Annotated in this window: 54 protein-coding genes, 1 tRNA gene and 2 pseudogenes (1 of these 57 only partly in view); 24 read left to right on the forward strand and 33 right to left on the reverse strand. The window is 44.8% G+C overall.

The window, feature by feature from the left end; translation table 11 throughout:
- Positions 1-53, reverse strand: partial view of a LysR family transcriptional regulator gene (locus DSM107010_RS07750; RefSeq protein ID WP_015157340.1) — the start only. Its footprint begins 955 nt before the window's first position; 53 of the gene's 1,008 nt are visible here — the first part of the coding sequence; its start codon is at positions 51-53; its stop codon lies beyond the left edge, outside the window.
- 186 nt (positions 54-239) lie between these two features.
- On the reverse strand, positions 240-440 hold the full coding sequence (locus tag DSM107010_RS07755) for a hypothetical protein (protein WP_106170500.1): 201 nt from the start codon (positions 438-440) through the stop codon (positions 240-242).
- Between DSM107010_RS07755 and DSM107010_RS07760 the strand changes: the two genes are divergently transcribed.
- From DSM107010_RS07760 to DSM107010_RS07785, 6 genes are all read left to right on the forward strand, one after another.
- The gene (locus tag DSM107010_RS07760; protein ID WP_015157342.1) at positions 432-1,145 is read left to right on the forward strand and encodes an NnrU family protein; all 714 of its coding nucleotides are present in this window, start codon (positions 432-434) and stop codon (positions 1,143-1,145) included. The two genes, DSM107010_RS07755 and DSM107010_RS07760, sit on opposite strands and share 9 nt — an antisense overlap.
- A gap of 153 nt (positions 1,146-1,298) precedes the next feature.
- A complete protein-coding gene (locus tag DSM107010_RS07765) occupies positions 1,299-1,661 on the forward strand; it encodes a thioredoxin family protein (RefSeq protein ID WP_015157343.1) in 363 nt (120 codons plus the stop codon).
- 323 nt (positions 1,662-1,984) lie between these two features.
- The gene (locus DSM107010_RS07770) at positions 1,985-4,051 is read left to right on the forward strand and encodes an NAD(P)H-quinone oxidoreductase subunit 5 (RefSeq protein ID WP_106218935.1); all 2,067 of its coding nucleotides are present in this window, start codon (positions 1,985-1,987) and stop codon (positions 4,049-4,051) included.
- 169 nt (positions 4,052-4,220) lie between these two features.
- Positions 4,221-5,801 carry an NAD(P)H-quinone oxidoreductase subunit 4 gene (locus tag DSM107010_RS07775; protein WP_015157345.1) on the forward strand — a complete coding sequence of 527 codons (1,581 nt, stop codon included), beginning with the start codon at positions 4,221-4,223 and terminating at the stop codon, positions 5,799-5,801.
- A gap of 390 nt (positions 5,802-6,191) precedes the next feature.
- Positions 6,192-6,407: a hypothetical protein gene (locus DSM107010_RS07780; protein ID WP_041462654.1), complete on the forward strand. Its 216-nt coding sequence runs from the start codon at positions 6,192-6,194 to the stop codon at positions 6,405-6,407.
- Between the two features lie 169 nt (positions 6,408-6,576).
- Positions 6,577-6,849, forward strand: a complete 273-nt coding sequence (locus tag DSM107010_RS07785) for a hypothetical protein (RefSeq protein WP_015157346.1) — start codon at positions 6,577-6,579, stop codon at positions 6,847-6,849.
- 9 nt (positions 6,850-6,858) lie between these two features.
- On the opposite strand, the gene DSM107010_RS07790 is transcribed toward DSM107010_RS07785, so the two are convergent.
- Complete coding sequence (locus DSM107010_RS07790; protein ID WP_015157347.1) at positions 6,859-7,761, reverse strand: class II fructose-bisphosphate aldolase; 903 nt, start codon at positions 7,759-7,761, stop codon at positions 6,859-6,861.
- 158 nt (positions 7,762-7,919) lie between these two features.
- Positions 7,920-8,657, reverse strand: a complete 738-nt coding sequence (locus tag DSM107010_RS07795; RefSeq protein ID WP_015157348.1) for an HAD family hydrolase — start codon at positions 8,655-8,657, stop codon at positions 7,920-7,922.
- Between the two features lie 130 nt (positions 8,658-8,787).
- On the opposite strand from DSM107010_RS07795, the gene DSM107010_RS07800 reads away from it, so the two are divergent.
- Positions 8,788-9,330: a GNAT family N-acetyltransferase gene (locus DSM107010_RS07800; protein WP_015157349.1), complete on the forward strand. Its 543-nt coding sequence runs from the start codon at positions 8,788-8,790 to the stop codon at positions 9,328-9,330.
- Positions 9,331-9,539: 209 nt separating this feature from the next.
- Here DSM107010_RS07800 and DSM107010_RS07805 read toward each other — a convergent pair whose 3' ends face one another.
- From DSM107010_RS07805 to DSM107010_RS07840, 9 genes are all read right to left on the reverse strand, one after another.
- The gene (locus tag DSM107010_RS07805) at positions 9,540-10,610 is read right to left on the reverse strand and encodes a 30S ribosomal protein S1 (RefSeq protein WP_106168251.1); all 1,071 of its coding nucleotides are present in this window, start codon (positions 10,608-10,610) and stop codon (positions 9,540-9,542) included.
- A gap of 246 nt (positions 10,611-10,856) precedes the next feature.
- The gene (gene nrdR, locus DSM107010_RS07810; RefSeq protein ID WP_106168250.1) at positions 10,857-11,390 is read right to left on the reverse strand and encodes a transcriptional regulator NrdR; all 534 of its coding nucleotides are present in this window, start codon (positions 11,388-11,390) and stop codon (positions 10,857-10,859) included.
- Positions 11,391-11,585: 195 nt separating this feature from the next.
- The gene (locus DSM107010_RS07815; RefSeq protein ID WP_009632497.1) at positions 11,586-11,684 is read right to left on the reverse strand and encodes a photosystem II reaction center protein T; all 99 of its coding nucleotides are present in this window, start codon (positions 11,682-11,684) and stop codon (positions 11,586-11,588) included.
- Between the two features lie 129 nt (positions 11,685-11,813).
- Positions 11,814-13,367 (reverse strand): photosystem II chlorophyll-binding protein CP47, encoded by a 1,554-nt coding sequence (psbB, locus tag DSM107010_RS07820; RefSeq protein ID WP_015157352.1) that lies wholly within the window; start codon positions 13,365-13,367, stop codon positions 11,814-11,816.
- Between the two features lie 260 nt (positions 13,368-13,627).
- Positions 13,628-13,753, reverse strand: a complete 126-nt coding sequence (locus DSM107010_RS42110; RefSeq protein WP_255410090.1) for a hypothetical protein — start codon at positions 13,751-13,753, stop codon at positions 13,628-13,630.
- Positions 13,750-14,082 (reverse strand): hypothetical protein, encoded by a 333-nt coding sequence (locus tag DSM107010_RS07825; RefSeq protein WP_015157353.1) that lies wholly within the window; start codon positions 14,080-14,082, stop codon positions 13,750-13,752. Before DSM107010_RS07825 ends, DSM107010_RS42110 begins: the two co-directional genes overlap by 4 nt.
- Positions 14,083-14,213: 131 nt before the next feature.
- Positions 14,214-14,771, reverse strand: a complete 558-nt coding sequence (locus DSM107010_RS07830; RefSeq protein WP_015157354.1) for a Uma2 family endonuclease — start codon at positions 14,769-14,771, stop codon at positions 14,214-14,216.
- A gap of 66 nt (positions 14,772-14,837) precedes the next feature.
- Entirely contained in the window at positions 14,838-17,222 is a 2,385-nt protein-coding gene (gene pcrA, locus DSM107010_RS07835) for a DNA helicase PcrA (protein ID WP_106168181.1), read from the reverse strand.
- A 58-nt stretch (positions 17,223-17,280) separates the two neighbouring features.
- Positions 17,281-17,748 carry a GNAT family N-acetyltransferase gene (locus DSM107010_RS07840; RefSeq protein WP_106168182.1) on the reverse strand — a complete coding sequence of 156 codons (468 nt, stop codon included), beginning with the start codon at positions 17,746-17,748 and terminating at the stop codon, positions 17,281-17,283.
- A 163-nt stretch (positions 17,749-17,911) separates the two neighbouring features.
- On the opposite strand from DSM107010_RS07840, the gene DSM107010_RS07845 reads away from it, so the two are divergent.
- Positions 17,912-18,439 (forward strand): GrpB family protein, encoded by a 528-nt coding sequence (locus DSM107010_RS07845; RefSeq protein WP_106168183.1) that lies wholly within the window; start codon positions 17,912-17,914, stop codon positions 18,437-18,439.
- Positions 18,440-18,532: 93 nt separating this feature from the next.
- Here the strand turns inward: DSM107010_RS07845 and DSM107010_RS07850 are convergent, their stop codons facing one another.
- Entirely contained in the window at positions 18,533-19,315 is a 783-nt protein-coding gene (locus DSM107010_RS07850) for an MOSC domain-containing protein (RefSeq protein ID WP_015157357.1), read from the reverse strand.
- A gap of 73 nt (positions 19,316-19,388) precedes the next feature.
- A complete protein-coding gene (locus DSM107010_RS07855) occupies positions 19,389-19,580 on the reverse strand; it encodes a DUF2949 domain-containing protein (protein ID WP_015157358.1) in 192 nt (63 codons plus the stop codon).
- Positions 19,581-19,935: 355 nt separating this feature from the next.
- Between DSM107010_RS07855 and DSM107010_RS07860 the strand changes: the two genes are divergently transcribed.
- The 3 genes from DSM107010_RS07860 to DSM107010_RS07870 all read left to right on the forward strand — a co-directional run bounded on the left by DSM107010_RS07860 (position 19,936) and on the right by DSM107010_RS07870 (position 21,884).
- Complete coding sequence (locus tag DSM107010_RS07860) at positions 19,936-20,901, forward strand: orange carotenoid protein N-terminal domain-containing protein (RefSeq protein ID WP_106168189.1); 966 nt, start codon at positions 19,936-19,938, stop codon at positions 20,899-20,901.
- 241 nt (positions 20,902-21,142) lie between these two features.
- Positions 21,143-21,637, forward strand: coding sequence for a pentapeptide repeat-containing protein (locus tag DSM107010_RS07865; RefSeq protein WP_106168184.1), 495 nt, complete (start codon positions 21,143-21,145; stop codon positions 21,635-21,637).
- The gene (locus DSM107010_RS07870; protein ID WP_106168185.1) at positions 21,621-21,884 is read left to right on the forward strand and encodes a DUF1830 domain-containing protein; all 264 of its coding nucleotides are present in this window, start codon (positions 21,621-21,623) and stop codon (positions 21,882-21,884) included. Before DSM107010_RS07865 ends, DSM107010_RS07870 begins: the two co-directional genes overlap by 17 nt.
- Positions 21,885-21,896: 12 nt before the next feature.
- Here the strand turns inward: DSM107010_RS07870 and DSM107010_RS07875 are convergent, their stop codons facing one another.
- Entirely contained in the window at positions 21,897-23,822 is a 1,926-nt protein-coding gene (locus tag DSM107010_RS07875) for an iron uptake porin (RefSeq protein ID WP_106168186.1), read from the reverse strand.
- Positions 23,823-24,422: 600 nt separating this feature from the next.
- Here DSM107010_RS07875 and DSM107010_RS07880 point away from each other — a divergent pair.
- Entirely contained in the window at positions 24,423-24,953 is a 531-nt protein-coding gene (locus DSM107010_RS07880) for a J domain-containing protein (protein WP_373425480.1), read from the forward strand.
- A gap of 81 nt (positions 24,954-25,034) precedes the next feature.
- Positions 25,035-25,307 (forward strand): DUF3143 domain-containing protein, encoded by a 273-nt coding sequence (locus tag DSM107010_RS07885; RefSeq protein WP_015157364.1) that lies wholly within the window; start codon positions 25,035-25,037, stop codon positions 25,305-25,307.
- A 95-nt stretch (positions 25,308-25,402) separates the two neighbouring features.
- Here DSM107010_RS07885 and uppS read toward each other — a convergent pair whose 3' ends face one another.
- The 3 genes from uppS to lysA form a co-directional block, all read right to left on the reverse strand.
- Complete coding sequence (gene uppS, locus DSM107010_RS07890; protein WP_015157365.1) at positions 25,403-26,149, reverse strand: polyprenyl diphosphate synthase; 747 nt, start codon at positions 26,147-26,149, stop codon at positions 25,403-25,405.
- Entirely contained in the window at positions 26,146-27,084 is a 939-nt protein-coding gene (cdaA, locus tag DSM107010_RS07895; protein WP_015157366.1) for a diadenylate cyclase CdaA, read from the reverse strand. The genes uppS and cdaA overlap by 4 nt, the downstream gene beginning before the upstream one ends.
- Positions 27,085-27,188: 104 nt before the next feature.
- Complete coding sequence (gene lysA / locus DSM107010_RS07900; protein WP_127022721.1) at positions 27,189-28,700, reverse strand: diaminopimelate decarboxylase; 1,512 nt, start codon at positions 28,698-28,700, stop codon at positions 27,189-27,191.
- Between the two features lie 135 nt (positions 28,701-28,835).
- Here lysA and rimI point away from each other — a divergent pair, with 135 nt between their 5' ends.
- A complete protein-coding gene (rimI, locus tag DSM107010_RS07905; RefSeq protein ID WP_106169016.1) occupies positions 28,836-29,504 on the forward strand; it encodes a ribosomal protein S18-alanine N-acetyltransferase in 669 nt (222 codons plus the stop codon).
- Between the two features lie 397 nt (positions 29,505-29,901).
- Entirely contained in the window at positions 29,902-32,376 is a 2,475-nt protein-coding gene (locus DSM107010_RS07910) for an ATP-dependent Clp protease ATP-binding subunit (RefSeq protein ID WP_015157369.1), read from the forward strand.
- A gap of 81 nt (positions 32,377-32,457) precedes the next feature.
- Here DSM107010_RS07910 and DSM107010_RS07915 read toward each other — a convergent pair whose 3' ends face one another.
- Positions 32,458-33,174, reverse strand: coding sequence for an SGNH/GDSL hydrolase family protein (locus tag DSM107010_RS07915; protein ID WP_158631749.1), 717 nt, complete (start codon positions 33,172-33,174; stop codon positions 32,458-32,460).
- Between the two features lie 89 nt (positions 33,175-33,263).
- Positions 33,264-36,077 carry a hybrid sensor histidine kinase/response regulator gene (locus DSM107010_RS07920; protein ID WP_127022724.1) on the reverse strand — a complete coding sequence of 938 codons (2,814 nt, stop codon included), beginning with the start codon at positions 36,075-36,077 and terminating at the stop codon, positions 33,264-33,266.
- Between the two features lie 734 nt (positions 36,078-36,811).
- Between DSM107010_RS07920 and DSM107010_RS07925 the strand changes: the two genes are divergently transcribed.
- Together DSM107010_RS07925 and crtO are read left to right on the forward strand one after the other, a co-directional pair.
- On the forward strand, positions 36,812-37,309 hold the full coding sequence (locus DSM107010_RS07925) for a molybdenum cofactor biosynthesis protein MoaE (protein WP_015157372.1): 498 nt from the start codon (positions 36,812-36,814) through the stop codon (positions 37,307-37,309).
- Between the two features lie 357 nt (positions 37,310-37,666).
- Positions 37,667-39,367, forward strand: a complete 1,701-nt coding sequence (crtO, locus tag DSM107010_RS07930; protein WP_015157374.1) for a beta-carotene ketolase CrtO — start codon at positions 37,667-37,669, stop codon at positions 39,365-39,367.
- A 24-nt stretch (positions 39,368-39,391) separates the two neighbouring features.
- Here the strand turns inward: crtO and DSM107010_RS07935 are convergent, their stop codons facing one another.
- On the reverse strand, positions 39,392-40,159 hold the full coding sequence (locus DSM107010_RS07935; RefSeq protein WP_015157375.1) for an amino acid ABC transporter ATP-binding protein: 768 nt from the start codon (positions 40,157-40,159) through the stop codon (positions 39,392-39,394).
- A gap of 168 nt (positions 40,160-40,327) precedes the next feature.
- On the opposite strand from DSM107010_RS07935, the pseudogene DSM107010_RS42860 reads away from it, so the two are divergent.
- Positions 40,328-41,880: pseudogene (locus DSM107010_RS42860) on the forward strand (ABC transporter permease subunit).
- A 176-nt stretch (positions 41,881-42,056) separates the two neighbouring features.
- Here DSM107010_RS42860 and DSM107010_RS07945 read toward each other — a convergent pair.
- Complete coding sequence (locus tag DSM107010_RS07945) at positions 42,057-42,617, reverse strand: thermonuclease family protein (RefSeq protein WP_106166602.1); 561 nt, start codon at positions 42,615-42,617, stop codon at positions 42,057-42,059.
- An 89-nt stretch (positions 42,618-42,706) separates the two neighbouring features.
- Here DSM107010_RS07945 and DSM107010_RS07950 point away from each other — a divergent pair, with 89 nt between their 5' ends.
- Together DSM107010_RS07950 and DSM107010_RS42865 are read left to right on the forward strand one after the other, a co-directional pair.
- Positions 42,707-43,867, forward strand: coding sequence for an anhydro-N-acetylmuramic acid kinase (locus tag DSM107010_RS07950; protein WP_106166603.1), 1,161 nt, complete (start codon positions 42,707-42,709; stop codon positions 43,865-43,867).
- 149 nt (positions 43,868-44,016) lie between these two features.
- A pseudogene (locus DSM107010_RS42865) lies at positions 44,017-45,546 on the forward strand (serine/threonine-protein kinase).
- Positions 45,547-45,639: 93 nt separating this feature from the next.
- Here the strand turns inward: DSM107010_RS42865 and egtD are convergent.
- The 5 genes from egtD to DSM107010_RS07980 all read right to left on the reverse strand — a co-directional run bounded on the left by egtD (position 45,640) and on the right by DSM107010_RS07980 (position 50,204).
- Positions 45,640-46,677 (reverse strand): L-histidine N(alpha)-methyltransferase, encoded by a 1,038-nt coding sequence (gene egtD, locus DSM107010_RS07960; RefSeq protein WP_106166604.1) that lies wholly within the window; start codon positions 46,675-46,677, stop codon positions 45,640-45,642.
- A 230-nt stretch (positions 46,678-46,907) separates the two neighbouring features.
- Entirely contained in the window at positions 46,908-48,218 is a 1,311-nt protein-coding gene (locus DSM107010_RS07965) for an SUMF1/EgtB/PvdO family nonheme iron enzyme (RefSeq protein WP_181246300.1), read from the reverse strand.
- On the reverse strand, positions 48,193-48,981 hold the full coding sequence (gene egtC / locus DSM107010_RS07970) for an ergothioneine biosynthesis protein EgtC (RefSeq protein WP_015157381.1): 789 nt from the start codon (positions 48,979-48,981) through the stop codon (positions 48,193-48,195). Before egtC ends, DSM107010_RS07965 begins: the two co-directional genes overlap by 26 nt.
- A gap of 501 nt (positions 48,982-49,482) precedes the next feature.
- Positions 49,483-49,893, reverse strand: coding sequence for a hypothetical protein (locus tag DSM107010_RS07975; protein WP_015157382.1), 411 nt, complete (start codon positions 49,891-49,893; stop codon positions 49,483-49,485).
- Between the two features lie 119 nt (positions 49,894-50,012).
- Complete coding sequence (locus tag DSM107010_RS07980; protein ID WP_015157383.1) at positions 50,013-50,204, reverse strand: hypothetical protein; 192 nt, start codon at positions 50,202-50,204, stop codon at positions 50,013-50,015.
- Positions 50,205-50,261: 57 nt separating this feature from the next.
- Here DSM107010_RS07980 and DSM107010_RS07985 point away from each other — a divergent pair, with 57 nt between their 5' ends.
- Positions 50,262-50,843 (forward strand): PadR family transcriptional regulator, encoded by a 582-nt coding sequence (locus DSM107010_RS07985; RefSeq protein WP_015157384.1) that lies wholly within the window; start codon positions 50,262-50,264, stop codon positions 50,841-50,843.
- Here the strand turns inward: DSM107010_RS07985 and mug are convergent.
- Positions 50,800-51,351, reverse strand: a complete 552-nt coding sequence (gene mug / locus DSM107010_RS07990; RefSeq protein WP_106166605.1) for a G/U mismatch-specific DNA glycosylase — start codon at positions 51,349-51,351, stop codon at positions 50,800-50,802. The two genes, DSM107010_RS07985 and mug, sit on opposite strands and share 44 nt — an antisense overlap.
- Positions 51,352-51,373: 22 nt before the next feature.
- A complete protein-coding gene (locus DSM107010_RS42115) occupies positions 51,374-51,508 on the reverse strand; it encodes a hypothetical protein (protein WP_255409999.1) in 135 nt (44 codons plus the stop codon).
- On the opposite strand from DSM107010_RS42115, the gene nudC reads away from it, so the two are divergent.
- Complete coding sequence (nudC, locus tag DSM107010_RS07995; protein ID WP_106166606.1) at positions 51,508-52,326, forward strand: NAD(+) diphosphatase; 819 nt, start codon at positions 51,508-51,510, stop codon at positions 52,324-52,326. The genes DSM107010_RS42115 and nudC overlap by 1 nt on opposite strands.
- A 133-nt stretch (positions 52,327-52,459) precedes the next feature.
- Positions 52,460-54,412 (forward strand): ABC-F family ATP-binding cassette domain-containing protein, encoded by a 1,953-nt coding sequence (locus tag DSM107010_RS08000; RefSeq protein WP_106166607.1) that lies wholly within the window; start codon positions 52,460-52,462, stop codon positions 54,410-54,412.
- On the opposite strand, the gene DSM107010_RS08005 is transcribed toward DSM107010_RS08000, so the two are convergent.
- Positions 54,413-54,497, reverse strand: a tRNA-Ser gene (locus DSM107010_RS08005).
- A 61-nt stretch (positions 54,498-54,558) separates the two neighbouring features.
- Positions 54,559-55,485, reverse strand: coding sequence for a TIGR04168 family protein (locus tag DSM107010_RS08010; protein WP_015157388.1), 927 nt, complete (start codon positions 55,483-55,485; stop codon positions 54,559-54,561).
- A 162-nt stretch (positions 55,486-55,647) separates the two neighbouring features.
- Between DSM107010_RS08010 and nadA the strand changes: the two genes are divergently transcribed.
- On the forward strand, positions 55,648-56,622 hold the full coding sequence (nadA, locus tag DSM107010_RS08015; protein WP_106166608.1) for a quinolinate synthase NadA: 975 nt from the start codon (positions 55,648-55,650) through the stop codon (positions 56,620-56,622).
- A 58-nt stretch (positions 56,623-56,680) separates the two neighbouring features.
- On the opposite strand, the gene DSM107010_RS08020 is transcribed toward nadA, so the two are convergent.
- Positions 56,681-57,457: a class I SAM-dependent methyltransferase gene (locus tag DSM107010_RS08020; RefSeq protein ID WP_015157390.1), complete on the reverse strand. Its 777-nt coding sequence runs from the start codon at positions 57,455-57,457 to the stop codon at positions 56,681-56,683.
- Positions 57,458-57,629: the final 172 nt, after the last annotated feature.

Raw genomic sequence — 57,629 nt, forward strand, 5'->3', positions numbered from 1 at the left:
GCGATCGCTTTAAGAATGCGTAACTGATCTAAGGTGAAAGGTAGGTCAGACATACAGCTATATCCATGAATACGAAAGGAGACTTCAGGCAACCTACTCGATTAGTGAGAGAGCGCGAATGTGTCATCTGCTCAAAGTGGGAAACATTCCGCGAAAATGACCCTAACACCACATTAATATATAAAGTTACCTAATAATTCGCGATCGGAGCTTTACAGGAACAAAATATATAAAATTTACTAATAGAAAGTGGGTGGTGAGAGGTAATGGGTAATGGGTAATGGGTAGTTGGTTATTCTCGCTTCCTTGTCTCCCTTGTCTCCCTTGTCTTCCTTGTCTTCCTTGTCTCCCTTGTCTCCCTTGTCTTCCTTGTCTCCCTTGTCTCCCTTGTCCTCCTTGTCTCCCTTGTCTTCCTTGTCCCTTCCCCTAAAATGAATCACACTTGGCTAACGCCCAGTCATTTTGTCATGCTGGGTCTATTACTAGGATTTGCGATCGCCCATAGCGGTTTAGCCGCCCTGCGAATGCAGGCAGAAAAAGCAATTGGTGCTAGGCTTTATCGTGTCTTATTTGCTAGCGTCAGCTTACCTTTAGCTGTCGGTTTAGTAATTTACTTTTTCAACCATCGCTACGACGGAGCGCAACTCTGGCAAGTACAAGCTGTCCCAGGCGTGCGCGAGATTGTTTGGGTGCTATCTGCTGTTTCTTTCCTCTTTCTTTATCCCGCTACATTTAATTTACTGGAAATTGCCGCAGTCCAAAAACCCGAAGTCCATCTCTACGAGACGGGAATTATTCGCATCACCCGTCATCCGCAGATGGTAGGACAGTTGATTTGGTGTATTGCCCATACTTTATGGTTGGGAACGAGTTTTACCCTCGTCACTTCCATTGGCTTAGTCTTACATCATCTCTTTGGAGTGTGGCATGGCGATCGCCGCTTGAGTCAACGTTATTCAGAAGCATTTGAAAAAGTTAAGTCTCGCACCTCCATCATTCCCTTTCTAGCGATCGTGCAGGGACGGCAAACATTATATTGGCAAGAATTTCTCCGCCCTGCATACATAGGTGTTGCCATTTTTGTCTTTTTATTGTGGCGATCGCATCCCCTGCTGATCCAAGCTACAGCCAAAGTTCCCTGGTAGTGGGGAATTCAGAATTAACTACTTGGAAGTTCGCGATTCCCGACTCCCCAATAGCTGACAAAATCGATCTTTCCCACTTTTGAATTGATCCCGAATCGATGTAGCATAATTCCAAGTTGATAGCAAACTCAGATAATTCCGCCTAGAGGAAACATGATATTGTCAGTTAACGAGCGGACGTTTACAAAAGAAGTTTTAGAATCTTCAGTTCCAGTTTTAGTCAATTTTTGGGCTCCCTGGTGTGGGTTGTGTCATTTAATCCAACCTGTACTATCAGAGTTTCACAAGCATGGTAGCCAGCACGTCAAGATAGTGGGCGTAAATGCCGATGAAAATTTTAGATTATCCAATACTTATCGACTCACAACCTTGCCCACACTGATTTTGATTGAGAAAGGTATTGTCAGACAGCGATTAGATCGCCTACACAGTCGAGATGAACTTCGGCAAATCCTAAAGTCAATTCAGTACGACTACGCTAACTCCGTTCGACTTGAAATAGGGGCTAGGAGCTAGAAAGATAAGTGGCTGGGGACTAGTGTTTTCTAGCAACTAGCCACCAGTCACTAGCCACTAACTACTCTCCTACCCCTTACTAAAGCTAAAGTCATAGTAAGTTTTCCCCATCTAGGTTCCCTCAGGTGGGGTATTTTACGATCGGAGCCATGTGTCACAATTGTTAACAGTTTGGAGTAAGCGATTAGTCGTCAGAGGTTATTCATCATCAGTTATTTGTACTCAGTTCCATACAAATGACAAATGACAAATGACAAATGACAAAAAAGCTAATAGCTTCATTGAGTAAGTTAGTAGTAAAGTTCTCAAAGTAGGCGCAAGTGATGGAAGCTATCTATCAATATGCCTGGCTGATTCCGGTGTTACCCTTGGTCGGGGCGATGCTGGTCGGTCTGGGGTTAATATCGGCAAATCAGGCGACTAACCGCCTGCGGCAACTCAATGCTGTATTTGTCATCTCTTTAATGGGAGCAGCAACGGTACTGTCTTTCGCGATTCTTTGGAGTCAAATCCAAGGACACGCGCCCTATACCAGAACCCTGGAATGGGCAGCAGCCGGAAATTTCCATTTAAGTATGGGATATACGATCGACCATCTGACAGCCATGATGTTGGTGGTAGTGACCACGGTAGCTTTGCTAGTGATGGTGTATACCGATGGTTACATGGCTCACGACCCAGGTTACGTGCGCTTCTATTCCTACCTGAGTTTGTTTGGTTCTTCCATGCTCGGTCTGGTGGTCAGCCCAAATATCGTCCAGATTTATATTTTCTGGGAATTAGTGGGGATGTGTTCGTACCTACTAGTTGGGTTCTGGTACGATCGCAAGGCAGCAGCAGATGCTTGTCAAAAAGCATTTGTCGTCAACCGTGTGGGTGACTTCGGTTTATTGTTGGGCATTCTAGGGCTTTACTGGGCAACCAACAGCTTTGAGTTTGGCGAAATTGGCGAACGGTTGCAAACTCTGGTTGAATCAGGTTCTATCAGCAGTTTCTTGGCAGTTGTATTCGCCGTTCTCGTATTCTTAGGACCAGTTGCCAAGTCAGCTCAGTTTCCCTTGCACGTCTGGCTACCAGACGCGATGGAAGGTCCCACCCCCATCTCAGCTTTGATCCACGCGGCGACGATGGTAGCAGCTGGGGTATTTTTGATCGCTCGGATGTATCCCTTGTTTGAAGGCATCCCAGCAGCAATGAATGTGATTGCCTATACTGGTGCGTTTACGGCATTTTTAGGGGCAACGATCGCAATTACTCAAAACGACATTAAGAAAGGCTTGGCTTATTCCACCATCTCCCAATTGGGTTATATGGTGATGGCAATGGGTTTAGGCGCGTATGGCGCGGGATTGTTCCACTTAATGACCCACGCTTACTTCAAAGCAATGCTCTTCCTTGGCTCCGGCTCAGTCATCCACGGGATGGAAGCTGTTGTCGGTCACGACCCCGTTTTGGCGCAGGATATGCGACTCATGGGAGGATTGCGGCGCTATATGCCAGTCACGGCAATTACTTTTTTAATTGGCTGTTTGGCAATTTCGGGAATTCCGCCTTTTGCTGGTTTTTGGTCGAAAGACGAGATTCTAGGGGCAGCTTTTGCCACGAATCCTTTACTTTGGGGTGTAGGCTACCTGACAGCAGGAATTACGGCTTTCTACATGTTTCGGATGTATTTCTCGACATTTGAAGGGAAATTCCGAGGCAATGAAATGGAAATCCGCCACGAACTGAAATCGGCAGCCCTCGTACCTAATTTTGGACCAGGGGCGATGGATACGCGAGAATTGGCAGCAACCGCTAGCAGCCACGACAGCCATGATAGCCACGGACACAGCGAACATCCCCACGAGTCTCCTTGGACGATGGCTCTACCTTTGGTAGTCCTAGCTATCCCGTCGATGCTGATTGGTCTGGTGGGTACGCCGTTTGCTAATTACTTTGAGGAATTTATCTATCCTCCCAGCGAAACCTTAGCTATGGCGATGGAGAAAGCTGCCGAGTTCGAGCCGACAGAATTCTACACTTTGGCAGGGGCTTCGGTAGGGATTTCTTTGATAGGAATTACTTTGGCTTCGTTGATGTATTTGTGGCGCAAGATCGATCCTGCCGCGATCGCCGCCAAAATTCGACCGCTTTACGAGCTATCGCTCAATAAGTGGTACTTTGACGACATTTACGACAAAGTGTTCGTCCAAGGTAGCCGTCGCCTTGCCCGTCAAGTGATGGAAGTCGATTATCGCGTTGTCGATGGTGCGGTGAACCTCACGGGCTTCTTTACGCTCATCAGCGGTGAAGGCTTAAAATACCTAGAAAACGGTCGCGCCCAATTCTATGCCTTGATTGTGTTTGCCGCAGTCCTCGGTATGGTAATCGTGTTCGGCGTAACTTGATAGCAGGAGACAGGAGACAGGAGACAGGAGACAGAAGAAGGACAAGGGGGACAAGGAAGACAAGGAGGACAAGGAGGACAAAATTCTTCCCCCTCTCCCTTGTCTCCCCCCTCTCCCTTGTCTCCCCCTCCCTACTCCCGACTCCCTACTCCCTATTCCCTAGTTAGAGATGAATACAGCTAATTTTCCCTGGCTGACAATAATCATTCTGTTTCCAATCGTTGCCTCGCTATTCATCCCGCTACTGCCACCTTCTAAAGAGGGATCGACAGGGCGCTGGTATGCTCTGGTAGTGGGGCTAATTGATTTTGCCATTATCGTTTACGCATTTTACACTCAGTACGATCTGGCTAATCCAGAGTTGCAATTGGTGGAAAGATACGCCTGGGTTCCTCAATTGGACTTGAATTGGTCGGTAGGGGTCGATGGTTTGTCGATGCCCTTGGTGATTTTGACAGGGTTTATCACGACGCTGGCAACTCTAGCGGCTTGGCCCGTAACTTTGAAACCCCGCCTGTTCTACTTTCTGTTGCTGGCAATGTATGGCGGACAGATTGCTGTATTCGCCGTACAGGATATGTTGCTGTTTTTCCTAGTGTGGGAACTAGAACTGATTCCTGTCTACTTGTTGCTGGCAATCTGGGGTGGTAAGAAACGGCAGTATGCTGCAACCAAATTCATTTTGTACACTGCTGGCGGATCGCTATTTATTTTGGTAGCTGGTTTGACGATGGCATTTTACGGCGATACCGTAACGTTTGACATGCGATCGCTGGCTGCTAAAGATATTCCCCTTAACTTTCAGCTTTGGCTGTATGGGGCTTTTCTGATTGCCTACGGCGTAAAATTACCAATCTTCCCGTTACACACTTGGCTACCCGATGCCCACGGTGAAGCGACAGCCCCAGTACATATGTTGCTGGCTGGTATTCTGCTGAAAATGGGTGGCTATGCCCTGATTCGGATGAATGCGGGGATGCTTCCCGATGCTCATGCTTTCTTTGCCCCGGCGATGGTAATTCTGGGGGTAGTAAATATTATCTACGCTGCTTTAACATCTTTTGCCCAGCGGAACTTGAAGCGCAAAATTGCTTATTCTTCAATTTCTCACATGGGATTTGTGGTCATTGGCATCGCTTCCTTCACCGATTTAGGATTGAATGGCGCGATTTTACAAATGATTTCCCACGGGATGATTGGCGCGAGTCTATTCTTCCTCGTTGGGGCAACATACGATCGCACCCATACCCTGATGTTGGATGAAATGGGTGGTGTCGGGCAACAGATGCGGAAGATTTTCGCCATGTGGACGACTTGTTCGATGGCATCTTTGGCACTGCCAGGCATGAGCGGTTTTGTTGCAGAATTGATGGTATTTGTAGGCTTTGCAACTAGCGATGCTTATAACCCTACTTTCAAAGTGATTATCGTCTTTCTGATGGCAGTCGGTGTGATTTTGACGCCGATTTATCTCCTTTCCATGCTGCGAGAGATTTTCTACGGGCAAGAAAACAAAGAATTAACTTCTCACGAAGCTTTAATTGATGCCGAACCGCGAGAAATATTTATTATCGCTTGTCTGCTAGTACCAATTATCGGTATTGGTTTGTACCCGAAAATGCTGACTCAAATGTACGATGCAACAACCATACAACTGACAGCTCATTTAAGGGAATCAGTGCCAACATTAGCAGAACAAAAGCTAACACCAGCTGTATCTTTGAAAGCGCCTCAGTTGGCGATCGAATAGTTGGCTTGTACGAGATTTTTTCAGCCCTTGCCGCGTTGTCGGTAGGGGTATTTTATTGTTTATAATGGCAGATGGCAGAGGGCAGGAGACAGAAAGAAAAACTTTTCAGGCAAAAGGTGAAAGCTGAGATCTTGCATCAATTGCAACACCCGCCTGTGAATCAATTCACAGTCTTATAGCCTAAGTCGGATAAGTCCGGCTGCAAGATCGTTGTTAGTCTACTTCAGTAGACTTGTGCTATTAGCCTCAAACTTAAGTTCAAGGTGAGTCTGGATACTTACTTTTATGTTCTAACCTTTCCACGCTTTTATCTCGTATTGCGCTGTAATTCTACAGTGTATTCTAGTTGATAAATACTAGCTTCTATACCTACCAATCCTACCGATGAACATGAATGATGAACAATGGCTTTTGCTAAAGCAGCGATATCCTATTGGTCATAAATTTTGGGCAAAAGTAAATAGAATTAAATCCTTTGGTATATTAATTGAAATCAGCGATCTCCCAAAGGATAGCAGTCAATTTTTAGGATTAATTGATATTGGTCATAGTCCTCTCTATGCTGATTTGCACGATTGCAAGGTTTCAAAGTTAAAAAACGTCTAATTTGTGAAATAGCTACTTAATAAAAAAGTGGGCAATGCTCACCTTATATTTGAATCTCGCTAATAAAGCATGAATTTTTAAAAGTTAAAATTTCGATCCATACTATTATAAAAAGAGAAATTTCTTGTACTGTAAGAGAATAAATATACAACTACAGGAGCGCACTGAGATGTTTCAACTTGGCTCTCTTTTCTGCTCGTTCGTTGGTTCTATTGGCGGTTCGTTGGTTGGGTCAGTTGCGGGGGCAATTGTAGGAGGCATTGGCGGTTCGATTGGTACGGCACTTCTTGGCTCTTTAGTTGGTTCTCTGGGGGGATCGGTAGTCGGCTCGCTGCTGGGGGCTGTTGTTGGTTCGGTTGTGGATTCAGCAATGGATAGACTCTGGGAGGAACTCACCGAACAACAGAGAGATATGTATCCGATGAAGTCTGCTGCGGTTTAATTTGAATATTTAATGGGAAAAACGTTCTAATCCCGCTAGCGATCGCGCGTAGGGGGTTTCGTGCAAGTGTGCCTTGCCCACAGAACCGAACAGGTGCAGTTTTTCGGCGATCGCTTCCTGCATTGCCGCGATCGCCACGCCTGCTATATCGAGTAAGTCGCTACCATTACCCGCGCAAACTTCCTGTTTGAGCGATCGCATGTAAGCTTGTCGTATTTCAGTATTGACATTAAACTTACACACGCCTAATTGAATCGAACGACTAATCATCCACCCTGGCAACCCTGAAGCACCATGCAAGACAAGGGGAATATCAATTAAGCGGCGAATACGGGCAAGGCGATCGAAATCCAAACGGGGCGGATTTTTATATTCTCCGTGAACGTTACCAATCGTTACCGCTAGTGCATCTACCTGCGTTGTGCGGACGAATTCAACTGCTTGCGCAGGATCGGTCATTTTGGCTTCTTTTTCTGCGATCGTTAAGCCATCTTCAGTACCGCTGATGCGACCAATTTCAGCCTCGACAATTGCACCAGATTTATGAGCCAACCGTGTCATCTCTCGCGTAAACACCATGTTTTCTGCATATGGTAAATGAGAGCCATCCGCCATAATTGAGTTCATACCGGCGGTGAGGGCTTGGCGAATATCATTAGCATTGGTACTGTGGTCGAGATGAACGGAAATAGGGACTGTAGCAGCGCGTGCGGCTTCTAAACACATTGCTACTAAAGCCGATCGCCCGTACTTTAAGGCACTCGGATGAATCTGCAACATGGCAGCACTACGATGCGTCTCGGCTGCACTCACTACCGCTTTTACTCCTTCCAAGTTATAGATATTAAAAGCTCCAATCGCGTAAATATTCTGTCGTGCTGTTTGGAGGAGTTCTTGAGTAGAAGCAAGCATAGAAAGTTAAAAGTCAAAAGTTAAAAGTCAAACATCTGTAATAAACAAATAATTCTGCCGATAAACCCGCCTGTACTCTCATAAGGGGGCGCTCCATCCACCATCTTTGTCGGAGTTACGATCGCTTGATAAATCTGTCCGTACAGATGCTAATTAGTCTACACTTCTACCACATGAATTTCATCGAGTTGAGAAATTGCCACGTCGGCTGCTTCTAAATGAGCGGCTTCGGGTCTGCCCCAGCAAATGCCAATACAACCCGCTGCCCCTGCATTGCGTGCCATTTCAATATCGGCAGCAGAATCTCCTACCATTAAGGTATCGTGGGGTGCTACACCCAAGGATAAGCAGGCTTGTAAAAACAGGGCGGGGTTAGGTTTGCTGATTATAGTATCTACGCCCATTTGTAGCTGTACGTAAGCTTCAAGTTGATGGCGTTGGACGAAGGCGCGGACTCGTTCTGTAGAGGCAGCGGAAAGAATTCCCAGTTTAATGCCAGCATCGCTGAGATATTTCAAGACTTCTAAGCTGCCTACAAATAAGGGTGAAGGGGCAGTACCGATATACTGGTCAGCTTCCTCAAAGGTACGACGCGCGATCGCCAAGGACTCGAACCAACTGCGCCCAGTCTCGGCAATATAAGCAGCTGCGGCAATTTCCGTTTCGCGCCGACTACCTACGGCTAACAGTCCTGTCGGATCGAGGCGATCGCCATTAATCCCAAATGCCATCAGCAGGGGTTCGCCAATCCCAGGAATTTGAGCATCGATCAGGCGCGATCGCTTTTGTCCCAAATTGCGCAAATACTCTTCAGAATTTTCTAACGTGCCGTCTTTATCGAAGACAATTGCTTGGATATTACTGAAGCGCTTGTCTTTACATTGAATTGTTACCATCGTGTTGTGTTACGCTTCTGCCTGAGATTTACTGTAATTTTCTGGAACAGGTATTGCTGCCTCAGTGCAATAGAGCTTTCAGCCTTTTAACTTTTGACTTTTAACTTTTGACTTTTGACTTTGCTTAGCAATGGACTTCATTTTACGACAAGCACGCCTAGACGAGCGTGTCCAAATCGAACGATTAATTGCTGCGTCTGCACGGGGATTGAGTCGAGAAGATTACACTGACGAGCAGATTGAGGCGGCGATCGCTACGGTTTTTGGTGTCGATACAGATCTGATTGTAGATGGTACGTACTTCGTTGCCGAGGCTGCTCAAATGTTGGTGGGGTGCGGTGGTTGGAGTAAACGCAAAACGCTATTTGGCGGCGATCGCTATAGCGATCGCGAGTCAGGCTATCTCGATCCCAATTACGATGCGGCAAAGATTCGGGCTTTTTTCGTTCATCCCGACTGGGCAAGACAAGGCATCGGCAGAGCGATTTTACAACGATGTGAAATGGAAGCTCAAGCCAGTGGTTTTCGATCGCTGGAATTAATGGCAACCTTACCAGGAGTGAAACTGTATCGAGCATACGGGTACGCGGGTAGCGATCGCGTTGTCTACACAATTGGCAATGAAGTCAGGATTGAGTTTGTCCCCATGAGTAAGGCGATCGCGCGATCGTAGAGGCGGGTTTATCGACATGTCTAACTACAAATCAATCTGAGGGCTAAACCCGCCCTCCGAGATCTGGCGATTTGGTAAGGACGCACGGCTGCGCGCCCCTACAACCCATTATTCCACCAGAAGCAATCGCCACAAAAAAAGAGGGTTTAACCCTCCTTGGTGTAGAGACATTACATGTAACGTCTCTACATGCGATTTGCATAATTTTTTTACTCAACTGCTGCTGGCAAATCCTCATCAGATGCTGGCAATTCCTCAGCATCGGTAGCAACAGGTTCTTCGGTATCGACAGCAACAGGCTCTTCGATAGCCGCCGGAATCTCTTCTTCCACTGCTACTGGTTCTTCTACCTCAGCAGGGGCATTTAGATCGATTCCTTGTTGCTTAGCTGCCATTTGTTCGCGATATCTCGCAGCCATTTCTTCTGCTTTATCGTAAACCAAGTCGCGGTTCTTGATCATGTCGCCTGGTTCTGGCTCTAGCTGTTTTGTAGACAGAGAAATCCGACCCCGTTCGGCATCCAAGTCAATAATCATGACTTTGACTTCATCGTTGACGTTGAAGACGCTGTGAGGTGTATCGATGTGGTCGTGGGAGATTTCCGAGATGTGCAGCAGACCGCTGACACCACCAATATCGATAAATGCACCGTAAGGCTTGATCCCGCGTACCGTACCGATGACGACTTCGCCAACTTCCAAGCGGTTCATCTTGCGCTCGACTAAAGCGCGACGGTGTGAAAGTACCAGACGGTTGCGGTCTTCATCAACTTCTAGAAACTTTAACGGTAGCTCCTCGCTGACCAACTCTTCTTTAGGCTTGCGAGTGCTGATGTGGGAACCAGGAATAAATCCGCGCAGACCTTCGATTCGCACGAGTGCGCCGCCACGGTTTGTAGCGAATACGAGCGATCGCACCGTTGCATCTTCGTTTTGTAACTGTCTGACGCGCTCCCAAGCTCGCATATACTCAATGCGGCGAATCGAAAGCGTTAGCTGTCCGTCTTCGTTTTCATCGGTAAGAATGAAAAACTCCCGCGTTTCGTTGGGCTGCAAAACTTCTTCTGGAGCATCCACCCGATTTATCGACATTTCTTGGATGGGAATGTAGGCAGCGGTCTTAGCACCAATGTCAATCAGAGCGCCCCGTGGCTCCATGCTAAATACCGTACCAGCTACGATGTCGCCAGGGCTGAAGTGGTAATCGTATTTGTCGAGTAAAGCCGCGAAATCTTCGTGAGTAAAGCCTATTTCTGTAGTAAGTGTTTTCTGATTGACCATGCTGGTTGTTTCCTGGGAATAGTCTCCGAAAGGTTTTTCCTCCTCTCGATGTATATGCAAGGCGAGCGTAGGCAGATTACACCTACATCTCTGATTCCATCCTAACGTAGGAGAAGTTAATCTAAACGCAATTTAAGTACAGACTCACAATTATAACTGAGCTTTGCGAATAAATTTACTGAAATTCTTTAGATGTAGTTCGAGTCGATAGAGTTTGAGTTATGGAGGCGATCGCGATAAAATCTCTCAGTCGGCGATCGCCACAGTATGAGCTGAAGATTCATGGCACTGGCAATATTCACCTTCAATCGGGATATTATTTGAGGCTTCCTGACGCGACAGATCGTCCAAAGTTTCGACAAAATCTTTCATAGTTTGAAATTGGCGATAAACAGAAGCAAAACGCACGTAGGCAACTTCACTCTCGCATCGCAGGTGTTTGAGGACTAATTCGCCAATTTCCAGACTGCTAACTTCCCGCGAGACACGTTGTTGCAGTTCTGCTTCAATTTCATCGACGATCGCCTCCATCCGCAAAGCCGAAATTCCCGTTTTCTCGCAAGCGCGGACAATTCCTCGTAAAACTTTAGAGCGATCGAATAACTGGCGATCGCCATTCTGTTTCAGAACGGTAATTGGAACAAATTCAATCCGTTCGTAAGTTGTAAAGCGGCGATGACAACGCAAACATTCCCGTCGCCTACGGATACTCTGTCCCGCTTGCGCAGAACGCGATTCTAAAACGCGATTATCTGGATGCTGGCAGAAAGGGCATTGCATAGCTAGGGGTAAGGGATAAGGGGTAAGGGGTAAGGGAAGGATGAGGGATCGGAGCTATCTAACTAACCTCCTGACTTCTAACTACTCCCTGCTCCCTGCTCCCTGATAAAGGAATATCCGCTGCTATCAAGGACGATAACAGCGGTGGAAAATGGATATGATTTGGCTATTTTTAGCGAATTAAGCCGAAAAAATTTACTTTTTCTCAATACGAGGTGGTTCGCGAAAAGCTATGGCAAAGAATAGAGTACCAATAGCTAGCGCGAGAATCAAAATGTAAGCAACGCTTTCCATGTCAGTATTCCCTAACGACTTCCTTCTTACTGATAGTTTATCAATCAAAAGAAAAGAACGGTTACATTAACTGCTAGAAAAATTGTTTCCCGACAATATATTTAACCGTTCTTAACAACTGACCTCAGTTTAGGCTTCCTTACGGCGAGTGGTCTTGTCACCCACTTTCTGGAACAGCCCCCATTCGACTTGTTCTTCCAAATCTGCCTCGACCCCTGCGAATACATCGCGGAAGATCGTGCGAGAACCGTGCCACAAATGACCGAAGAAGAATAGCAAGGCAAAGGTAGCGTGAGCGAAGGTGAACCAACCTCTAGGGCTAGTACGGAATACACCGTCAGGCTTAGCAAGTGCTAGATCGCCAAATCTGGTGCTTTGATCGCCGTCAAAATTGATGATTTCGCCACCTTGAGCTTTACGAGCATACTTCTTCACGTCGGCTGGGTCGGTAAAGGTTTGACCATCCAACTCACCGCCGTAGAAGCTAACAGTTACACCTGTTTGCTCGAAGCTATACTTGGATTCTGCTCGCCGGAAAGGAATATCGGCACGGACAACACCATCTTTATCTGTTAAAACAACAGGGAAAGTTTCAAAGAAGTTAGGCAGACGACGAACTTCTAATTCTCGTCCTTCTTTATCTTTGAATACGGGGTGTCCTGCCCAAGACAGAGCAATACCATTAGTCTTGTTCATCGGACCGACGCGGAACAAACCACCTTTAGCGGGGCTGTTACCTACGTAGTCGTAGAACGCCAGTTTTTCGGGAATTTCCGACCAAGCTTCAGACAAGCTCTTACCCTCAGCCACGCTAGCTTGCACGCGGCGGGTCATTTCTTGTTTGAAGTAGCCATCATCCCACTGATAGCGGGTAGGACCAAACAGTTCGATTGGGGTTGTGGCGTTACCGTACCACATCGTCCCTGCTACAACGAAAGCAGCAAAGAAGACGGCAGCAATACTGCTAGAAAGCACGGTTTCGATATTCCCCATCCGCAGAGCTTTGTAAAGCCGTTCTGGGGGTCGAACTGTCAAGTGGAATAAACCAGCAATAATACCAACAACACCCGCAGCAATGTGGTGAGCTACCACGCCGCCAGGATTAAACGGGTTAAAACCTGCTGGTCCCCATTCCGGCGCGACTGCTTCTACGTGTCCGGTGATGCCGTAGGGGTCAGAAACCCACATCCCTGGACCAAATAGTCCGGTGAGGTGAAAAGCACCAAAGCCAAAGCAAAGTAGACCAGACAAGAATAAATGGATACCAAACATTTTTGGCAGGTCTAGAGCAGATTCGCCCGTGCGGGGGTCTTGGAAAAGTTCCAAATCCCAATAAACCCAGTGCCAGCAAGCAGCTAGGAATAATAAACCGGAAAGAACGATGTGAGCGGCAGCAACGCCCTCAAACGACCAGAAACCAGGGTCGTAGCTGGGAGCGCCCATGACGTTCCAGCCACCCCAAGAGCCAACTACACCCAAGCGTGACATGAAGGGCAGTACGTACATACCTTGCCGCCACATGGGGTTTAATACTGGATCGCTGGGGTCGTAAATAGCTAGTTCGTATAGAGCCATCGAACCAGCCCAGCCTGCAACTAGTGCTGTATGCATTAAATGTACAGCAATCAACCGCCCTGGATCGTTCAGGACGACTGTGTGTACTCTGTACCAAGGTAGTCCCATCGACTACGCTCCTCCTCGATGAGTTATTTCTACAGGATAATTTTTCGGCTTTTTGTTATTGCCATCAACCGAGTCTTACTAGATATGGATCTGGACGATCCAGCTGACTTGTAAAATTCAGCAATGGTATTCAATACAAAAATGAGAATTATTAAAGAAGTGTAACTATTGGCGGGACTGAATGCAATACGAGAATCAGTTATCAGTTGTCAGTTGTCAGTTATCAAGGGTTTCAAGAGCCAGGAGTCGTAGGGGCGGGTTCACCAAAGATCTCTGACTCCGACGAAGATTTCGGGTGAACCCGCCCGTACAGGAGTTGCTGAGTCAGGAGCCAGGAGAATATGAATAGAAATCCGATCGCGCACCACGCACCACGCACCACTCACTGTACTACAGATTGAATGCTTTTGAGTTGGCACATAGCTTCGGCTATTCCCAAGCGATCGATGACTTGTTCGGCAGTGATTAATCGCTTGAGTACAACTTGTCCGATCGCCTGTTTTGTGCCATTACTGGAAGCAGTAGCGGGTCTGACTTCTACAGTCATGATCGTGTCTTCTACCCGATACAGCCATAATTTTTCATGAGCTTCTACCAAACAAACGTTCAGTCGTTGAATGTCTGGTCGTCGCCGCCAAGCTGTTTCATTCCATAAACCGTCAGATGCCCAGACTCTACCTACTGTCCATCCCTCAGTGAGAAAAAAATATTTCACGGGTTTTTGCAGCTATTCGACTGGATACTCCTCGACTAGCTTATAGGATTTGATTTGGCGAAACAAACTGGATTTGATACAGTTTTCAGGAATGTAGGCGGTGCGATCGCACTCACTCAATCTTAAAACGTCTAACCAAACAATCTTGCCACAGCACAGCTAAAACCAGGCAGTAAAGGCGAGGTAAGTTCGTCACTGGTAAATAAAGTTGCTACCGTAACCAGCGTTGCATGTTCGCGGCGATAAACTTGAATTTGCTGCAAGCGCGGATCTGCTATCCAATATTCACACACTCCTTGAGCAGCATATAGCTTGAGTTTAGCCTCTTTGTCGCGGCGTTCGTTGGTTTCCCCTGGTGATAGTACCTCAACAACCAATTCTGGTGCGCCAGTCAAGTGTTCTGCTTCGTCTAGCAAAGCAGCCAATCGCTCTTTACTTATCCAAACTACGTCAGGAATAACGTTATCAGCATCAGTAAAAATAATGCCAGGGGTAGGTACTACTTCTCCTAACCCAGTTTGCAACGACCAAAGATCTAACTCTCTACAGATATTTTTAATAGTTTTTTGGTGTCCCCAGCCTGGTGCGCGTGTCACAAATAATTCCCCATCGACAATTTCATAGCGATTGCCATTATCTGGCAACAACTCTAAATCGCTAGTCGTCCATCGTACTCGCGCCTGACTCATAAAAAGCTCCTTGTATTAGTCATCGCTCGTCAATCAATACCCATTACCAATTACCCAATACCAATCTCATTCTACTTTTTGTAGTGGATCGATTTTAGGATTGACAATTTTTGGCGTACCGAGACTAGCAAACCGAACTGCTAAAGAAATTTTGTTACCAGAACCGAAAATGTGAGTTACTTCGCCAATACCAAAGTTTTTATGGAAAATGCGATCGCCTACACGCCAGTCCCTCTCTAGATCTGCCTCTGATGAATTTTTGCTAGCACTATTATTCTGAGGATGGCTCCACTTTTGAGTTGGTTGGTGAGTCGATCTAGTCGATGTATTAGGAACTTTCGCTTGGCTAGAAAGATGAAAACTGAGTAATTCTTTGGGTAATTCTGCCAGAAATTGAGATGGAATTGCAGGTTCGCGGGAACCGTAAAGGCGACGTTCGCGGGCGTGGGTGAGGTAAAGTATTTCTTGAGCGCGAGTAATTCCTACATAGCACAAGCGGCGTTCTTCTTCCAACGATTTAGGATCGTCAAGCGAACGATAGTTAGGAAGTAGTCCTTGTTCTAACCCCACAAGAAAAACAACGGGAAATTCTAATCCTTTGGAAGCATGAAGCGTGAGGAGAGAAACAGCAGCTTGTCCTTCTTTCAAATTGTCTAAATCGGAAGTTAAAGCTGTACTGGCAAGAAAATTTGATAGGTTAACCTCCTCGTTTTCTTCTTCAAATTGTAAGACGGCGTTATAAAGTTCTTGTACGTTTTGCAGTCTATCTAAACTTTCATCCGTGCCTTGATTTTGTAAATCTTTGACATAGCTAGACTCATCTAAAACTCCTTGCACGATCGCACTCGGAGAAAGAGTATCTACCTGTTCTTGCCATTTGCGAATTAATTGGGCAAAATTGTTGACACCCTTAGCCGATCGCCCTGCTAAAGTGTTAACTGATGTCTCGTCGTTGAGAATTTCCCAAAAGGGTAAATTAAGTTGTTGGGCAGCATTAACTAAATTATCAATTGTGGTTTTACCTATACCGCGACGGGGAGTATTAATCACGCGCAACAAACTTACGGTATCGTAAGGATTGACAATTGCTCTTAAATATGCCAAAACATCTTTAATTTCTTTGCGATCGTAGAACTTCAATCCACCGACAATTGTGTAAGGAATACCTTGACGGACTAGATTCTCTTCTATGGGACGAGATTGAGCGTTAGTACGATAAAGAACGGCAAAACTACCCCAATTGAATTCTGAATGTTGCTGTTCTAAACTACGTAAATGATTGATGACAAATTGGGCTTCGGCGATTTCATCATCAGCTTTATAACAGTAGATTTTTTCTCCTTCTCCCCGTGTTGGTTTGAGAATTTTATCGATCCGCTGGGTATTATTTTCAATTAGTTGATTAGCGGCTTGTAAAATAGTTTCTCTAGAGCGATAGTTTTCTTCTAACTTAACCATCGTGCGGGTATCTTCGTCAGGTAAGCCATCACCAAAGTCGGCTTGAAAGTCTAACAGAATGGTGAAATCCGCCATGCGAAAACTATAAATTGACTGATCGGCATCGCCAACTACAAAAATTGAGCGATCGCGCCAATTCCATTCACTTTTTCTCGTCTCACCATTGGTTGTGAGTAAATTAATTAAATCGTACTGAATTCGGTTTGTATCTTGATATTCATCAACTAGAATATGTCTAAATCGCTGATGCCAATAGCCAAGAACTTGTTCGTTCTGCTGAAATAACTTAACTGGCATTAAGATCAGATCGTCAAAATCCAAAGCGTTGTTTTCGGCTAGCTTATCTTCGTAATATCCGTAAACTTCCGCAATAACTCTACCGCGATAGTTAGGCTGTTCTCGTTCAAAATCGCGGGGAGAAAGTCCCTGGTTTTTAGCATTGCTAATAGTGTAGCGGACGGAACGCGGTTCAAATTTCTTGTCGTCTAATTGGAGTTTTTTAGTAATAATTTCCTTGACTACACTTTGAGCGTCGGACTCATCGAAAATCGAAAAGTTTTTCGTCCAGCGTCTCCCTTTCTCATCTTGGTATTTTTCAATATCAAATCGGAGAATCCGGGAAAACAAACTGTGAAACGTACCGATCCACAAATCTTTAATATAGGTTTTGTAAACCTGCGATCGCAATCTTGTTTGTTCGTGAGGCGCTAATTTATCCAATGGTTTATTGTATTGACTCAGTGCTATTTGTTCGGCAAAGATTTTTTGAATCCTGTCTTTCATCTCCCGTGCCGCTTTATTAGTAAAAGTCACAGCTAAGATATTATGAGGATCGACACGGTGTTTGAGAATCAGATTTGCAATCCGATAAGTTAATGCTCTCGTTTTACCAGAACCCGCACCCGCAACCACTAGCAAGGGACCGCAAAAATGCTCTACAGATGTACGCTGACTGGGGTTAAGGTGACTTAAAAAATCTGTGGTTTTGGTCATACTTTAAAAACTAGAATTATAGTTTTATATTTAATAGCTGGAAATGTGCTATTCTTCGCTAAAATGTCCATGAATCTGTTCTAGAGCCGAGTCGTTGCGACATGACAATAATTTTCGGACTCACGTGGTAGCCATTCTTACTATAGAATGCCTCTGCTTTCCCGTCCCTAAGTGTCAGAAGAAAAATTTGGGACACGTTCATAGGAGTCAGCACGATTGTCAGATAATTGAGTAGCTTTGTTCCTATTCCTTGGTGCTGTTTATCGGTTCGCACGCAAAAATCTTTCACAAAAAAGTGCTTACCATCATAAAATTGTTCGCAATAACCAAGGATAAATCCTAGCGGTTCATGATGGTGTAACACAAATCCAACAAAACCTGGAGTATTGAGTGTCTCCCACAATCGCACCCTTGCAGTTTCAAAACTCCAACACTCGTTCCAAGGTTCTTGTTTAAAAGTTTCAACATATACATGAGCGCAGGAATCGAGATGCTCGGCGGAGAAAGTTAAAATTTCTTCTAACATCGGGATTTATACTCAAAGTCCAGTACGCAGCAAACTAAAGCAACTCCCCTCAGCATTAAAGATATATCTAGCAGACCATAGAAATTATATATTAGCCACTTTGTGGCAATTGTAGGAATGCGATCGCCACAGGTGTTGCGGGGTAAAGAGTTAGGGGTAAGGTATGGATAATATTGTCATCGTGGAATACGATCGCCAATGGGTAGAGTTATTCGAGCAAGAAGCTATTTACCTACGAAATCTGCTGGGAAAAGCTTCGATCCTCCGAATCGAACACTTCGGTAGCACAGCTATACCTGGAATGCCTGCTAAGCCCATAATCGATATGTTAGTAGAAATTCCTAGCTTCGATCGCATTCAGCAGGAAGCCTTACCCAAGTTAGTAGCTGCAGGATATGAATATCTATGGCGTAGCGATCGCCCTCCAGGGCATATGATGTTTGTTAAGCGATCGCCTGATGGTAAGCGTACCTATCACGTTCATATGGCGACTGCTGGACACACATTATGGGAAAGATTGTATTTTCGCAATTATCTCTGTAGCCACCCAGCAGAAGCCGCACGCTACGCACAACTAAAGCGAGATTTAGCAGCACAATTTTCAGGCGATCGCGAGGCTTATACTAATGGTAAAAGCGAGTACGTTAATCTAATTACTACCAAAGCAAAATTAGATGCAACAAACTCTTAGTCCGCGCCGGCGGACTTTGCTTGTGTAGCTGCGAATTCTACTCGCTCTATTTAAATTCTGAATCGTAAGGTGAGCAATGCCCACCCTACGATCCTATATTGAAACTGGATCGCCAATTTTTAAGATTTTTCCTACTTCTGACGACGGAATTTTTGTATTGATACTTAACCGATAAAAGTGGTCGAATCTCTCTGGAGTTGTCCAATCTGGTAGGGTTTCTTTACGTTTAGAAACAAAGATTTTCTGAAAATTCTCTGTGGCTACTGCTGTTTTTGAATCTCTTGTGGGTACGATGCATCTCGCACAAGGATTAATTCCAGCAAATACAACTTCTCCAATTTGAAACTGGATACTATCCCCTACTTTGGTAAATAATCGGTCTTCCCAAAATGGAGGTACGCCATCAATTTCTATATTTGCTCGTATCCGATTCCTCATTTCCTCAACACTTATGTCAGGAAACCAGGAGGTAACTTCTGCAAGCGTAGCTGCACTGATTATTGTAGGACCAGAAGCATTAGTATCATCTGGAAACCCTGTGAAATTATTTTGCTTAATGTTGACAGGTAAACCAAAATAATTGCTCAACCAAGCTTCTAACTCCGAACGCTCTTTATCCAAGTGAAAAGTAACGCTCTCATCTGTTCCTTGGACTTGTAACGATAGCTGTTGACAATCTGCATCGAATTGCGATCGCAGCAAATGAACCTTAGCATTGCGCTTACCATTCACAAATCGCCCTTTTTGGTCAAATAAGGCATACTCGCGATCGTGCTGGAGTGCGCCACTTGCTAATACACTGACTTGAGACAAAGTGATGCCATCAAGCGATTTAACCGGAAAAATCGAAATTTTTGCCAGATAAGGCTGTATCATAAGCCATCACTTTATATTGCTACTCAAGACAATAGTTGATGTGAAGTTACACGAGTTACAGCGTTAGTAGATCCTACACCATTTCTAACCAATCGAACACGCGGTTTAGTTGTGGCAAGGTAATAAATCCGTATTGCCAAAGTACCATCGGCAGAAAGTTTAGCTCCTGTTCTCCCTTTTTTAAAGCTAACGCGATCGCTGCTTCTGAAACCGACAATTCGTCGCGTAAAAAGCTCATCAAATCATCCCGAACGTTAGATTTCATATACGTTTATCCAATTAATGCATTTTTTAACTAAATGGTAATGTAACAAGCATTGTAAAGTTATGCAACGTTTTCTCAGAATTATTTAGCTTGCAAGCAGCACTTGAACTAGCCGCTACTGTGTAACTTGGTGTGCGGCTGCGCGATCGCTTGCTCGATTAAACTACCTAATGGCGCGTGCTATCTACTGGATCGAGCGGCAAAACGATCGAAATCGATAAACTTCTTTACAAAAGTTAACTATTTTGTTACATTTATTTACGTAACCAAGTGGGTATGTGCTAAAGCCCCAGCTTTAGCATTTTGCCTTAAATCTCAAAATCGACTAATACAAAGCAATCTGGAGCTTCCGATCGTGACATATACTATCGAGTCGGCACAAAATATCTTCTCTGGAACTCAAATCCCCAGTCCAATTCCAGCCACTATAGCGCTGTTCGACCAACTGAGCGTTGACGATCGCCTAGCGTACCTTTGGTATGCTTACACGGAAATGGGTCGGACAATCACCCCCGCAGCTCCAGGCGCGGCTCGCTTACAACTGGCGGAAGGATTGCTCACCCAAATCAAACAAATGTCACCTGAAGAGCAAACCAAAGTCATGCGCGACCTTGCTAATCGCATTGACACTCCGATCAACCGTTCCTATGGTTTCTTCAGCGTGAATACCAAGCTAGCTTTTTGGTACGAGTTAGGAGAGTTGATGAAACAGGGGATCGTCGCTCCAATTCCAACTGGCTATCAAATGTCTCCTGGTGTCAAAGTCGTCCTAGAAGCAACTCAGAAACTCGATCCAGGTCAGCAGATCACAGTTCTGCGCAACACAGTCGTAGACATGGGATTCGATACATCCGACTTGGCTCCCAGCAGCTCTCGAAAGAGTGCAGAACCAGTATTTGAACGCACCGAACCCATCACCACCAATGTCAAGATTGAAGGAATTAACGAGCCTGCGGTGTTGCAATATGTCGAAGCAATGAACGCAGACAATTTCGCCGCTGCTATTGCTTTGTTTACTGCTAATGGTGCTTTACAACCCCCATTTCAAAAGCCAATTGTCGGTCATGAGGCGATCGCGAAATACATGCGCGAAGAAGCGCAGGGTTTAAACATGATGCCGAAACAAGGTATCTGTGAAGTACAACCAGATGGCTCCAAACAAGTAAAAGTCACTGGTGTCGTCCAAACTCCTTGGTTTGGTGTCAACGTTGGGATGAATATTGCTTGGCGGTTTTTGATCGATCCTCAAGGCAAGATTTTCTTCGTCGCCATTGATATGCTTGCTTCTCCTCAAGAGTTACTCAACCTGCGTCGGATGTAAAACGTTCTAAATGGGGGAGTGGTGCTAGCTAGCACTGCTCTTTCAAACCCAATATATCTCGCAAGCGCGGTGAAAAGATTTAGAAGATCCCCCAACCCCCTTTCTAAGGGGGCTTTATAGAAGATCCCCCAACCCCCTTAAAAAGGGGGGAATTTAAAGCCCCCTTAAAAAGGGGGGCTAGGGGGGCTCGAGATCTTCAACTTCCGTGCGTAACTCCTGGCGTATTTATGAATGCCGATCTATGAATGTTGATACTCTACTAGAGCTTTATACTGCTGGCAAAAGAGATTTTAGTTGTTTTGACTTGCGCAGAGTCGATTTGAGTGAAATCGACTTGAGTGGAGCCATCTTGAGCAGAGCAGAGTTAGCTGGAGCCAACCTGAATGGAGCCAACTTAAAAGGAGTCAAGCTCAGCGAGGCAAACTTAACTGGAGCTACCCTTTGGAGAACTGACCTTAGCAATGCGACTTTGTATAAAGCCATCCTGAGTAGAGCAATTCTTATTAAAGCTAATTTAAGCAGTGTAGATCTACGTGACACTTTATTAAATAGAGCAGATTTGCGCTTAACGAATTTAACTGGAGCCAATCTCAGTGGTGCTAATCTGACCGGAACAGATTTACGTTACGCACAATTAAAGTTAGTAGAACTAACTGGGGTAGATCTGAGTCAAGCATGTATAGTTGGAGCATCGATCCAAGACTCATTATTGTATGATTATGACGAAAATAATTAGGTCTCTACCAGCTGAGCAAGAGAGTCTTATACTATGCTGCTACGTTAATGCAACCAGCCAAATTCAGGTGATTCGCATTGTCGATCTTCCCAGTTACTATTTTGAACGGGCAGTTTTTCCAGGACAACGGTTTTTGTTTGAAGCTTTACCCAGTGCTGAATTAGAGGTTCATACGAGTATGACAATTGATTCGCTCTTAGCCGATAAAATTTCTTGTTTGCACCTTCAAGTTGATAACGGCAATTGATGAAGCGATCGCTTAAAAGCTAAACTGCGCTCTTAAGTTACCTACATAGATCGTTGGGTTATCGCTAAAGTTATTTGGATTGGCAATCAGATAAAACGCTGGTACTAAAGCTATATTATCTGTTAGTGGAAAATAATAATTCGCTTCAAACTCGTACTGCACGCCACCATTTCCGCCTCCAGCAACAAGAAAATCGCGTCCATCCAAGATGGCAAACGGTCTGACATAAGAGATAGTTAATAGCGCCCCCTCCTTACCTAAATCGGGAAAAGCAACACCAGCTTGCATTGCTTGAGCTTCAATTTCTCCATCACCAGGCACTAGATTTGTCTTGGCATAGGTGTAACGTCCGAAGAAACCGATACCAGGAGTTAGCAACCAATCAAAATTAACTCCATAGGTATCAGCTAAACCAGCATCCAAACCACCATCAGCAACGAGTCCTGTCACTGGATCGAATACCGCAGAACTACCATTATCTGCAATTCCGTAAATTGGCTCTCCTGTTGCACCACCAATGACTCCGCCAATTGCTTGAATCCGCGTCCGATTGTATAGCAGCCTTAAATTAAAATTTTGGCTGGGCGAGTAAGTGAGTTCAGCTGTTGCGGTGTACGTACCACCAAATAAGCCAAACCTCGGATCGCTAGAGGTGTTAAATCCAGGTGCGATCGTACTAGAAAGAAATTCTGTATTTTCTCCAATGTAACCTGCGGTCAATTGCAATTGCTTGCTAGGCTTCCAAGTTATAACCGCCCCCGATCCTCGGTCGATCGCATTGACTAGCGTACCGCCATTGGAGTTAAAACTATTCGCACCCGTGAGGATGAAGGTAAAAGCGTTGTAGTCAAATAGGCGATACCAGTTAATCCGGGGACCAAAAGCAATTTCAAGATTATCCCCCACGGGAAAACTGTAATACAATTCGTGGATAACGACATCATTACCCAACCCTTGAATCCCCGCAGTTTGGTCAAAAAAGGGTACGCCGTAGGTGTTGTACAGCCCTGCTGAGGTGAATTGGTTGGCGGGAGAGTCGGCATTACCTGCGACTAGCCGCACCTTGAGGCTATCCCTACCATTGAAGGAAGTATCGAAATTTAACCAGATCAGATCGCTGAAAGTAATTTCTGGATCGTCTGTAAGTTCTTGTACAACTGGTCTGCCTGTGACTGCATCTCTTCCCCCTCGTCTAGCGACAACGCCGCCAAATGCAGCTGGCGGAAAGAGATCGACTGATTCAAATTGTACGTCACCATCGGCAAAAGCTCCCGTGACGTTAGCCCAAACTAGAGCGCTTAATTTCGTTGTAGTCGAGAATTGATTGGCTTCTAGTTCTGCTGTCGCTGCTTCTAAAGCATCCACGCGACCGCGCAAAGCAGACAATTCAGCGGCAAATTCTGTCTGCAATTTTTGCAGCGTATCGGCATCTTCTTGCTTAACGGTATCTGCCGATGCTGTAGCAATGAGTTCGTTAATTCTGTCCAAACAGGCATTCAAACCAGCCGCAAATTCATATCTCGTTAAAGCACGGCTGCCTCGATAGGTGCTGTCTGGATATCCTGCAATACAACCATAACGCTCTACCAATGACTGTAACGCTTGAAATGCCCAGTCAGTAGGTTGGACATCTGATAGCTGCGATACAGATGTGACTTGCGCCATCGAGTCGCCACTTGCTGCTTCCGGTATCTCGACTCTAGGAGTCGTCGCTAGATCGGTTTCAGGTTCTATGGAAGTACGATTGGTTGCGTGACGATCGCTGCGATCGGGAGGTAGTAATAATTTAGCTTCGCGATCGTAATTCATGCTAGCTAGTGTCTGTTTTGAGCTAACTTCTACCGCGTTAGTCTCTGCACTTGCTCTATAACTATCAACGGCATGACACGCTAATATTACCGAGGCGATCGGCAATACTTGCAACAAGAATTTATGCATTTATCCTCACACCCAAACGCACACTTTGATATTCAGAATGCAGGGTTTAGACTAGCAAAACTAGCTTCGGGTAAATGTGTTTTTATATACAATTCATTCGGACGCGCTGCGAACTCTAATTCAGAGTCTCGATCGCATATATAACGCTGGTAGGGGCGCACAGCTGTGCGCCCCTACAGTCTGTGTATTTCACCCAATTGAAAACCGCTATAATTCAGAGTTTCGATCGCGTAACCAAAAAGCAAGCAAAAAAATTCTAAGTCTAGTCTAACCTTGTATTCATCCATCGGGAAAATTTGAAAATCTTGGCTTTATACTTAAGTTCTATAATTATTCGCTTGTCTAAAAAGTATGTTTCAACTAATTTAAAAGTGCAAACATAGTAGAAATATATTTTTTTGAAACAGAGATATTTTCTGTACTTTTAAGTTGAGATTTTGAATCAAACGTAAATTTTATTACTACTGAACTTTTAAATTAAATCTGAGATGAAATGCAGCTGCTTAGCATGAGTAGATTTAAAATAGATAAAAAACTAACCGCACTAGTCAAACTGCCGTGACTCAACACTGGGGAATGCCAAATAATAGCGATCGCCCCATGTCAGACCGCGTGTCAGACCGCATGACAGACCAAGCCACTCATTATACCCTGCTTGGACTGCATCCCTCGGCATCGCCAATCGAGATTCGTCGTGCCTACCGACATCTCAGCAAGCTGTATCATCCTGATACAACTGACTTACCTTCAGCAATTGCTACTGTCAAATTTCAGCAGCTCAACGAAGCATATGCCACGCTGAGCAATCCAGAACGGCGGACGAATTACGACTTACACATTGGCTATTCTCGTCTGTATGTCATCCAACCACCTCCAGATTTTCAGCGCGCAGCCGCACGACAAGACGAACGGCGTTCCTCTGCTTACCTCGACCCTACAGATCGTCCCCTGTCATCTGGAGAAGTTTTTGTCTTGTTTATTTTGGGATTGACCTTCATAGGTTGTATATTATTGGCGATCGCTATTGCTACGATCCGGGGTGATACCTTGCAAACTCTAGTCCCGCCAGCTCAGTTGTCAATTGTCAGTGTAGAGATGTTACATGTAACGTCTGTACAAAGTTATCAATAAAGAGCGGCACTTTGGCTGGTGGCTAGGAAATTCCAACTTACGACTTACGACTTACGACTTACGACTTACAACTTCTAATATATGTCCTTACCTTCTGCCGACACTCCCTTATACAATCATCCTTTACCCCAAATCGAGCAGTGGTTGAAAGACCAAGGTTGCCAACAAGACCAAAAGCAACTGCATTGCTGGCACATTCAAAAATCGAACTGGGAAGCCGAACTATGGCTAGATATCGACCAGTTGACGATCCGATACATTGATGCTGAAGCAGTAGGACAAGACATTCAACGCTCTTTTAAATATTCTCTCAGCCGAAAAGATATAGAGCAGGCTGTATTTTCTGGACCCTGACTCAATTTGAGATTTTAGATCTTCACACTTGTCTCTACTCTCTTAAAGAGCATCACACACTCTTTCCCTACTCTCTACTCCCTACTCCCTTACAATCACACTTTCCCAAACCGTCGTTCCCGTTGTTGGTAAGCAGCCAAAGCCCGATGAAACTCCGTGCGGTTGAAGTCGGGCCACAGAGACTCGGTAATATAAATTTCGGCATAAGCCATTTGCCAGAGGAGAAAATTACTGATGCGCATTTCTCCACTGGTGCGGATCAATAAGTCAGGATCGCTAATTCCAGCCGTGTAGAGGTGGCGCTCGAAGATTTCTTTGTCAATCTCTTCTGGTTGGAGCAAACCTTGCTGTACTTGCTGGGCGATCGCTCGACAAGCGTGCAAAATTTCCTGTCTACCACCGTAATTCGTGGCAACAGTGAAGCGGATACCTCGATTCGACCTTGTTTCAGCCATCGATCGCTCGATTTCCGATTGGAGACTGCGCGGTAAAGCCTCCAAATCTCCTACAAACCGAATTTGGACGTTTTCCTCTAGCATTTCCTGCAATTCTTTCCGCAGAACGCGCTCGAACAAAGTCATCAAAAATTCAACTTCTTCTAACGGTCTGCCCCAATTTTCGGTCGAAAAGGCATACGCCGTTAATGCTTGTATACCCCAATCTCGACAACAGCGTAATAAATCTTTGAGAACATCCACCCCCCGTTTGTGTCCCATGATACGGGGTAAACCCTGCTTTTTTGCCCACCTACCATTACCGTCCATAATTACTGCAACGTGTCTGGGCAGTTTTTCTTGTTCTAGATCGAGAGGCAATTGCAACACAATCGGCTTTACAGTCATTTTTTATTTCGGGGAGACGCTGGTAAGTTTAGACCAAAAAGCGCAAAAAAACGAGTCATGAGAATCCTAACTCGATTGCCAATTTGATTTACCAGACCGCGTATGCTTGGGGCTACAGCTTCCCGTTCCACAGCTGGCGAGAATCGAGCTTCCAACAATTCTTTCAGTTTACTGCTGGTCAGCGGTTTATTTAATATTCCTCGTTCTGCCAGCGAAATTGACCCTGTTTCTTCCGACACGACCACGCATACGCAGTTTTCTACCTTCTCCGTGATGCCTAAAGCAGCTCGATGGCGCGTCCCCAATTGACGAGGAGCTGGACGTTCGTAAAGGGGCAAAATCACCGCTGCTGCAACTACCCGCGAACCTCGAATCAAACAAGCGCCGTCATGCAATGCTGTTTTTGGATGAAAAATTGTCAGTAAAATTTCTTTTGAGACTTCCGCATTTAACTTTACGCCTGGAACTTTGAGATCTCGCTCGTCAATAGGACTGTCTGTTTCCAAAATGAGCAAAGCACCGATGCGATTTTGAGACAGTTCTCTCACCGCATCTACGATTTCATCAATGACGCTATCGGGTTTTGGTACGATACGTCTTCCTGGCTGCAATAGCTGTCGAAATTCTCCCCTACCCAATTGTTCTAAAAAACGGCGAAACTCAGATTGGAAAGTGACTGCCATTGCTACAGCAGAACCAACCACCAATTTCTCCAATACAAAACTCAATAGCGGCAAACCCAGTCTGGCACTGATGGCAGAAGCAAGCATGAGGAGAATAAAACCCCTGACCATCCACAAGGTGCGGCGCTCTCCAATGATGACCAGCACCATGTAGATTAGCGCCAAAACCAAGCCCAGATCGATAGCGTAAAATAACAACGACTGAGTCCAGCCAAAGTCTGTTGTCAGCCATTGCTTCCACCAATCTCTCATGAGCGAAATATGAAATCTGAAGAATTGAATTTGTTAACGGTTGGCAGTTAAAAATTAGTGGCTGACGGTTAACTGTATAACTGTCAACTGTCAACCTTTTGCTCTTAGCCTAGTAATGAATCGGGCAGGCAGTCTTGCCGAATTAAGTCTTGATAGGTTTCGCGACGAAGAAGCATCTTTGCTTCTTGATTCGCCACTACCACTGCTGCTGGTCGGGGCAAGCGGTTGTAATTAGAAGCCATGCTGTAGTTATAAGCACCAGTTCCCATTACTACCAAAATATCCCCTGGCTCAGTTTGCGGTAAAGATGCCTCTTTTATTAGGATATCGCCTGACTCGCAGTGTTTTCCAGCAATTGTGACGGTTTCGCTGACTGGTGCGGACATTTTATTGGCGACTACAGCACGATAAAGCGATTGATAGGTAATCGGTCGAGGATTGTCGGACATCCCGCCATCGATCGCCACATATGTCCGAATTTCCGGTACGGTTTTGCTAGAGCCAATCGTATAGGCAGTAACGCAAGCAGTACCGATGAGCGATCGCCCGGGTTCGCACAATAATTTTGGTAAAGGTAAGTTTTGAGACTCGCAGGCTGCTTTCACGGCTTGACAAAGTGCTTGTACCCATTCGTCAATACTGGGTGGATCGTCGGATTCTGTATATCGAATTCCCAATCCACCTCCTAAATTTAACTCCGTAACAGGCAGTCCATAGCTTTTCGCTTTTTCCATCCACTGCACCATCACTTCAGCCAAGTCTTGATGGGGTTGGCGCTCGAAAATTTGCGAACCGATGTGGGCGTGCAATCCGACACAAGTTAAATTGGGTTGTTGTCCGATAAAGGCAAAAACTGCTTCAATCTGGTCGGGATCGAAACCAAATTTACTATCCAAATGCCCAGTTCTGATGTAGTCGTGGGTGTGGCAGTCGATTCCTGGTGTTAATCGCAACATTATCCGAGTCGGGAGTTGGGAATCACTTCCTTGTCCCCCTTCGCCCCCTAATCCCCACTCCCTTCGGTCGCGGGGACCCCGAGTTCCCCCTTGTCCTCCTTGTCCTCCTTGTCCCCCTTGTCCCCCTTGTCCCATTTGCGCTAAATTCTTCAACTCATACCAGTTATCTACCACAATCGTGCAGCCAGACTCGATCGCCAGCGATAATTCTTCTACAGATTTATTATTACCGTGATAGTAGATAACTTCTGGCTTGACACCTGCTTGTAGTGCAGTATAAAGTTCTCCTCCAGAAACAACATCAATGCCCAAGCCTTCAGAGTGGGCGATCGCGCATACTCCCAAGCAACTCCAAGCTTTTGAGGCATAAAGTACCTGAAATTCTCCAGGGTAATAGTTTTGAAACGCCTCGCGATACTGACGGCAAGCGCTGCGGAGGGATTCTTCGTCTAGAATATATAGCGGCGAACCAAACTGCTGTACGAGTTCTGTCACGTCGCAACCACCAATTTCTAGATGATCGTGGCTGTTGATTCCTGCTGTCAGTGGTAAAAGTTCTTGGTTGGGCGATCGCTGAGCGTTCTCATTTCTGTTATTTTCTCGATTAAATATATATTGACGACCGGAATTGTCTACTCCAGCAAGCTGAGTCGATAGCATAATTATGTAAACTGTCCTCTTACAGGGCATGAGTGGGTCTAAACTTAAGTTTACAATTGCTGCATGTTTAGTTATGCAATGAGTAGTAAGTCGTGAAAATACAAACGATCTAATAACTGCTACTCCCAATCCCTAATGAGTGCTTGCCTGTCAATCCAACCAATATTGCCATCTGTCCTACCTGCGGTACTGGAACTCGACAATCTTTGTTTCGGTAAACTATGGACTCTCGAAGCCTATCAACGCGAAATAGATAGCCCCAATAGCGAGTTACTAGGATTATTTCTGGAAAAAAATCAGGACAACCAGGACGAGGAGGCAGGTGAGCAGGTGGGCAACTACCAACTACCAACTACTAACTACCAACTACCAACTACCAATTACCAACTCCTAGCAATGGGCTGTTTCTGGGCAATTTTAGATGAAGCTCACGTTACCTTGCTGGCGGTTCATCCCGATTATCAGGGACGAGGTTTGGGACAAGCATTGCTTTGGGGATTGATGCAGGCTGCACGCGATCGCGCCTTGGAACGAGCGACTCTAGAAGTGAGGGAATCTAATCAACCAGCTATCTCTCTTTACAGCAAATTTGGTTTTCAACTAGCTGGGCGCAGGCGACGATACTACAAAGATACGAATGAAGATGCCCTAATTCTGTGGCAGAGTGGGTTGCAACAACCGAAGTTTCAAGCTAAGTTGACAGGCTGGCACGATCTGGCAAGCGATCGCCTCCAACAATCTGGTTTCAGCTTAAACGTTCAAAAACTAGAGATTACCCGTCCAGAGTCAAGAAATTTGAGCTAAAAAGCTTGACAAATGACTGATTTTATCCACATAATTTCTGGTTGGAAGCAATTACGCGGCTGAAATACTGATGGATTTATCCCGAATTAAAAGCGACAAGCAATCGCTTTTTCAGGCTGAGTCAAGGGCAGCAATGACAGCAGATAAGCGAAGCTTCTGAGTTGAGGCAAAAATTTTGGCTGCATAAGGCGGTTTTTGCCAGGTTCGATGGCGTAGTGACGCTCTTAGATATGGATTGCAAAGTAGGCGTGGATTAAAAAACTATTAACAAAAGATAAAGATTGCGCTCGCAGTAGGTGAATCCTGAGCTGGTTGTCGGTAATATCAATAGACAGCCAGATAATTAGCATGTGCTAAAATCAGCGTACCGGCACGACTCAGGTGATGGAATACAGCCATGTTTGAACGCTTCACAGAAAAAGCAATTAAGGTGATCATGCTGGCCCAGGAAGAAGCTCGCCGCCTGGGTCACAACTTCGTAGGCACAGAGCAGATCCTCCTGGGTCTGATTGGAGAAGGCACGGGCGTAGCAGCTAAAGTCCTCAAAACGATGGGTGTCAATCTCAAAGATGCCCGGATCGAAGTAGAGAAAATTATCGGACGCGGCTCGGGATTTGTAGCTGTAGAAATTCCCTTCACCCCAAGAGCGAAGCGGGTTCTGGAGCTATCTTTAGAAGAAGCTCGCCAATTAGGGCATAACTACATTGGCACTGAGCATCTCCTGTTGGGTCTGATCCGTGAAGGAGAAGGCGTAGCGGCTAGAGTGTTAGAAAACTTGGGAGTTGACCTATCGAAGGTACGCACTCAGGTAATTCGCATGTTGGGAGAAACGGCTGAAGTTTCGGCAGGCTCCCAGTCTGGACGCACCAAGACCCCCACATTGGACGAGTTCGGTTCCAATTTGACCCAAATGGCAGGAGAAGGCAAACTCGATCCTGTAGTCGGTCGTGAAAAAGAAATCGAGCGCGTGATTCAGATTCTGGGTCGGCGCACGAAAAACAACCCCGTGCTGATCGGGGAGCCAGGGGTAGGTAAGACTGCGATCGCTGAAGGTTTAGCCTCTCGGATCGCCAACAAAGACGTACCCGACATTTTGGAAGAAAAGCGCGTCGTCACCCTCGACATTGGCTTGCTCGTAGCAGGTACGAAATATCGAGGTGAATTTGAAGAGCGCCTGAAGAAGATCATGGACGAAATCCGTTCTGCTGGGAACGTGATTTTGGTAATTGACGAGGTGCATACCCTGATCGGTGCGGGTGCAGCAGAAGGGGCGATCGATGCAGCAAACATCCTGAAGCCAGCTTTGGCGCGGGGTGAATTGCAATGTATCGGTGCAACAACCCTTGATGAGTATCGCAAGCACATCGAGCGGGATGCAGCCCTAGAACGACGCTTCCAACCCGTGATGGTGGGCGAACCTTCCGTTGATGAAACGATTGAAATTCTCTTCGGACTGCGCGATCGCTACGAGCAGCACCACAAGCTGAAAATCTCCGATGCGGCGCTAGAAGCAGCAGCCAAACTGTCCGACCGTTATATTAGCGATCGCTACCTGCCAGACAAAGCCATTGACTTAATCGACGAAGCAGGTTCGCGGGTACGGTTAATTAACTCTCAGTTACCCCCAGCAGCGAAGGAATTAGATAAAGAACTGCGTCAAGTATTGAAAGAAAAAGACGACGCTGTACGCACTCAAGATTTCGACCGGGCGGGAGAACTGCGCGATCGCGAAATGGAACTAAGAGCAGAAATTCGAGCGATCGCTCAATCCAAAACAGGTACTACTAAGAGCGAGGGTGATGACTCTCCCGTAGTCACGGAAGAAGATATCGCTCAAATCGTTGCTTCTTGGACTGGCGTACCAGTCAACAAGCTGACCGAATCCGAGTCTGAAAAGCTGCTGCACATGGAAGACACCCTGCACCAGCGCTTGATCGGTCAAGAAGAGGCTGTTAGAGCGGTTTCTAAGGCAATTCGCCGCGCCCGTGTCGGCTTGAAGAATCCCAACCGTCCGATCGCTAGCTTCGTGTTCTCCGGTCCTACTGGGGTTGGTAAAACCGAGTTGACAAAATCTTTGGCGGCTTACTTCTTCGGCTCCGAAGATGCGATGATCCGCTTGGATATGTCTGAGTACATGGAACGGCACACCGTTTCTAAATTAATTGGTTCGCCTCCTGGTTACGTCGGTTATAACGAAGGCGGACAGTTAACAGAAGCCGTGCGTCGTCGTCCTTATACCGTCGTGCTATTCGACGAAATTGAAAAAGCACACCCCGATGTCTTCAACATGCTATTGCAAATTTTGGAAGACGGGCGGTTAACAGATGCCAAGGGACGTACAGTAGATTTCAAGAATACCTTGATCATTCTTACCTCTAACATTGGTTCTAAGGTAATTGAAAAAGGTGGCGGTGGAATCGGCTTTGAATTCTCCTCGGAAGATGCAGCCGAAACTCAATACAACCGCATTCGTTCCTTGGTGAACGAAGAGTTGAAGCAATACTTCCGTCCAGAGTTCCTCAACCGCTTGGATGAAATCATCGTCTTCCGTCAGTTGAGTAAGGCAGAGGTGAAAGAAATTGCCGATATCATGCTCAAGGAAGTCTTCGGACGCTTAACTGAGAAGGGCATTACCCTCACAGTTACCGAACGATTCAAGGATCGCTTGGTAGAAGAAGGCTACAACCCCAGCTATGGTGCTAGACCATTACGCCGCGCCATTATGCGCCTGTTAGAAGATAGCTTGGCAGAAGAAATTCTGTCCGGTCGCATCAAAGAAGGCGATGAAGCTGTGGTAGATGTCGATGACACTGGTAATGTAAAAGTGTTATCGCAAGAGCGCAAAGAGTTATTGCCTCAAGCAGCCGAGTAATTAGTTTAAGTTAATTTAAATTTGTAGGGTGGGCATTGCCCACCTTATTTATTGATTAATTTCTTTCAGCTCATCACGAATTCAATTTGCCTTCAACATTGCATCTTTAATAGCTTGATGCCCGAAATCATTAGGATGAATGAAATCGTTGCTAACTAAAGTACTAGCACCACGATTGAGCATGTACTGATAAACGTCTGCCCACTTAGTATGATATCGCCGCGCGATCGCTTTGGTTGCATCCCGATATTGCCGATGTTTTGTAGTAGAACCTGCATTATAGGGCGGGTAGAGAGAATAACCAGTAGGATTTATGTAAGGGGGAGAACCAATAACAATATGATTGGGAGGGATTCCATCTGAAATTAGTCCCGCTACTACTTCATCTAAATCATTTTGAAAGTTCATTGTCGAAAAATTAGCTCCGTTGTAGCGCAGATCGTTTAAGCCGTAGAGAATATAAACATAATTAGGAGAGCGCTGAATGATATCTTGCTGATAGCGATCGCGACCGTTATTTGCTAAAACTGGAACAGTATTTTGTAAAACTGTAGCCGAAATTGCTTGGTTATCTTCTTGCAGATTCAAAGCATTTGTTACTAAGGTAGACCAGCGATGACTACTGTTTGATGCACCGTCACCATACGTAATACTATCACCAAAAAAAATCGCGACTCGATGTCCAAAAGTTACACTCGCACTACCGTGTACGACGATCGCGATCGCTATGTATAGTACACCTAGTAAGATTGAATTTAGTAATAAAACTGAATGTTTAGAACTTTTGTAACTGTTCAATAGAAATACGCTCCTCAGCTGACGAGATTTTTTTCAATCTTGTCAAATCTAGTTAATTTTAAATCTAGTTAATTTTAAAATAACTCAAGCTATTCTGTATCCAACAACTGGCGAATAGTTCTTAGTAACTCTTGAGCAGTGTAGGGTTTGACCAAAAATGCCTTGACCCGATCGCTTACAGATGTCAATAATCGATCGTTTGCTGCCAACCCACTTGTAGCTATAATTTTGACCTCAGAATTCAGTTTTTGTAACGTGCGAATCGTCGTGACACCATCCATTGCAGGCATCATCATATCGACCATCACCACGCTAATTTCCGAGCGATGTTGCACGTAAATTGCGATCGCATCAATCCCGTCAACCGCAGTCAGGACTCGATAATTATGTGCTTCTAAAGAAGTTTTAATAATCTCGCGAATTGCTACTTCGTCATCTGCAACTAAAATCAATTCTCCATGACCAAATGGAATTTCTCGTTCGGGCGATCGTGGCTGTTCTTCAGCCTCTTTTGCAGGTAGATACACCTGAAATTGAGTTCCTTTTTTCTCCTCGCTCGTGACTTGAATAAATCCCCCGTGTCCTTTGACAATTCCAATTGCGGTAGAAAGTCCTAATCCAGTACCTTTCCCAATGTCTTTGGTTGTGAAAAACGGCTCGAAAATTCTCTCTTGCACTGCTTTTGACATGCCCATTCCTGTATCTGCAATGGTGATGACAACATATGCACCAGCCTTTGCTTCTAAATGCATCCCTGCATAGTGTTCGTCTACTAACAAGTTCTCAGCCGCAATTTTTAAAACTCCACCATTCGGCATTGCATCGCGAGCGTTGACGCACAAATTCATTAAAACTTGATGCAGTTGCGTAGCATTGCCAGCCACCGCCCATAAATCTGGGGCGATATCTGTATAAACTGCTATTGACTTAGGAAAAGTCTCTTTGATAACTTGTTTTATTTCTGCTAATAAATGTCGCAGTTGTAAAACTGTTTGTTGTCCTTCAACCCCACGAGCAAATGATAGCACTTGCTTGATCAAAGCCGCACCCCGCTTTGCATTAGTCTCGATTGTTTGTAAAATCTGCAAGTTGCGCATGTCGTAGGTTTTCAACTGCAACAGTTGGGCTGACATTAAAATTGGAGCCAAAATATTGTTTAAATCGTGAGCGATACCACTTGCTAAAGTACCGATACTTTCTAATCGCTGAGCGCGTAAAAATTGAGTTGTCAGTTGTTTTTTCTCAGTAATATCTGTATCGACGCATAAAATCGATTTGGGTTGTCCTTGTTCGTCGCGCATCAACGTCCAACGGCTTTCGACGACGATCTCTTTGCCAGCTTGCGACACTTTTTCTAACTCGCCATACCACTCACCTGTGCTAAGAACTGTTTGCAAAGCTTGGGCGTGTAAAGATGCTTTTTTGTATAACAGCTCAAATGCACTCGTGCCTATAGCCTCTGCTGCTGTCCAACCATACAGCCGCTCTGCACCGCGATTCCAATATAAAATGCGATCGCTACTGCAATCTTTGACCAAAATGGCATCGGTAGTGACATCTAATAAAGCAGCCTGTTGACGAATCTTCTGCGCCGCTTGCTTACTTTCAGTAATATCTTCAACAATATAAGCAAATCGAGCATGATGCTCTCGGTTGCCAGCAATTGCCGAAACTGTGGCTGAGAGCCATTTTTTCCCTAATGGTGTTTTGTGGGGGTACACAAATTTAACTGGAGTTTGGCTGCGTTCTGCTTCTCGGTAACGTTCGATCCAAGTTTGGATGTGATGCTGCGGTACTCCCATCTCGCTCGCAAGTCGGTGCTGCATCATCTGAGGAGAGAAGCCGAAAAAATTGGCAGCAGCAGCGTTGTCATAAATATGTAAAATATCGTTTTCGCGCAGTTCTACGATCCCCATCATCATGGAGGCGCTGTCATAGAAACTCCGCAGAATCGATTCGCTTTCTCCCAATGCGGCAGCTGCTGTAACGCGATCGCTAATATCGGTTAAAATGCTGACGAAATAGAGCAATGTTCCCGTATTTGAGAATACGGGGGTAATTTTTATCTCGCTCCAGAAGGTTTGTGCGTCAGCTCGATAATTTAATAGCGTAGTTTGCACTTCTGTATTTTGAGCAATCGCCCGCTCGATTTTGGCAATCGCTTGCGGATCTGTGGCTGTTCCACAAAGTAAGCGCCAATCTTTGCCTAATACTTCTGTTAGTTGGTATCCAGTCATGCCGCAGAAAACTGAATTAGCATAGACAATCGGACACCCATGCTGATGCGGATCGGTAATGAAAACCCCCTCAGAAACAGCAGCCATTGCTTGAGCCAGCATCAAATTTTTTGCCGATGCTTGTTTCAGAGCTGCAACTGAGCGATCGAACTGAGTATGAGCTATGGTTAAATCTGCTAACTTGCGCTGTAATTCTAACTGGGTAACGATCTGCTGGCTGAGAACTTTGAGTATGGCAATTTGTTCGGGATTTAACTCTCGCGGTACGTAATCGATGACGCACAAAGTTCCCAAGGCGTAACCTTCCGGTGTTACCAATGGTGCGCCAGCATAAAATCGAATTTGTGGATCTGTCGTGACGAGAGGATTAGTCGCAAATCTTTCGTCCTGCAAAGCATCTGGAACGATGAATACATCTCGTTGTAAGATTGCGTGAGCGCAAAAAGCTAAATCGCGATGGGTCTGAGTGACGGTTAAACCAACTTTAGACTTAAACCATTGCCGATCGCGATCGATCAGACTAATCAGAGCAATCGGGGTAGCGCAAATCCGAGCAGCGAAATGGGTAAGACTATCAAATTCAGCTTCAGGCTGAGTGTCTAAAATTTGGTATTTATTGAGGGCTGCAAGCCTCATAGCTTCATTTATAGGCGCTACAGCTTTCATACTCTTTCCTACGCTCAATTACGCTCTTTGATTATTTTTCCCCTTCGATCGCTCTGGAAAAACAAATAGCTTTGATTCCGTTTTTGCTGGCAGGTTATCTATTCTGAATCTTAGCGATCGAGGCAAATAGATCGCGATCGCTAGTTTATGCTGTTACTCCACTCTATTTATTTGGATAGATGACAAATACGTGAATATTGCTTTTGAATTACCGAAATCGCTATGGGGATCGCTAAAAAACCTTTTATTATAGTAATGTTTTTATTTGACTTTTGTTATATTTTTTTTGATAATTTTTAATCATTTTCAAACAAAATACATAAATCTAGAGAGTAATTATTTTGAGTAAAATTACTCAAATAAAGAAGCGATCGTAGTGCCGAAAAGCTAGTATATGCTATCGCTCTCTACAACACAATTGTCCCAATAGATAAAAAATCTATATAAAACTAAGTCGCAAATGCTGACGAAATTGTTGAGAAAAGTTAAGAAAGGTAGTTATCAGTTATCAGTTATCAGTTATTAGGGAGTAGAGAGTAGGGAGGACAAGGGAGACAAGGGAGCGGTCAGCCAACAACCAACAACCAACAACCAACAACCAACAACCAACAACCGTCAACTGCCTCCTGTCTCCTCGATTTTGACCTTTGACTTTTGACTTTTGACTTCTAACTGTAAACTTCTCGTGCCACTAAAATAAAAACAGTCCTTCTGAACGCAGAGAATAGGAAAACGTGAGCAACGCTGGAGTTACTACTAACTACCTCTCATCTCCAGTCAAAGCGAGATCGGAAGATAGCTTTGCGATAACTTTCGCACCTTTGTCTTTAGATGCATTCTATGCCCTTGCCGATGACCCAGGCAATGGAGCGATTGTCGTTATGAGTGGGATGGTGCGTAATCAAACTGACGGCAAACCAGTCGTATCGTTGGAGTATCAGGCATACGAACCGATGGCAATGCAGATTTTCAAGCAAATTGCGGCAGAGATTCGCCAACAATGGCAAGACGTGAATCGAGTCGCCATTCACCATCGCATCGGCAAGTTAAAAATTGGCGAAATTAGCGTTTTAGTCGGCGTAGGTTGTCCCCATCGTTCTGAAGCATTTGAAGCCTGTCGCTATGCGATCGACACGTTAAAGCATAATGCCCCGATCTGGAAAAAAGAACATTGGCAAGACGGATCTTCCAGTTGGGTGAGTATTGGGGCGTGCGAGACTCAAGGATGCTAAAAGGTTGGTACGGTGGGCAATGCCCACCCCACACTTAAGTTTTGACTCAATTAGTTGCTAAAACCCAAGGCAAAAATCAACACAGCACCTACTACTGCTAAGATTGAAAGCACCATACCTGCATTTGGACTACCTTTGAAGGAATAGTTTTTGTCATCCATTAGGTATACCTCTGTTTTACAAAGCTACACGTATTGTCACACTTTGGCGTTTTTGCGCGATCGGTCGCGCGAGAGAAATTGACTCAATGCGGCAGTAAAACATAGCCCTTATCTTTATCTTCTACCCCCAGACAATTGTATATTCTTTGACTTCTGCCTAATATCGGAAAGAGATAATCTGGCTGGAGTAGAGAATATGCAGGCTTATGATATTGTCATCATTGGGGCAGGACACAATGGCTTAGTGTGCGCGGCTTATTTATTAAAAGCCGGATATAGTGTTTTATTATTGGAAAAGCGCTCTGTTCCTGGTGGAGCAGCAACTACAGAAGAATGTTTACCTCAAGAAGCACCAGGATTCAAATTTAACCTTTGCGCGATCGATCACGAATTTATTCACCTTGGACCAGTCGTTCAAGAACTAGAACTAGAAAAATACGGATTGGAATATCTTTATTGCGATCCGGTGGTTTTTTGTCCGCATCCAGATGGCAAGTACTTTTTAGGTCATAAATCTGTTGAAAAGACTTGTGCGGAAATCGCCCGCTACAGTCAACGAGATGCAGAAAAATATGCTGAATTTACAGATTATTGGCAACGGGCGCTCGGTGCGATGATTCCGATGTTTAACGCTCCACCAAAGTCATTATTAGATATTCTCGGTAACTATGACATTACCAAAATAAAAGATTTATTTTCTGTCATTGGTTCTCCCTCAAAAACTTTAGACTTTGTGCGTACCATGCTCAGTAGTGGGGAGGACATGGTAAACGAATGGTTTGATTCTGAATTTTTAAAAGCACCCTTAGCTAGGCTCTCATCAGAACTGGGTGCGCCTCCTTCGCAGAAAACCCTTGGGATTGGTGCAATTATGATGGCAATGCGTCACGATCCGGGGATGGCTAGACCGCGTGGTGGTACGGGTGCATTAGTGCAAGCTTTAGTGAATCTAGTCAAAAGTAAGGGTGGTGAAATTCTTACCGACCAGCATGTAGAGAAGATTTTAATTGATAACGGTCGGGCTGTGGGTGTAAGAGTTGCTAATGGTCAAGAATATCGAGCTAACAAAGCTGTTATTTCTAACATTGATGCGCAGCGAATATTTCTACACATGGTAGATCCGAGCGAACTGGATGCTGCCGAACCGCATTTACGCGAAAGATTAGAACGTCGAATTGTCAACAATAATGAAACAATTCTTAAAGTCGATCTAGCAATTGATAAACCACTATGTTTTGAGCATCACGAACACAAAGATGAGTATTTAATTGGCTCAATTTTAATCGCCGATTCCGTCAGCCATGTAGAACAAGCACACAGTTTGTGTACGTTAGGGCAAATTCCCGATGCGAATCCATCTATGTATGTCGTCATGCCGACAGCGCTCGATCCTTCAATGGCTCCGGCTGGAAAGCATACAGTTTGGATTGAATTTTTTGCACCATATCAAATTGCTGGGGCAGAAGGTACGGGGTTAAAAGGGACGGGTTGGACGGATGAGTTGAAACACAAAGTTGCCGATCGCATCATCGATAAACTAGCAGAATACTCTCCTAATGTAAAAGATTCCATTATTGCCCGTCGAGTAGAAAGTCCGGCTGAATTAGGTGAAAGATTGGGTGCATATAAAGGTAATTATTATCATATTGATATGACTCTCGATCAGATGGTTTTCTTCCGTCCTTTGCCAGAAATAGCTAACTATAGAACTCCGATTGATGGCTTATTTCTCACGGGTGCGGGAACTCATCCAGGCGGATCGATTTCGGGAATGCCAGGGCGCAATTGTGCTAGGGTATTTTTGCAGACGCAAAATCCGCTATCGCAAACGTTTAAGGATGCAAGAGAGTCGGTGAAGTCAACTTTTGAATCCGTGTTTGGCACGAAACAAGATTGAATTTTCAGTTGAATTTTCAAATTCTTATTGATGGTCTAAATCGGGATTCAAACGGCTCAAAAACGTCCGCAGTCGATCGCTTCTCGGGCTGACTAAAACCTCCCGGGGCGATCCTTGTTCTTCAATTTGTCCTTGATGTAAAAACATAACGCGGTTGGCGACTTCCCGCGCGAATAGCATTTCGTGGGTAACGACGATCATTGTCATTCCGTCAGCCGCAAGTTGTTGCATCACGCGCAAAACTTCCCCTACCAGTTCTGGATCTAAAGCGCTGGTAGGTTCGTCAAATAGCATGATCTGGGGGTTCATGCACAAACTCCGAGCGATCGCGACTCGTTGTTTTTGTCCGCCAGAAAGCTGTTCGGGATAAACGTTAGCTTTTTCAGATAAGCCAACTTTTTCTAAATATTGTGCGGCAAGTTGGGCGCTTTCTTTTTTAGATTTTCCTAACACCTTTTGTTGTGCCAAAGTTAAGTTATCTAATACATTCAGGTGAGGAAACAAATTAAATTGTTGAAATACCATCCCGACTTGCGATCGCAGTTGACGCAGCACGTTGCGGTTGAGATTGGGACGCGATATATCAATATCGTTGACGACTAAACGTCCGCCATTAATGGCTTCTAGGCGATTGAAGCAGCGTAGCAGGGTACTTTTGCCACAACCAGAGGAACCAATAACAGCGACGACTTCACCGCGATAAATTTCACCGCTAATTCCTTTGAGGACTTTGAGGGAACCGAAGTTTTTCTCTACACCTTCAAATGCGATCGCGGGGGTAGTACTATTCATACCTACGTTGGAAGTGGTTTGAGTTGGTTACAGGGTATGTTGATTACACTCCACTTGATTGTATTCTATGGCACAATACTCTCGTGTAGAAGGGGATAAAAGGAAGTTTAACTCACTGAAATTTAACTCATTACTGCAAGTATAGAAAATGCATAAGGAAAAGAAATAATGGCTACAAGTACGATCCGGTGGTTGCGTCGGTATTTAGTTATCAGCTTATGCTGCTTGCTGCTAGCGATTGGCTGTGGTAGTAATAATTCTGGTACTGGTGGGACGGGGGATACAGGCGGTACGAAAACATTAACTGTGGGAACCGAACCCGCATTTGCGCCATTTGAGTTTAAAGGTACAAATGGTGAGTTGCAGGGGTTTAGTATCGATCTGATGAATGCGATCGCTAAGTCGGCTGGATTTACAGTCAATTTTCAAAGTTTACCCTTTGATGGTTTGATTCCCGCTTTACAGGGAAAAACGATCGACGCAGCTATTAGTAGCATGACGATTACTAAAGAGCGATCGCAAACAGTTGATTTCTCTCGTCCCTATTTTAAGGCAGGGTTGGCGATCGCGGTTCGGAGCGACAACCAAGATATTACGAATTTTGTAAGTCTCGAAAATAAAAGAATTGCCGTTCAAATTGGTACAACTGGGGCGGAAGAAGCCAAGAAAGTTGCAGGGGCGAAAATCAGTAGTTTTGATTCTGCACCTTTAGCTTTACAAGAATTGAAAAATGGTAATGTGGATGCAGTTATTAACGATGCACCCGTCACTTTATATGCAATTAAAAATGCTAACCTTTCAGGGATTAAAGTTGTCGGTCAATTGCTGACAGAAGAGTTTTACGGTATTGCTACGGCTAAAAATTCTCCTAACTTAGCTTTAATTAATCAGGGAATAGAGACAATTTTGGGTGATAATACATATGCTCAAATTTATAAAAAATGGTTTAATGCCGAACCGCCTAAATTGCCAGAGAAATCGCCATTTGCCAACTAAAAAACTCGGATCTCGCAATTATGACTAATGCATTCGAGATTATTTTTCAGGCAATTCCTACTCTACTAGCTGGTGCTTTAGTCACGCTCCAATTAACAGCCTTTTCTGTCCTTTTGGGATTAATTGGTGGTTCGTTAGTCGGAATTGCGCGACTTTCTCATATCGTACCTTTGCGCTGGGTGACGAGGGCATATGTCGATTTTTTTCGAGGTACGCCATTGTTAGTCCAAATCTTTATGATTTATTTTGGCTTACCCGCGATCGCTCAACAAATCGGGTTTGATTTTTCTCTGGATCGTTTAGCTGCGGCAGTGTTAGCTTTGAGTTTAAATAGCGCGGCATATATTGCTGAAATTGTTCGTGCGGGGATTCAATCAATTGAGTTAGGACAATCGGAAGCTGCTGAATCTTTGGGTTTAGATTCAGTTCAAACTATGCGCTATGTCATCTTTCCTCAAGCTTTCCGCCGCATGTTACCACCTTTGGGAAATGAGTTTATTACTTTACTTAAAGATACGAGTTTGGTAGCGGTCATTGGATTTGAAGAGTTGTTCCGCAAAGGACAGTTGATTGTTGCCACCAACTATCGCGCTTTTGAGATTTATGCAGCTGTAGCGATCGTCTATTTGTGTTTAACTCTGCTGTCTTCTCAAGGATTTTCTTGGTTAGAAAAGTGGCTTAATCCCGTGGCTCGGCAAAAGCAGCGATCGGCTAAGCTGAGTTAGGAAGTTTGTGAAATTGCCATTGGAAGTTAATGATAGTGTCACGCAAAGACGAGGACACTTCCGTGCGGGGGTGGCGCTATCGCGGACTTCGTTGCCCCCCATTGAAGCATGTCGCGTGAAAGTGTCCGTAGCAAAGACGCAAAGTAATTTTTTAAAGTATTTGCGCAAGGGGTTATTTACTTTTTGGCGCTGCGATACTTCCAAGGGGCGACGAATTGAGCATCGCTCCATACGCCTCGGTGCTGTGCTTGTGCTTGGGTTGCGGCTCGTTCTACCACTGCGGCACTGGGACAGTTTTTTAAGTAAGGTGTGTAGACTAATACCAATCCTTCCCGCGCCAAAACTTCTTGGACGAGAGTACCGTCACTCAAACGCACTTCGCTCACTTTTCGCCCGTAGCGATCGCTATCTGTAATTGTTAAATTAACGCGATCGCCTCCTTGATGAATTAATTTTTGTAACCGCTGCTGTGCCTGAAGTCCCCATTTAAATTGATCGACATCTACACGGCTTTGGCTCGCTCTTTCTTTTGCGGAATGGGGGATCTCTGGTGCATCCACGCAAGCAAAACGAACGGTAAACTCATCGCCCTTAGCGTTTACCACCCTGATAGTATCGCCGTCACTGACGCGCTTAACTGAATATGCCGCAGCACCATAGCGCGGCTGACATCCTGTTAAAAACAAAATAAAAATAATTGTGAATAAATACGGTAATAGCTTTCGGATGAGTTGCACTAGTAATGGGTAATGAGTAGTTGGTAGTTGGTGGTTGGTGGTTGCTCAGAATTACTCTGCTCCCTGCTCCCTTTCTTCACTGATAACTAATGACCTTAGTAGTTGGTTTAATTAGCGGTACGTCTGTTGATGGCATAGATGCCGCTTTGATAAATATTACAGGCAGAACTGAAGATATTCAGGTAGAACTGTTAGCGGCAAACACTTATCCTTATCCTACCGATTTGCGATCGCAAATTTTAGCAGCTTGTAAAGGTGAAGCCATCTCCATACCTCAATTAGCAGCTTTAGATGATGCGATCGCGCTGTGTTTTGCTCAAGCTGCTCAAAACATCCAAGCCGGACATCCTCCCGCCGAATTAATTGGTTCCCACGGACAGACTGTTTTTCACAGACCACCCGTTTTAACTAGTAGAGACGTTGCGGGCAACGCCTCTACTACTCTCGGCTACAGCCTTCAACTAGGACGCGGGGCTGTTATTGCTCAACTCACAAATACTCCAACAGTCAGTAATTTTCGAGCAGCAGATATTGCTGTAGGAGGTCATGGAGCACCTTTAGTGCCGAAAGTTGACGCTTACCTGCTCAGTCACCTTCATGAGGCGCGATGCGTCCAAAATCTCGGTGGAATTGGAAATTTAGCCTATCTTCCTCCCCGCAGTCATGTCAACTGGGAGGAGAAAGTCAGAGGTTGGGATACGGGACCAGCCAATACTTTATTAGATCTCGCAGTCCAGCACTTAACTGATGGCGCACAAACTTACGATCGCGATGGCAATTGGGCAGCTAGCGGTACTCCTTGTCATCCTCTTGTAGAGCAATGGCTCAATCAAGATTTCTTTCACCTCCCACCACCCAAATCGACAGGACGAGAGTTATTTGGCTGGGAATACTTACAACAATGTTTGGTTGATGCTCGAAGTTACCAATTGAGTGCATCTGACTTGCTAGCAACTTTGACAGAATTCACGGTTGCGTCAATCGTGCATAGTTACCGGACATTTTTACCGCAAATGCCAGAGCGAGTCTTTTTATGTGGCGGTGGTAGTCGAAATTTATATTTAAAACAACGACTGCAAATTCATCTAGACATACCAGTTTTAACAACAGATGAAGCAGGATTAAGCGCCGATTTTAAAGAGGCGATCGCATTTGCCGTTCTAGCCTACTGGCGACAACAAGGCATACCTGGCAACTTACCTCAAGTGACTGGGGCAAAGCAAGCAGTGTTGTTGGGTGAGCTTGTGTGAGTGGTTAGTGGCTGGTAGCTAGTGGCTGGACTTTTCTCTCTAGCCACTAGCCACTAGCCACTAGTCACTGATAACTGATAACTGATTTTGGGCAGAATACTAATGACAACTAGAGACCACAAATTTTTGCTGTGGCGGAACTTTAATTCATGCGAGATCCCAATCTCAACCGCATACTTGCTAACCGCTATCAACTTCAACAGGTGCTTGGAGCAGGGGCAATGGGTCAAGTCTATCTTGCCCACGATAAATTGTTAGGAGGAGTTCCCGTTGCTGTCAAATTACTAAGTATATCGATTCATAATAAAAAACTTCGCGTGCAAGAACGTTTTGAACAAGAAGCGAAAACCTGCGCTATCTTGGGTCAAAAAAGCATTCATATCGTCCGCGTCATGGATTACGGTGTTGTAGAGGAGAATGGTACACCGTTCTACGTGATGGAATACTTAAAAGGGAAAAACTTGAGCGATGTAATTCGCAATTATGCTCTATCACTACCGAGGTTTTTGAGTATCGGACGGCAAATTAGTCTTGGTTTAGAATGCGCTCACCAAGGAATTCCAGTTGATGGAAAAACTTATCCAATTATCCATCGGGATATTAAACCAAGTAACGTTTTATTAATTCAAGATAATAGTTTGGGAGAATTAGCGAAACTATTAGACTTTGGTATTGCTAAGTTACTCCAAGCAGATAGCAGTCAGACTCGATACTACATGGGGACGTTTGCTTATTCTTCTCCAGAACAAATGGAGGGTAGCGAACTTACTAATCGTTCTGATATTTATAGTTTGGGAGTCATGCTATTTGAGATGCTGACGGGTAATATCCCGATTCAAGCCAACACGGACTCATTTGGAGGTTGGTTTAAAGCCCACCACTATCAACCACCCCGTTCTTTTGAGACATCGGAACCAAAGTTTCCCATTCCGCCACAGTTGAAAGATTTGGTCATGAGCTGCTTGGCGAAAGCACCTAGCGATCGCCCGCAAAACGTCAGTGAAATTATCAAGGTTTTTACCCTGCTCGAATAGCCGCGCGATCGGTCTTTACCTTTAACGACTCAACCCATAACACCACAAACGCCAAGTAGCAGTAATGAGCCAGCGAATACGATTGTTGCACCACAGAAAGGTCAACTCACCACAGATGCTATTTGTCGGCTAACTCGTTGGCCGCAAAATAAACCGATCGCAGATATTGTTTTTCCTCAATCAATCCAAATTAACGATGAAGAGAGTCCTGCTTTGTGGGTGATGTTATCCCAAATAGAAGTGAATAAACGTTTGGTTAATAGAACCTACAACCACTTCTTATTTATCACCTCGCCTTCTCCCATGATGCTATGGATTACTGCTCTCCATCACCGTGCTTATGGGACAAAATGGTTGACTTACTATCTCGATTTAAAAAATAGTCAAAATCGAGACTTAATTCAATCAATCGGCATCAAGGGATACTATCGCGTCCTTCTATTTGCGCGCGAAACTCCACAATATGCTAGCTCTTGCTTATTAATTCATGTTGCCTCTAGTCAAGGAATACTGTTGCAACAATGGTATCTCCTCAGTCAATCTTCAAATATTCATGGTGATGTGCAGTTGAGTAAAAGTTTGCTGAAGCAGGAATACGAGAAGATCAAACCACAAATTTTAATGAAATTGGAAGCAAGTGTTTGATGGTCAGTTATCAGTGAGTAGTGACTGGTGGCTAGTGGCTCGACTCTTATCTAGTCACTAGCCACTAGTCGCTAGCCACTCACTATTTACTACTCACTTCTTTTGACATAGCAACAAACCGAACCAATTTTTGGTATCCGTCCAAGTTTGGATGGGGATTAATCCTTGTATTTGTAGTTGTTGCTGTAGGGTTTTGAGGTTGAACTTACGAGAAATTTCAGTTCTGATTGTTTCTCGATCGGCAAATTCAACGGTTAAATTGAGCGATCGCATCTGTACAGTTTGCGATCGCAAGCTTCGCAAATGCATTTCAATTTGATGCTCGGTTTCGTTATAGAAAGCCCAATGCTCGAAGTTTTGCAGGTCAAAATTGCTGTCATAGCGCCAGTTTAAGTGTTGCAGCATATTGAGGTTAAATGCTGCCGTGACTCCTTGGCGATCGTTGTAAGCTGCCTCCAAAACTGATTTTGGCTTTTGCAAATCTACACCCAATAAGAAATACTCTCCTACTTCAAGTGCTGCAAAAATCCGGGCGAAAAACTCATCAGATTCTGAAGGGGTCAAATTGCCTAAAGTACTACCAATAAAACAGATCGTGCGACTGGGTAAAAGAGTTGGCGCGAGTCGTTCTAGTGCAAGTTCGTAGGTACTGGCTAAAGCGCGAACTTTGAGCGTGGTATAGTCGGCTAAAAGTTGTCTGGCACTGCTCTCTAGTATTCCCGCGCTGACATCCACTGGAATGTAGTGTAGTGGGTATCCCAGTTTGTGATAAGCATCCAAGAGAATGCGCGTTTTAGTCGAGCTACCGCTACCCAATTCGACGAGTTCGCACGCACCTGTTAGCCGCGCAATTTCAGTTGCATATTTTTGCAGGATAGCTGTTTCGGTGCGCGTCAGATAGTACTCTGGTAATTCGCAAATTTGCTCGAATAACTGCGAACCTCGGTCATCGTAGAAGTATCGCGGTGGGAGGGTTTTAGGCGTTTGAGTCAATCCCGCGATCGCGTCTTTTCCTTCTGTGAGTCGGCTAGTCGCGATCGCTGCGGGAGCGATGAGATTCTCTATCTGCAAGCGTTGCTCGATGGAACGGGGATAGATATTGCTTGCAGTTTCAAATATGGACACGCTCAACCTCCGTCAAATTTAAACATACCAATCGCGATCGCCGATTTGCAATAGTCTGCGACCTTCAGAAGTAAAACACAAAGCCAATTAGCAAAAAATCATGCTGGAGTTAGATCAACTCAGCTACTACCAATTCCTTACGCATTTTCCCATAAAATTGTCAGTTATTAGTGACTAGTAGCTAGTGGCTGGTGGCTAGAAAAGAGTTTAGTTGCTAGTCACTAGCCACCAGCCACTCATTTCTTCGCACACCGAAACCCTGCCAAGATTTGCCGCACGCCTGGATGATACCAATTGCGAAAACTCGCTCTTAGCGCCCAAGGACGAGTTGCCCAACTGCCACCTTTGAGAACTTGATGCTGTCCGTCAAAATAAACTTGGGAATAACCAGTGTACGGATAACTGGCAAAACCTGCGTAGCCATCAAATACACAAGCAGTCCATTCCCAAACATTGCCCAACATATCTTCACAACCATAGGCGCTGCGTCCGTTGGGATGAGCGTTGACTGGTGTTGTTTGGGCGATCGCGTAGTTATGATTACACCGATCTAGGTTTGGCTCTATTTCTCCCCAAGGATAGGTACGATGATGACTATTTAATGCATCCCAGCTAGCAGCTTTTTCCCATTCGGCTTCTGTGGGCAAGCGTTTATCGGCAAATTTGGCATAAGCTTCGGCTTCGTACCAACTGACACCACAAACGGGATGATTATCGTATTGCGGATCTTCTAACCAGTAAAGGGGTCGAGCGATTTGTTCTTGTTGCAACCATTGCCAACCATTTTCTGACCACCACACCGGATTTTGATAGCCTCCCGCCTTCATAAACAGGCGATATTCAGCGCAAGTCACGGGATAGCGATCGATCCAGTAGGTATCTAAATAAACTTGATGTGCTGGACGCTCGTTATCTAAAGCGTCAGTGGTATTACTCCCCTGCTCGAAATATCCAGCAGGGATTTTTATCATTTGATTTTGGTAGTTGGTAGTTGGTAATGGGTAATGGGTATTTTCTTCCCCAGCCTCCCCAACTCCCCCAACTCTCTTTTCCCTGCTCCCTGCTCCCAGCTCGTCCCTGCTCCCTGATAATTGCAATAAAAACGCGATCGTCTCGCAGTGCTGGCTTTCGTGTTGTAGCATCCAGCGCCAGAGGCGTTCGTGTCGATCTAAGTCTATTGTTTCTAGGATTTGGAAAATTTCTTTTCTGACTGTATCTAGATAGTGACGAATAACGGCTTTACCTGGCAACTTAACGCGATCGCATTTTGGTAAACCGTCAGCCATAAATAGGCGGCGGTGTTCGGAAAATAACGGTGCTAGTCCCGCACTGCGCTCTCGCAACCACAGGGATTCTGTGTAGGCAATATGACCGAAATGCCATCCCACAGGGCTAAAGTCGGGGTGTACTTGAGCGCGGAAAGTTTCCTCGTCTACTTGCTCGAATATAGCTAAAGTTCCTTGACGACACTGCTCGTACCATTCTTTTAGTTGGTGACGTTGCTGGGGGCGATCGCTTGCTCTAAATTTGATGGAACTGGATTTCAAGGTCTTCTCCTACACTGACGATGCTATGTTCTGGCATAGAGTGCCAGTCACCTTTAAATAAAGGTTCGGAAGCAATGATGACTGCGGCTGGAAATGCTGGATCGTCTCGCAGCCAGTAGAGAGAGGGAGAGTTGCGATCGCTGGCAAAACGAGCAGCAATTAGACGCTTGCCGTCGCTTATCAGCAAGTTGGCGGAAGCTCTAGTTTGATGGGACTTAGCCAATAGATCGAGATTGTTTATGGTAGCTGATAATGCTTGCTCTAAACTCATAGATGGATTGGCTTGGACTTCATCTAGTAATAGCGCAAATATGTGTTCTGAGTCAGTACTACCTTTAATTGCCTGGTAAGCAAAATCGCTGAGGCGATCGCGGATCGGACGATAGATGGTTTGACGAAAGTTTTCTACCCGCCCGTTGTGAATGCACAAAAGCTTTTGATTGTCAAACGGTTGGCAGTTACTTAAATCGACTGCTTGTCCCAGCGTAGCACTGCGGACGTAGGCAAGCACGCAGCCAGACTCGACATAACGACTCAAACTGGGCAGATTGAGATCGTTCCAAATGGGTAGGACGCTTTTATAGGCAAACGGATTAGTATCGCGTTGGGCGTGATACCAACCAACTCCAAAGCCGTCTGCATTGAGCAATCCAGAATTCATCTCGCGGGGTTGATAGCTTTGGACGATCAACGAGTGTTCTGGTTTGTACAGCAGTTTTTCTAGCGATACGGTTTCACCGAGGTAGCCAAGTAAACGGCACATACTCAGGTATTTATACTTGCGTTACAGTTGATACTATGCTCTCTAGCTGAGAATTCCATGAGTGTTAGCTAAAATTCTTCTAGCAACCAGAAAAGCAAAATTTTACACAGTTTCACATTTTAGCGTGCGATCGCCTTTTATGACACAAGTTAAAAGTCAAAAGTCAAGAAACCTTTTGTGAGCAGTGTATTTGAAATGCTCAAGATCTTGGTTAAAGATATTCCTCATCATGATGAAGGCTTTAGACTCTTATTTTCTGCTAGTCTTTTTTCTCAATATCAAGCAGAGTTAACCTAGATAAACTACTATTTCTATTCATACCATTTTGATCTGACTGCGCCACGGAAGATCCCCCCAACCCCCCTTAACAAGGGGGGCTATGAGCGACCGATTTAGTGCAAGCATAAATAGAATTGGTATCACTATTAACTACTTTTATTTGAGACTAAATTAAAGGACTGGCAAGATGCCAGCCCCTCAAAATCTTCAAATGACCAATGACTAATGACTATTTAGCAACTGCGTTACTTCTGCATGTGCTAACACAACAGCCGGTTCTTGCTGAAAGGCTTTGTAGTATCTTCTAGCAAATTCATCGCCTGTTTCAGATGGTGTTAATAGCGTGCGAGTGTAAGCAGTCAACTCTTTGATAATACCTGGCGTAACTGGCTCATCTGCTTGCAACATTTCATCAATTTGCACGATTAATTCAGAGATGCGATGTAGCCAAGCAAATTGTTCGCGATCGATCGCTAATTGCAACAGTTCTCCACTCGATACTCGCCCGCTAACTTGTTCGTAAGCAATGCGTTCGGTATCTAACAATATACGGTGTAAATAGAGCAATTTATTACGCAGATCGCGCAGATATTGATGTCGATGTATTCGTTGTAGCAATTTGTGAGAAGTCAATGGAATCCATCCTCCCGTTACAATAGTCTTTAATCGTTGAAATTTTTGCTGCTGCGGTATTTATTACAGATGGAGTTTAACAGTTAACGGCTTTTGACAATATACGTACGAATCGCAACTTAGATTTGATGGGCAGGCGATCGCGACTCTTTTATTGTTAGCACTTTATCGTTAACACAGTTCCATCTACCCGTCTCCTCAACGTTCTGCGTCCGAGCCTTGCGTCTTTGTGTCAGCGCTCTTTGTCGTGGTAAGTCGTTATCAGCATCATAATTGATGCCTCTTATATATGACTTATCGTATAGTAACATAAGATTAGATCGGTAGTAAAAGATGGGGAATTTACTACCTTATATACAGAAAACCGTATGTCATTAGCACACGCAATATTGGGCTTCCTCCTACAAGCAAAAAGGACAGGGTATGACTTGAAAACGAGCTGCTTCGATCGCTGCATGACTTACTTATGGTCTGCGGATCAGGCACAAATTTATCGAACCCTTGATAAACTAGTCGAGCAAGGATGGATTACCTATAAGGTTGAAATTCAGTGCGATCGCCCCAACCGTAAAGTTTACAGCGTCACTGAAGCAGGAAAAGCCGAATTAACTCAGTGGCTACAAAGCCCTCAACCCATACCAACAGTAAGAGATCCACTACCAATTCAATTATTTTTCGCCGCACATCTGTCAAATGAAGCTACGATTCACTTATTAGAACGACAGCTAGCAGCACGACGTGACAAGTTGGCTGAATGCGAACAAATAGAACTACCAACGTTGAGCAATCCTATACACAACCGCGAACAGTTGATGCAACGACTGGTATTAGAACTAGCAATCCGCAAAGAACAGACTTATATTGATTGGTTAAAGACAGCGATCGAGGTACTCACTCAAGACGCGCTCAATCCTTCACCGCCAGCAGCAATTCTCGATACACCCGCGTAAGATCTGCTATTTGATAATGAGCGTTTAACCCACTGGGGTTAGGTAATACCCAAATCGTTGTGCCGGACGATAACTCAGCTTGTCTTCCCATGATAGCTTTGGGTTGATAAAATGCTGTCCGATAGGCGCTGATACCCAAAATAGCTAAAAATCGCGGTTGATATTGTTCGATCTTGACTGCTAAGTGTTGTTGACCGAAGATCAATTCTTCAGCTTTTAACTCATCTGCCCTAGCCGTGGCGCGATCGACGATATTTGTCAAACCATAACCAAACTGTAACAGATCCCGGTCTTCAAACGGTGACAGTATCCGTTCTGTGTAACCCGCAGCGTGAAGCGATCGCCAAAAGCGATTTCCTGGGCGAGCAAAGTGATGTCCGACAGCAGCACTATAGAGACTAGGATTAATCCCGCAAAACAAAACATTTAAATTTGGAGCAATAATATCTGGAACCGTGCGCCCGTATGCCGCTTGAATTTCTGCCGTGGTAGGTTTGCGTTGCACCATCTCCTCACATTAAATTCAGCTCCTACAATGCTAACTTTTGCGCTCTTCTTTGCGCCTCTGCACCTAACGCTACGCTAACGGCTTCGCCTTCGCTATCGCTAACGCCTACGGCTGATGCGTGACCTAAAATCGAATCTTTGACCCCAAAGCTTAACAATGCATCATATCTTTACTCCTGGCATTACTCCACCCGTAGAACAATCCGTACCCGCTTGGTGGTTTGCCTTTGTAGGTAAAAAACTACTAGTACATCAAGAAGGAACAGCGAATCAAATCCCCCAACTCACTAGTCTAGAAGAGATTGGCTTAATTCCTATACGGACGCAATTTCTCGGTACATTAGGCGATCGCCCCTGCTACTGTGCCGAACTCTCCAAAGATATGTCTACACCTACGGGCATGGCATTACAAGGGCTGCGAGAATTATACGGTACGCTGGACGAAGATCTATTTGTTCTGAGCGGTCGCGCCATTCAAATCGTCGAATGGAATCGTACCCATCAGTACTGCGGTTACTGTGCTACTCCTACTACCCAATTACCACACGAACGGGCAAAACGTTGTCCTAACTGTGGTTTGGTTAATTATCCCCGCCTCTCACCTGCGGTTATCGTCCTCATCTCTCGCGGTGAGGAATTATTATTAGCTCGCGCTCACAGATTTCCACCCAAGATGTACAGTATATTAGCTGGATTTGTCGAACCAGGCGAATCGCTAGAAGAAACGGTAGTGCGAGAAGTGCGCGAAGAAGTCGGGATTGAAGTGAAAGACATTCGCTATTTTGGTTCCCAACCTTGGCCCTTTCCCAATTCTCTGATGATTGGGTTTACAGCCACCTATGCTAGCGGTGAAATTGAGATCGAACCAGAAGAACTAGTGGATGCTGGTTGGTTTAACAAGCATAATTTACCTCAAATTCCCCCAAAGTTGAGTATTGCTCGTAAATTAATCGATTGGTTTGTCTCGACTCACTGAAAATAATTGTTTTGACTTTTGTACGGGCGGGTGCGCCCAAATAGATTGACAGCCAAAGCCCATAAATATTTAGTCAAAACCCGCCCCTACGCATCAACGTTAGACTAGGTAATTGGTAGCTTACCTATAACCCATGACTATTTTCACGCTGCGATCGGTTAACAAAGACTTTGGCATCAAGGAAATTTTGAAAGATGCTAGCTTTAGCCTGGATGAAGGCGATAAAGTCGGGCTAATTGGGGTAAACGGTTCTGGTAAATCAACATTACTTAAGGCGATCGCCGGACTGGAACCAATAGATAGCGGTGAAATTTGGGTAAATTCAGGAGCTAAAATTGTCTACCTACCCCAACAGCCAAATTTAGATGAGAATCATACTGTCTTAGAACAAGTGTTTGCCGATGGTGGCGAACAGATGGCGCTAGTGCGGGAATACGAAGAAATTTCCGATAAACTCGCGCACGGACAGGGCGATCTCGATAAACTCATGGCGCATTTGTCGAAGGTTTCCCAGCAGATTGAAGCATTGGCAGCATGGGAAGTAGAAACTAATGCTAAAGTCATTCTTAGCAAGTTAGGAATTGAAGACTTTGATGCCAAAATTAGCAATCTTTCTGGGGGCTACCGCAAGCGAATCGCGCTAGCAGCAGCTTTACTGTCGGAACCAGATGTGTTGTTGATGGACGAACCGACAAACCATTTAGATGCACTATCTGTTGAGTGGTTGCAGAGTTATCTAACTCGGTTTCGCGGTGCGCTGTTACTCATCACTCACGATCGCTACTTTTTGGATCGGGTCACAAATCGCATTATCGAGATCGATCGCGGCGACCTTTATACTTATTCCGGTAACTATGCTTATTATCTGGAAAAAAAGGCAGAAGCAGAAGAATCAGCTGTCAGCAGTCAGCACAAACACGCCGGAGTATTAAGGCGAGAGTTGGAATGGTTGAAACGAGGTCCAAAAGCCCGTAGCACTAAGCAAAAAGCCAGAATCGATCGCATCTACGAGATGCAGGCGCGGGAATTTAAGCAAGTGCAGGGTAAGGTAGAAATTTCTACTCCAGGGCGGCGGATTGGGAAAAAGGTAATTGAGTTAGCAAATATTAGCAAGTCTTACGGCGATCGCCTTCTCATTAAAGACTTTACATATACATTCAATCCCGAAGACCGCATTGGCATTATTGGCAGTAACGGCGCGGGAAAATCAACGCTGATGGATATTATTACCGGACGAGTGCAGCCCGATTCCGGTACGGTGGAAATTGGTTCCACAATTCATATTGGTTATTTCGACCAACATTCTGAAGATTTGACGCTGAATGAAAATCAGCGAGTTATCGAATATCTCAAAGATGTAGCAGAGTTGGTTAAAACAGCCGATGGAAGCATCATTACGGCTTCCCAAATGTTGGAACGGTTTCTGTTTCCCCCCAACCAGCAATATGCACCCATCCACATGCTGTCTGGCGGAGAAAAGCGGCGGTTGTTTTTGTTGCGCGTGCTGATGAGTGCGCCTAACGTGTTGATTTTAGACGAACCGACAAACGATTTAGATGTACAAACGCTAGCGGTATTAGAAGAGTATCTAGAAGACTTTAACGGTTGCGCGATCGTTGTTTCCCACGATCGCTATTTTCTCGATCGCGCGGTGGAGACTATTTTTGCGATCGAATCTGGTGGCAATCTGCGTCAATATCCAGGCAACTACTCAGTGTATTTGGAATACAAGCAAGCTGAAGAGGAAGAAAAGTCAAAAGTTGAGAGTCAAAAGCCAAAAGCTGAAAGTCGAAATTCACTCCCGACTCCCGACTCCGGTACGGGCGCGCAGCTGTGCGCCCCTACGATTCCCGCAGCCAAATCGCGCAAGCTATCTTTCAAAGAAAAACGGGAATATGAAACGCTAGAAACTCAAATTCCCGAGATGGAAACGCAAAAGGAAGAGCTAGAAAAGATTTTCTACAACAACCCTCCTAGCGATTTTACCGAAATGCAGCAGTTATCCGAGCGGTTAGCTCAATTAGTGCAAGCAATCGACACGGCAACCGAACGTTGGTTAGAACTGGCAGAACGTGAAAATGATTAACGGAGAGGGTGAGATTCGAACTCACGGTTCCTTTCGGAACATTCGATTTCAAGTCGAACGCAATCGACCACTCTGCCACCTCTCCAATTTAGCTACTAGCTGTTAGCTAGATCTAAAAGCTAATAAATGATAGCACATTCTATTTTCTATGCAGGCTGCACGAGCTGACTTTGTTGCTGATAAAGGATTTGCTCTGATGCTATTTGATCATCTCGATCTACCCAAACGAGAGACACTTGAGATACTATCCCAGATTGGAGATAGACTAAGGAAAAATTGCGCTGGCGATCGCTGCCATTTTCAACGATTCTAGGTACGCTAGCAGCATTGAGGTAAACTGTTTCGCGGGCAACATGAACTGGCTTACGCAAGTACTTTTGGGTGTGGCGTAGTTTATGGTGCATATGACCAAATGTGACCAAAGGAATCTGTTTTCCTGCGGCACGAGTTTGCGCGATCGCCTCTGTCAAATCTGGATCGCCAAAGTCACCCCCCAAGGGTTGCCAGTCCTTGCCACAAGGGTCTTCAGGGCAATCTCCTAATCCTGATGGTCCGTTATGTCCGAGAAAAATGACGGTATCGTAGGTGGCGCTACGAGCTGCTGCTATAATGCGTGCGGTAGACTCCTCAAAGCTTGCTACGCCAAATCTTTCTTGATAGAAGTCTTCGTTTTTCCAGCTCGAACCACCCCAAGTAAACGGACGGCTACCAACAACAGTTAAGTTTAGTTTAGGAAAGTCTAGTTTGCCATAACCAACATGGGCTTCTCCTAATAAGTCTATTTGTTCTTGCACCCAGTCTTCTTTTTTTCGATCGTAAGGACACTTCTGGCGACCCCACGCAGTAGCGGTATACCAAGCGTCGTGGTTGCCAAACACTGCTGCTTTAGGAATGTCGAGATCGGCGATCGCTTTGACTACATCTACTGATTCATTGCCGTAGTCACCTACAAATAAAGCAAGGTCGATGCCTAGTTTTTGCAATATTATGCCATCTGCTGCTTCCCATTGGTCGTGAATATCACCGACTACTGCAATGACGGTTGTTTCATCCTGTTTGCTTTGACTGGTCATGCTTCATTCCCGATCTTCTTTATCCAGCATAGAAAAGCATGACGGCTTTTGGCACTACCGTTAGGTGTTAGGAAAGATTTTGCCTCTACCAGCACCCAGTTTTGGTAAAAAATACTATAATTGCAAGAAGACCAGAAATTGTAAGTTTTATCTATTTGAATTGTGTTTACAACTGCGATCGTCCAAAATAATCCAGCCCGTGAAATACCTGTAGACTTGTTTGCAGCAATTCAAGCTTTAAAACAAGAGCTGAACGCTGTAATTTTGGCACACTACTATCAAGAACCAGACATTCAAGACATTGCTGATTATATTGGCGACTCATTAGGATTGGCTCAACAAGCTGCGAAGACTGATGCTGAAGTTATTGTCTTTGCTGGCGTTCACTTCATGGCAGAAACAGCCAAAATTCTCAATCCTAATAAACTCGTACTTTTGCCAGATTTAGCAGCAGGTTGTTCTTTGGCAGATAGCTGTCCTTCTCAAGAGTTTGCCGCTTTCAAAGCAGCACATCCAGACCACTTAGTCATTTCTTATATTAACTGTACTGCCGAAATTAAGGCGATGAGCGATATTATTTGTACCAGTTCTAATGCGGTGCAGATTGTACGCCAAATCCCTCTAAATCGACCAATTATTTTTGCTCCAGACCGCAATTTAGGGCGATATGTCATGCAACAAACTGGTCGAAATATGTTGCTGTGGCAAGGTAGCTGTATCGTTCATGAAACATTTTCAGAAAAGAAACTCGTTCAATTAAAAATTCAGCATCCAGCAGCGGAAGTTTTAGCTCACCCTGAATGCGAACCTCCTATCTTGCGTCATGCAGATTATGTTGGTTCTACAACAGCTTTGTTAAAATTTTGTCAAAAGAGTACCGCGAGTTCCTTTATTGTTGCCACTGAACCAGGCATTATTCATCAAATGCGGAAAGAAGCTCCTCATAAGAATTTTATTCCTGCACCACCAATAAATAGTAATTGTAATTGTAATGAATGCCCTTATATGCGTCTGAATACTTTAGAAAAGCTTTATTTAGCAATGAAGAACCGCAGTCCAGAAATTAAATTATCAGAAGAGATCGTCACGGCTGCCTTGAAGCCACTACAGCGTATGTTAGCAATGAGTGTTAAGTAAATCTGAGTCTACGGTTAACACATGGTTGAAATATATATATCTTCCATATGAACTGAGTTTAATTTTTGAAAGCTACAAACTCAATATTAGTAGCAATGTATTTGAGAAAAGTATTTTCAGTTAGCCACCGATCTAAGCTTTCAAAACTATGATGGTTAACGTAGGAAATACGATTTTTAGGTAGAATTTGTCTATGCCAGAGATCGATGAGCTGAAACTGACTCTGGGTGAGGAGATGTTTTACCAATTTTTTACTATACAAGCGATCGTGATAAAAGTCTCCTCGTAAATGTGCTAGCCGTTGAGTCCAAGATAAGTAGTAGGGCAAGAAGAAACAGAAGAATAAGCCTTGTGGACTGAGCACTCGCCGAATTTCATGTAAAGACGCAAGATCGTTTGAAACGTGTTCGAGAACACCAAAACTCAGGACGACATCAAAGCTAGCATCATTGAAGGGAAGTAAATAGGGATGTTCTAAAGAGACGACTGATATGGATGCGCGATCGATAATAGGCGCATCCTGACCAAATGCTGCACCACTAGTCACATCACAACTAGTTACCATAGCACCCATTTCACGTAGTAAAAAAGAAATGTGACCTTTACCGCATCCCCAATCTAGTACGCGCAAAGTTGTTAACTTAGTTTTAAACCAAGCTTCAGAACAAACTCGGACGTAGTTCGTCAAGTATAGATAAACATTGTGAGCAGCTGGATTTGTCAAAAAAGCGTGGCTGTCTGTATGCTTGACTATTTCAATCAACTGATGATTAAGTAAGAGGCGCTGCTGAAACTGTGCCTTTCTGAGAGCTATCAAATTTTGCTTGCTCTGCATTAACTCTATCTTTTGAAAAAATTTACCCTGTACCTTTCTGTACCTTATTATGTAAGTTTAACTAAAACAAGACTTTGCGATGTGTGTCATAAAAAAGCCCCTCTATTCCTAGAGAGGCTTCGATTGAAAAATCGACCTGGCGCGGAGCTATTGTCCCGTGGGGCGACCCCCA

This window comes from Chroococcidiopsis cubana SAG 39.79 (assembly GCF_003991895.1).
GTDB classification, from domain to species: Bacteria; Cyanobacteriota; Cyanobacteriia; order Cyanobacteriales; family Chroococcidiopsidaceae; genus Chroococcidiopsis; species Chroococcidiopsis thermalis.

Bases quoted from the DNA above. Each gene is read 5' to 3' on its own strand.
- DSM107010_RS08020 (WP_015157390.1), bottom strand. From the start codon at position 57,457: ATGCAGAGCAAGCAAAATTTGATAGCTCTCAGAAAGGCACAGTTTCAG.
- DSM107010_RS07950 (WP_106166603.1), top strand. From the start codon at position 42,707: ATGACCTTAGTAGTTGGTTTAATTAGCGGTACGTCTGTTGATGGCATA.
- DSM107010_RS07880 (WP_373425480.1), top strand. From the start codon at position 24,423: ATGTCAGACCGCGTGTCAGACCGCATGACAGACCAAGCCACTCATTAT.
- mug (WP_106166605.1), bottom strand. From the start codon at position 51,351: ATGGTGCAACGCAAACCTACCACGGCAGAAATTCAAGCGGCATACGGG.
- DSM107010_RS07910 (WP_015157369.1), top strand. From the start codon at position 29,902: ATGTTTGAACGCTTCACAGAAAAAGCAATTAAGGTGATCATGCTGGCC.
- DSM107010_RS07980 (WP_015157383.1), bottom strand. From the start codon at position 50,204: ATGTTACTATACGATAAGTCATATATAAGAGGCATCAATTATGATGCT.
- lysA (WP_127022721.1), bottom strand. From the start codon at position 28,700: ATGCTATCGACTCAGCTTGCTGGAGTAGACAATTCCGGTCGTCAATAT.
- DSM107010_RS07935 (WP_015157375.1), bottom strand. From the start codon at position 40,159: ATGAATAGTACTACCCCCGCGATCGCATTTGAAGGTGTAGAGAAAAAC.
- nudC (WP_106166606.1), top strand. From the start codon at position 51,508: ATGCATCATATCTTTACTCCTGGCATTACTCCACCCGTAGAACAATCC.
- DSM107010_RS07795 (WP_015157348.1), bottom strand. From the start codon at position 8,657: ATGGTAACAATTCAATGTAAAGACAAGCGCTTCAGTAATATCCAAGCA.
- DSM107010_RS07920 (WP_127022724.1), bottom strand. From the start codon at position 36,077: ATGAAAGCTGTAGCGCCTATAAATGAAGCTATGAGGCTTGCAGCCCTC.
- DSM107010_RS07815 (WP_009632497.1), bottom strand. From the start codon at position 11,684: ATGGAAAGCGTTGCTTACATTTTGATTCTCGCGCTAGCTATTGGTACT.
- DSM107010_RS07875 (WP_106168186.1), bottom strand. From the start codon at position 23,822: ATGCATAAATTCTTGTTGCAAGTATTGCCGATCGCCTCGGTAATATTA.
- DSM107010_RS07850 (WP_015157357.1), bottom strand. From the start codon at position 19,315: ATGATACAGCCTTATCTGGCAAAAATTTCGATTTTTCCGGTTAAATCG.
- DSM107010_RS07775 (WP_015157345.1), top strand. From the start codon at position 4,221: ATGAATACAGCTAATTTTCCCTGGCTGACAATAATCATTCTGTTTCCA.
- DSM107010_RS07885 (WP_015157364.1), top strand. From the start codon at position 25,035: ATGTCCTTACCTTCTGCCGACACTCCCTTATACAATCATCCTTTACCC.
- rimI (WP_106169016.1), top strand. From the start codon at position 28,836: ATGAGTGCTTGCCTGTCAATCCAACCAATATTGCCATCTGTCCTACCT.
- DSM107010_RS07840 (WP_106168182.1), bottom strand. From the start codon at position 17,748: ATGTTAGAAGAAATTTTAACTTTCTCCGCCGAGCATCTCGATTCCTGC.
- DSM107010_RS07800 (WP_015157349.1), top strand. From the start codon at position 8,788: ATGGACTTCATTTTACGACAAGCACGCCTAGACGAGCGTGTCCAAATC.
- psbB (WP_015157352.1), bottom strand. From the start codon at position 13,367: ATGGGACTACCTTGGTACAGAGTACACACAGTCGTCCTGAACGATCCA.
- DSM107010_RS07790 (WP_015157347.1), bottom strand. From the start codon at position 7,761: ATGCTTGCTTCTACTCAAGAACTCCTCCAAACAGCACGACAGAATATT.
- uppS (WP_015157365.1), bottom strand. From the start codon at position 26,149: ATGACTGTAAAGCCGATTGTGTTGCAATTGCCTCTCGATCTAGAACAA.
- DSM107010_RS07985 (WP_015157384.1), top strand. From the start codon at position 50,262: ATGTCATTAGCACACGCAATATTGGGCTTCCTCCTACAAGCAAAAAGG.
- DSM107010_RS07805 (WP_106168251.1), bottom strand. From the start codon at position 10,610: ATGGTCAATCAGAAAACACTTACTACAGAAATAGGCTTTACTCACGAA.
- DSM107010_RS07865 (WP_106168184.1), top strand. From the start codon at position 21,143: ATGAATGTTGATACTCTACTAGAGCTTTATACTGCTGGCAAAAGAGAT.
- nrdR (WP_106168250.1), bottom strand. From the start codon at position 11,390: ATGCAATGCCCTTTCTGCCAGCATCCAGATAATCGCGTTTTAGAATCG.
- pcrA (WP_106168181.1), bottom strand. From the start codon at position 17,222: ATGACCAAAACCACAGATTTTTTAAGTCACCTTAACCCCAGTCAGCGT.
- crtO (WP_015157374.1), top strand. From the start codon at position 37,667: ATGCAGGCTTATGATATTGTCATCATTGGGGCAGGACACAATGGCTTA.
- cdaA (WP_015157366.1), bottom strand. From the start codon at position 27,084: ATGAGAGATTGGTGGAAGCAATGGCTGACAACAGACTTTGGCTGGACT.
- DSM107010_RS07845 (WP_106168183.1), top strand. From the start codon at position 17,912: ATGGATAATATTGTCATCGTGGAATACGATCGCCAATGGGTAGAGTTA.
- egtC (WP_015157381.1), bottom strand. From the start codon at position 48,981: ATGTGCCGTTTACTTGGCTACCTCGGTGAAACCGTATCGCTAGAAAAA.
- DSM107010_RS07780 (WP_041462654.1), top strand. From the start codon at position 6,192: ATGAATGATGAACAATGGCTTTTGCTAAAGCAGCGATATCCTATTGGT.
- DSM107010_RS07760 (WP_015157342.1), top strand. From the start codon at position 432: ATGAATCACACTTGGCTAACGCCCAGTCATTTTGTCATGCTGGGTCTA.
- DSM107010_RS07855 (WP_015157358.1), bottom strand. From the start codon at position 19,580: ATGAAATCTAACGTTCGGGATGATTTGATGAGCTTTTTACGCGACGAA.
- DSM107010_RS08010 (WP_015157388.1), bottom strand. From the start codon at position 55,485: ATGACCAGTCAAAGCAAACAGGATGAAACAACCGTCATTGCAGTAGTC.
- DSM107010_RS07765 (WP_015157343.1), top strand. From the start codon at position 1,299: ATGATATTGTCAGTTAACGAGCGGACGTTTACAAAAGAAGTTTTAGAA.
- DSM107010_RS07830 (WP_015157354.1), bottom strand. From the start codon at position 14,771: ATGAGTCAGGCGCGAGTACGATGGACGACTAGCGATTTAGAGTTGTTG.
- DSM107010_RS07770 (WP_106218935.1), top strand. From the start codon at position 1,985: ATGGAAGCTATCTATCAATATGCCTGGCTGATTCCGGTGTTACCCTTG.
- DSM107010_RS07870 (WP_106168185.1), top strand. From the start codon at position 21,621: ATGACGAAAATAATTAGGTCTCTACCAGCTGAGCAAGAGAGTCTTATA.
- DSM107010_RS08000 (WP_106166607.1), top strand. From the start codon at position 52,460: ATGACTATTTTCACGCTGCGATCGGTTAACAAAGACTTTGGCATCAAG.
- DSM107010_RS07785 (WP_015157346.1), top strand. From the start codon at position 6,577: ATGTTTCAACTTGGCTCTCTTTTCTGCTCGTTCGTTGGTTCTATTGGC.